The organism is Rhodobacteraceae bacterium Araon29 (assembly GCA_039640505.1).
Classification (GTDB): Bacteria; Pseudomonadota; Alphaproteobacteria; order Rhodobacterales; family Rhodobacteraceae; genus CABZJG01.
In genome coordinates, this window is sequence record CP046865.1 from 3492828 (window position 1) to 3546620 (window position 53793).

A 53793-nucleotide genomic window follows, 5' to 3' on the forward strand; every position below is an offset into this window, starting at 1 on the left:
GATACCACGAATACCAACAAACCGGGTCTGTTGTTCCATGATCAGGGTTTTGTAAATTTCAGTGGCTTTTTGTCGATCGCCAGATATTTCCGCAGCTTGAGCAGCCAACAAGTTAGTGAGAGCTGGTTTTTTCAAATATCTCTCAGCTTTAGTCGCTTTTGACAGTGCAACCCCTCCCTCGCCTGAGGCCAAGGCCAGCATCCCCTCTGAAAAGGCTTGATATCCTTTGCGTTCACGGTTGCGGAAAAAATATCGCGATACGGCCGTTTCATCCCCATTTATAAACCGCAATATAGCCACCAGCAGAGTAGATAATTTGAGAACCAACAATACAACGCCACTTAAAATTAAAATAAGTATCACAGTTTGTAGCGGGCTAATGGTGTACTCAGTGCCAGCAATTGTTGTTTGCACATCCCCAAGAACAATATTCTCAGCATCGAGCAAATATGTAATGCCCATGGCCAAGGCCGCAACCAGCGCCAGAAAAACCAGAATTTTCAACAAAGAAAGCAACATCTAAGCGCCCTATTTTTCTATTTGTGCCATGATTGTGTCTATATAGGCAACCGCTGCGAGGCGTTCCTTGGCTTTAGAGATCCAATCATCCATTTGGTCTCTCGCAATTAAATCAAGCGCGTCAAGCTCTGACAAAGCGTCTTTTAGTCTGTCGTCTTTCACCGCAGCTTCGGCTCTTGAAAGTATTGCATCTGCAGACATACCTTCCCTAGGCATAACAGAACGGGCTTTGAGTTGCGTTTTTAAATAATCTGCAAAGGTTTTACCCTGCGCATCCTTTGCTTCTGACCGGGCTGAATTGAGAGCCAAGCGCGCCACTATTGGGAAATTTTCGATTAACTGCTCTTTGGTAACAAAGCCAGTATCAGAATATTTGTGCAAAATATCAGGCGCCTTTAAATAACTGGCGGCTTCAAAATCAATCAGGACTGCCGCGAAAGTGTCTCCGTTTTTTATGGCAGCAGAAAGTCTGGAAACCGCCGAATATATGCGGGCTTCGCGAGCTGCTTGTTTCGCAATTGCTTCCTTTGTCTCGGCGTCCTGCATGACCGCCTGCACTTGCTCTCGTTGCTGCGTTAAAGTTTCCTTTAGGGCTTCCAATTCCTTGCTATGCTTTTCAATTATATCCTCAGGAACTGCCGTCAGAACAGGGCGCTTTTCTAAATCATCTGTACGTTTTGAAAGCGTTGAGAGCTGCAAATTTATAGTCTCTAATTCAATGGTAAATTGATTTATTTTTTTGCCCAAAAACTCAAATTTTTCTGATGTGTTGTCAGTTCCAGTGCGCAAAATAAGCAACTCTAATTTGGACTGAACGCTCGACACCTTTTTTTCAAGTTCCGAAAATTGTTCATTCTGTTTCGAAATATTTGTTTTAATGTCTACCTGTACTTCATTGGGCGAGGGCGGCGCAATCAAAACACCATATTTGTATAAGCCAATTGCTGCTCCAAATCCGATAGCAACAGCTAAAATGCCACAAGTAATTATAACCACCAAATTGGCAGGATTGGATGCGTTTTTTGGGGAATAAAGTGTCTGTTTTTGATCACGGGGTTGCGGATCAACCTCTATGATATCGTCTTTTGAGATGTCCACCACTTCTGGTCCGCCACCAGCCTCATGATTAGTTTTCGGTTCGGCTTCCTCAACATTTCTATTATTTTGCTGAGCGCTCTTTGAACCAATTTCTTTTTTAGATCGCTTTTTTGCAGACGTTTTTTGCTTTTCTGCTTCTATATTTTTAGTGCTATCTTGTTTTTTCGTCATCTAAGACCTCTTTGATCACAGATAATACCTTTATTAGTAGTTTAAAGACGCTTTGCGGACGGCTCAAGCAGGTTCGCATCATCCAACAGCCGAACAACACTGTGCCGCATCGCTTCTTGAGTGGGGGCATGGGCGATGCTGCAATATATATTGGGTATTTTGGTAAATACTTGGGCGACCAATTGGCTCATTGCAACGATATAGGTCTGTATTGAGGGCTGCACCTGTTTGACAAACAAATCTGCTGTTCGCGGTGAAAAGATGGGAGCAATCACCAGCTTCTTTTCATTAAAGAGCTGCTGGGCGCTGTGATTGAGAGTTTGTTCAATTTGGTCATAAACAATAGACGTATCACATGGCCGTCCCATGTCAGACAAGCGTTGCGCAATTTCCCCCCTACTATGAACGCCGCGCACATGTACCAAACGGCCCTTAGTGGGAAAATTTTTCACTAGATCTATCAATTCGTGGGAACTACCTCCTGCAGAAACTGCGGAAAATCCAATCTGCCGCGCTGCTTCAGCCGTCGTATCTCCAACACAAAAACAATGACACCTATCCAAACGCTTTGAGGCGGAAAATCGCTCAACAGCGTTGGGCGAGGTAAAGATCACTCCTTGGTATTGGCTCAACTCAGGCAGTTCACCTGTCTGAACAATCTCCAGAACCGGGCTTATGATAACATTTAGTCGAGGAAATTCCCTTAAAAGATCTGCCGCAAACCGCTCTGCAGCAGGGCGCGGCCGCGTTATCAATACAGATGGCATCTGAGCTGTGGGATTGTTTGTCATGCTCTGGGATGCTACCTGCCTTAGACACGTCACACAATGGAAGAAATCATGGTTGCGAGTGGTGGCCTCTATCTTGGGTTGGAAAGCAGCTGCGATGATAGCGCCGCTGCTATTGTACAGGTTTTGCCAAATCAAAAAGCAAAGGTTTTATCTTCGGTTGTTATTGGCCAATCTGTTTTGCACAAAGAGTTTGGCGGTGTTGTCCCTGAGGTTGCGGCGCGCGCGCATGCTGAGCGTATGGATATATGTGTCACTGATGCTTTGACACAGTCGGGAAAAACCCTAAAGGATGTTGATGTAATAGGGGTTACTGCTGGTCCAGGTTTGATTGGAGGCGTTCTGTCCGGTGTTATGAGCGCCAAAGGGCTGGCTTTAGGCTTGGGGAGGCCCTTGATAGGCGTCAACCACCTTGCAGGCCATGCGCTGACACCGCGCATGACAGATCAGGTGAATTATCCTTATCTTATGCTATTGGTCTCAGGCGGGCATTGCCAATTTCTGATTGTGAAATCTGCGCAAGAGTTTCACCGATTGGGCGGCACGATCGATGATGCCCCCGGTGAAGCCTTTGACAAGGTCGCTCGATTACTGGGACTGCAGCAACCCGGCGGACCTGAAGTGGAAAAAAAGGCGCAAAGCGGCGACCCTAATCGTTTTCGGTTTCCAAGGCCCCTGCTTGATCGCGCGGGGTTTGATTTATCATTCTCGGGGTTAAAGACAGCGGTTTTGCGAGCGCGCGATACTCTGATCGAAGATCAGGGCGGTCTTTATGATCAAGACCGCAGCGATTTTTGCGCCAGTTTTCAAGCTGCTGTGGCGGATGTTTTGATGGAAAAATCGCGGCGCGCTATTGAGCAATATTTGCGCCTAAACCCTGATCAACCGACGTTGGCGGTTGCAGGGGGGGTTGCTGCAAATTCTGAAATCCGAAGGCGATTAAAGCAGCTTGCTGATGATCTAAATTTAACCTTCATCGCCCCACCCTTACAATTTTGTACGGACAATGCAGCAATGATTGCCTATGCAGCTGCCGAATTATATCAGCTTGGTATCCGCCATGATATGACGTTATCTGCCCGGCCAAGATGGCCCTTGGATGAAAAACAAACTGCGCTTTTGGGCGGCGGTAAAAAGGGGGCTAAAGCATGACTTTCGCAGTGCTGGGTGCTGGCGCGTTTGGATCAGCTTTGGCCATTGCACTGGCACGGGGCGGAAAAGAGGTGATGTTGTGGGGACGCAGCAGCGATCATATGCGTTTGATGCAATCTTCAAGGCAAAACCAAAAACACCTAGGGGATGCACAATTTCCAGACTCATTGTCCGCAACCCACGATCTGCGCGAGGCCTGTCAAAAAGAAGTGATTTTCCTTGCGGTTCCAATGCAACAGCTTTCAGCACTTCTGTCAAAAATTGAAACCAATTTGGATGCTAAAGTGCTGATTGCCTGCTGTAAGGGCATTGATTTAAGTACCGTGCAAGGACCAACAGGAATAATCAAACAGCTGGCTCCTAGAGCTGAAGCCGCAATACTGACCGGTCCGAGCTTTGCTTCAGACATCGCAAAAGGATTACCAACAGCCCTGACGCTTGCTTGTAGATCAACTGAGGTTGGCAAGAAAATTCAGCATGATATTGCAACCGATGCGTTGCGAATTTATCGAAGCGAAGATGTGAGCGGAGCCGAATTGGGAGGCGCCTTAAAGAATGTAGTGGCGATTGCTTGCGGTATCACAATTGGTGCTGGGCTCGGGGACAGTGCCCGCGCAGCTTTGATGACCCGCGGATATTCAGAAATATGCCGGATGGCGCTGGCACTTGGTGCGAATCCTGAAACTCTTTCGGGTTTGTCTGGCCTTGGTGATTTAAGCCTGACATGTATGTCGGAAGGATCTAGAAATTATCGGTTTGGGCATGCACTCGGCAGTGGTCATCAACAGGGTGAAAAACAAACTGTTGAAGGTAAAGCAACAGCTCAGGCAGCCGTAAAACTGGCTCAAAAATTGGGGCTAGATATGCCCATTACCAAAGCTGTAAATGATTTAGTGTCTGGCCGAATTGACGTCGCTCAGGCAACTCTTATGTTAATGTCGCGACCACAAAAGGAAGAATAAATGCTCGTTGCTCTTATCGCCCACGACAAAGCCAATCATCTGGATGTAAGGACACAGAATAGGGCTGCTCATCTGGAATATATCAAAAACTCTGGCAAGGTGTCTCAAGCAGGTCCTTTCTTGGATGAAAACGGGGAAATGACTGGGTCTTTGATCGTGCTGGAGGTGGATAGCGTTTCCGACGCACAAAACTGGTCGCAAAACGACCCCTATGCCAAAGCCGGTCTATTCGAAAGTGTTCGCTTGATACGGTGGAATAAAGTGATTTAAGCAATGCAGTACTGGCTATTCAAATCCGAACCTAACACTTGGAGTTGGGATGATCAGTTGGCTAAAAGTAGCCTTGGTGAAGAATGGGATGGCGTTCGAAATTATCAAGCCCGCAATTTTATGCGGCAAATGCAAGTCGGTGATCAGGGGTTTTTCTACCATTCATTGAAAGAAAAATCTGTCGTTGGAATTGTCGAAGTTATTGCATTAGCACACCCCGACAGCACCACGGATGACCCGCGCTGGGAATGCGTAGATATCAAAGCGGTAAAATCAGTATTACAGCCGGTCAGCCTTGCACAAATTAAATCACGAATTGATTTGGCTGATATGGTTTTGATTAAAAATTCAAGGTTATCCGTGCAACCGGTAACGCATCAGCAATGGACTGTTATCTGCGAAATGGCCGGCGTTTAATCAAAAATCCTTTCGAATTTCAGTATTTAATTGCCCAAAAGCAGTGAAGTAAAAATTTACATTGCTCGTAACTATAGATTTATCTTACGCAAGGCGCCGGGCAATATCCACATAGGTAGTAGGAACTGCCAAGCCCTCGGACTGCGCGGCTTCACGCGCCTTTAGTCGCCGCTGACCGGGAAGCCGTGCGCCTTCGGCCGCATTGATTTCCCCAAGCAGTTGCTCAAAGCGGCCGGCAAAGCCTTCGCCGTCGGCTTGCTGCCCCGGCTTGATCGCTAACAGAAATTGACCTACCCGCGGCGGTGGCCCATCCGCATTGAAAAACGATCCTGCTGCGCTGCTAAGCGCACTGCCTGTATGAACCGCAGCCAGAGTTTCAACCATTAACGCCAGCGCTGTGCCCTTGGCTTCGCCAATGGGAACCATTGTTCCTTGCAGCGCTGCAGCAGGGTCTGTTGTCGGGTTTCCAGCACTGTCCAACGCCCAACCCTCAGGAATAGATTGACCGCTTTTGCTTGCGTTCATAACCTTGCCCCGAGCCACTTTTGAAAGGGACAGGTCCATCACCAAGGCAGGCGCGTCCGAACGTGGAACTGCAAAGGCGATTGGGTTGGTCCCGAACTGTGCTTCTGCTGCGCCCCATGGGGCTATGGCTTTTGGCGTATTGGCAACCATCATCCCGATCAGGCCTTTCTGGGCCAGTTTTTCAACTTGTATCGACAATGCGCCACAATGATGGGAATTGAAAATCGACATGCTAGCAATGCCATAAAGATGCGCTGCCTCTGCCCCACGCTCAAGCGCTTGGTCCAAAGCGGGATAGGCAAATCCACAATCTGCATCGATAGAAATACTGGCGGGAAAAGGGGTTTGCACTTGAATTTCGGCTGTGGGATTAATTTTCCCACTTTTCAATTGAGCGGCATAATCTTCGAGACGGGAAAACCCGTGACCAACCTGCCCCTCGGATTCAGCAGCGGCCAATGCCTTTGCAACAGACATTGCAACCTCTGTCGTCGCACCCGAACCTCTCAATGCGCTACAAATCAGTTGTTCTGCTTCGGATATAGTCATCCACACGAAATCGGTCATCGAAAACTCCGCTCTAGAAAAAGCAAATTGCGCATAGCACGGCTTGGTAGAGATTACATCAGGGTTTGAGAATAATTTTAGGCGCCATTACTGACCCGCTACGAATATTGTCAAGGGCCATTTTGCCATCAGCCAAAGAGCGCGTTTCTGTCCAGTCCAAATTCCCAAGACTGCCATCAAAAATGGCTTGGGCCGTTTCACGGAAATCCTGTGCGGTATAGGTGTAAGTTCCAATAAAGGTAATTTCTTGCAGCGTCATGCGGCGAATATCTAGCCCACCAACGGCTGATCCCAGACCTATATGCGCAATCACACCGCCCGGTTTAACCTGTGCGCTGGCCGTTTCTCGGGTTGCCTCATAGCCTACACCATCAACGACAATGTCAAAATCTGACCCATTCTTTAACGCATCAGGCGACAGAACTTTTTGCCCGCAATTTTTAAGAAGGTAATCTCGCCGAACGTCGTTTGGTTCGAGCATGGTGATATTTTGAACCCCGAGAGCTTGGGCACTTATAGCCGCTCCAAGACCAATAGCACCGCCTCCAATGACCAATACCTTTAACTCTGATGGATCATTGCGAACGGCAGCCAAAGCCAATTTGACCGCATGCCACCCACAGGCAATAGGCTCTGCCAATGCTGCCTTCTCTAAAGGTATATCTTTTGGAACGGTTACCAGATTTTGATCTGGCATTGTCACCCATTCGGCAAAAGCGCCCTGGCGCGGCGGCATAGAAATAATTTGTCGGTCCGGGCAAAGATTATCACGCCCCGCCAAACAGGCAGGACAAGTGCCACAAGAAACCAATGGATTGATGGTGACTTGTTCACCGTCACGTGTTCCGCCCACAATCACGCCAGCGGCTTCATGACCCAAAATAAGTGGTGCAGGGCGACGTTCATCATGGCCAAGAAATGCATGCATATCTGATCCACAAATACCCACACTATCAATGCGGATCAATTGCGTGCCCTCGTTCTGAACCGGGTCCGCCACATCTTGATAGCTTAATTGCGTCGGGCCTTTGTAAACCAATGCCTTCATTTTGCTGTGAACCCCCCGTCCACCATTAGAACCTGACCAGTGACATAATCCGATGCCCGCGATGCTAGAAATAAGACAGTCCCGTCGATGTCTTCCAATTCCCCGTTTCTGCCAATGCAAGTTTGCTGTGCATTCAGGGCAGAGCGTTCGGGATCGGCAAAGACTGCAGCGGTTAGTTCAGTGCGAAAAAAACCGGGCCCTATTGCATTGGCATTAATGCCTTTCTCGGACCAAGCTTGAGCCATGGCTCTGGTCATTTGTGCGACGCCGCCTTTTGACGCGCCATACGAAAGCCCGCCTGAGAAGGCTCTGAAGCTTTGCAAGGACGCAAAATTGATAATGCGGCCCCATCCTTTGGCTTGCATTGCAGGCACCAGATACTGCGAAAGAAAAAACGGGGCGCGTAAGTTCAAGTCAAGCGTAATATCCCATCCCTCAGGAGTGATTTCATCTGCAGGTTCACGGTTATTTATACCTGCAGCATGCACGATAATATCGGGATCACCATATGGTTCAGCCACCTTTTTGGAAAGGGATTTCAAGCCAGATCTATCTGCTACATCATGGTTAAAAATGGCACAGCTCTTTGGCATTGCCGCTTGAACTTCCAACAGTGCATCCCGCCGGCGCGCAACACATACCACTTTTGCACCAGCCGCTGCCAAGACAAGCGCCGAACGCCGGCCTAAGCCCGAACTTGCACCGGTAACGCAAGCGACTTTCCCGCTTAGATCAAAAAGTGCCGGTATAGCTTTTGAGTCACGCATTTGCACTTAGATCAAAATCTTCATCTGGGAAGTATTTTTTAAGCCTAATATCCGCTGTGCGAGCATGGCCTTCCATCCCTTCAAGACGAGAGATGCGCGCTGTTGCCTCAGCTACGGGTTTTGCACCACTGCGCGTTGCACGCTGCCAAGTCACAATTTTCATATATTTGTGCACTGACAGACCGCCCGTGTAAGACGCCGCGCCTGAAGTTGGCAAAACGTGGTTTGTCCCAGAGGCTTTGTCTCCAAAGGCTACCGTGGTCTCTTCTCCTAAGAACAGAGATCCATAGCAATTCAGCCGCTCTAGCCACCAATCAAGATCTTCAGCTTGAACGGTCAAATGCTCTGGCGCATATTCGTCTGATGTTGCGGCCATTTCTTCTCGATCTGAGCACAAGATGACTTCGGCATAATCGCGCCATGCAGCTGTCGCATTATCCCGGTTTAGTTCTGGCAAATCATCGATCAGTTCCGGCACAAGTTTCATAACTTCATTTGCAAGAGCGTGATCATCAGTAACCAGCCATACTGGCGAATTATATCCGTGCTCTGCCTGCCCCACCAGATCGACGGCAACAACCATTGGATCGGCGGATTTGTCTGCCAAGATTAGGCTATCCGTAGGACCCGCAATCATATCAATGCCAACGCGGCCAAATAAAATACGCTTTGCCTCGGCAACAAACTGATTTCCCGGTCCGACTAAGATATTTGCTTTGGGGAGACCAAAAAGACCAAAGGTCATGGACGCCACACCCTGCACACCGCCCATTGCCATGATTGTATCTGCGCCGCAAACATGCGCTGCATAAATAATTGCAGGTGCAATGCCGACGTCTGGACGAGGAGGAGAGCAGGCAACGATGTGGTTACATCCAGCAACCTTGGCCGTCGTAACGGTCATAATAGCACTTGCGATGTGGCTATAACGCCCCCCAGGAATATAACAACCCGCCGCATCGACAGGAATGCTTTTCTGGCCTGCTATCAAACCCGGAACCACTTCAATTTGAATATCTTTCAACGTCGCTTTTTGCGCTTCCGCAAATCTGCGCACATTATCATGAGCGAAATCAATATCGCGCTTCAGCTGTTCTGGAACCAATGCGGCGGCCGCGTTGATTTCTTCTTTGGTCAAAATTACATTGCCAGAGTATTTGTCAAACTTGGCGGCATATTCCAACGCACCTGCATCGCCACGGGTTTCGATATCGTTGAGAATACTCTGAACAGTAGCGCTTACATCTGTAGCATCAGAGGTTGAGGTCAAGGTTGCTTTTTTAAGGTATTCTCTCGTCATGTAAGATTCCTACTTATAGAAGTCCGGCAAAGGTGTGGTCGACAGCGCCGGGATGCATGCAATGAAGATCACCACAAACAGCATGAAAAACGCGAACGGTGTAGTTCTAGCAGAAATGCGAAGTATAGACTCGCCTGTCAACCCAGAAACAACAAAAAGGCTTAATCCCAGCAGAGCCTTGATAAACCTCAAACCAAGTGCGGTGATGATCGTCCAAAAGCGACAAATTGCAAAATGAACCCACGATAAAGGCGCAGCCGAAAACCGCGCACTAAAAGCAGATAGGTTTAGGGACATGTCCATTACAAGCTCGTTGATAGATGATTCTGGACATTGTGTAAGCGCTTGCATTTATTTCTGCAAGCGCTTACATCAGTGTTTGAGTTTTTTTTTGAAACCGCTAAAGTGACTGGAATTAACACTAAGCTGGATGCGAGAACGTTAATGACCCAAGGATCGACAGTCCCAACTTTAGCTGATGTTGCGCGCCAAGCAGGTGTTTCAACAGCAACTGTATCGCGCTGTCTTAACACGCCAGAACAGCTTAGCAAATCAACACGCGAAAGGGTTCTGCAAACCGTTCAGAATATGGGATATGCACCAAATTTTAATGCGCGGGCTCTGGCGGCAAAGAGAACAAATACCGTGGGGGCTATTATCCCCACAATGGAAAACGCGATTTTCGCGCGTGGTCTGCAGGCGTTTCAAGAAGAATTAGGGTCTCTTGGAATGACCCTACTTGTTGCCTGTTCCTCTTATGACAATGAGTTGGAGGAGCAACAGATAAGAGCCCTTACAGCACGAGGCGCTGATGCGCTTTTGCTAATTGGTCATCATCGCTCACCAAAAATTTATGAATTTTTGGAAAAACGGGAGGTCCCAGTTTTAATATCTTGGATTTATCAAAAACACGCAGAACAAATTTCCATCGGGTTTGATAATCGAAAGGCCATTACCCCCTTGGCCGAAAAAGTGGTCGCTTTAGGGCACCAAAACATTGGATTTATATCTGCACCCACAACCGAAAATGATCGTGCGAGTGATCGAGTGGAAGGTGTTCGCGCAGTCATGCAAACATCTGGTTTAAACCCCGATGATCTAAAGTTAATCCAAATTCCTTACTCAATTGAAAACGGAGAGATCGCCTTTAATAAGTTGATGTCTTCCAGCAAACCTCCAACCGTCGTTATTTGCGGTAATGATGTTTTTGCTGTGGGTGCTGTAAAATCCGCAAAAACCCTAGGATTTGAAGTGCCAAGGGACATATCCATTACAGGATTTGATGATATAGAAATTGCCAGTGTGACTGAACCAGCGCTCACCACTGTGCATGTTCCACACCGCAAAATGGGTAAATTAGCTGCACAAATGTTGGTTGATATGATCCATGACAGAAAGCCACAAAGCCGTGAGCTGGACACCAGTGTTAAATTAAGGGACACACTTGGCCCACCTCGTCACTGAGCACCGTCAACCACCAGGTCAACACAGGGCTTACAAATCTCAGTGAGATTCACATTTTTTTAGTTTGGGATAAGAAGCCAAATCGCCAATCCGACCAAAGTTTAGACTATATTAAAGAGTTAGTTGCGGCACTGGAATTTGAACCTATGACCTTCTAGATAGACAATTATTTTGTGATTATAATCTCCCTAATACCCGGTCTATTATGGGCCGTTTAGTGTCCGTACTGAAATGGACAGTAATTAAGCACCCCAAATGTTTATATTTTATTTCTAAATTTTACCTTAATTCAAAATAAAAATTGCCGTAATTAGTAGCGGAAAAGTATTTAATGATCTGAGGCCCCCTGTTCTATGATCACTCTTGGAACAAATACCAGTGCCCTGATGGCTCGCGCTGCAACCACATCAATGCATGTGGATGCGGCAACAGCTATGCAGCGCCTGTCCTCAGGTCATCGCATTAATGCAGCAAAGGATGATGCTGCAGGTGTGGCTATTGCCTCTCGCCTGACCAGTCATATGCGTGGTCTGCATCAGAGCGTTCGCAATTCTATGGATGATCAAAGCGTAGTTGCAACAGCTGACAGTGGGTTGCAACAGATTGAAAGCAGTTTGCAGCGTCTGCGAGAATTAGCGGTTCAGGCAGCGAATGATACACATTCGGATGCAGATAGGTCTAGCCTAAATCAAGAAGCTCAGCAGTTACTTGCAGGTATTGAAGCGATTGCTTCGGAAACAACTTGGGCTGGTCAGGCTTTATTGGATGGAACCTTTTCCAATAAAACCTTCCACATTGGCAATGGAAGTACGAGTGCCGATCATATCACAACCTCAATTAGTTCAATGAATTCATCGGCTCTGGGTTTAACGTCTAACACACAGATCCTTTCAGGAAAAAAGGACTCCTTTAATATTTCGGACGGCGCAGAAAATGGCTATATTTCGACAGGTTTTCAAACGCACGTAGATAGCCTGTCAGAGGGCATTAAGAGCTTCATAGGTTTTGATGACCAAACCTCACATCACCTGCGGGCTTCAACCTTTGATTTAGCCGCAATTGATGGACCGCTTCAATCTGCCGTTTTAACACTGAAAGCCAGACCAGCAAATTTGGGCCGGCCCCGCGATGATTACATAGCATTTTCTGCATTTGATAGCAGCGGGGCGGCTTTGTTCTCTGAATATAAGGTCGGCCTTGGTAAACACGCAGGGCCTAACAGCTATATTGATTCTGGCTGGCGTAGTACTACTATCTCAACAGAAGGGGTGGAAATAACATTAGATTTATCAAATTTTTCCTCCCAGCAGGGTACAAACTTATCTATTCTGGAAGATTTAAATTCACATAGACTTTTAGATGTAAGAGTACATGACGATACATCAGTTGATTTCATGGAGTTAGAAATAATAGCCAGCTTGCATATTAACGATTTATCAAGCGCCAGGTCAGCACTCACAAAAATTGATTCAGCTCTTCAGGCGGTGAACTCTGAACGCGCAAATTTGGGGAGCTTAAGCAATCGGCTTGATAATATCATAGCAAATGCAACCAACGCTGGTACGAATGTCGCTAAGTCATTGGGCCATATCCAAGATGCAGACTTTGCAGCAGAAACGACTAGGCTTGCCAAGTCTCAAATACTGGCACAAGCATCGGCGGCAATGCTGGCTCAGGCCAATGCCTCAACCCAACATATCTTAACACTGATACTGGATTAAATCGTAACAAGTCCGTATTTAATTCCAAAAGATAAACAGATATCAGGGTAAAAACTTGGCGACATGAAATCTAATCAAATCAGTATTTTGGTTGCGGGAGTAGGATTTGAACCTACGACCTTCAGGTTATGAGCCTGACGAGCTACCGGGCTGCTCCATCCCGCGCCAAGTGAGACGTCTTTAAACTGGCACTCGCGTGGCCGCAACCCCTGATCGCAATAAATGCGGTACAAATTTAGCGACTTAGCTTTTGTAGCAAATTTTTGGCCCACGCGGCCTTTTTTCACAATGTTCTCTCCACATATGTAAAATTTTTGTGCTAAAATGCGATCAAGCCAAAGCCAATGGGTAAGTTTTTAGAGTTTTGGGTGATCTTAATAAATTTCCCATAAACAATGATTTAAGGAGAGTTCTATGGCCGACCTAAACGCCCGGATTGAACAGGGACGCGGCGATGAACCCGCCGATCTAGTGCTCACCGGCGGTCGTATTTTTGATCTTATAACGGGTACATTCATTGTGGGCGATGTTGCCATCTGCGGTGATATGATTGTTGGCATTGCAGATCAGTATCACGGTCATGAGGTCATAGATGTCAGCGGCTTAACTCTGGTGCCTGGATTTATAGATACCCACTTGCACATCGAATCGAGTCTGGTCACGCCGTTTGAATTCGACCGCTGCGTTGCGCCGCTTGGCATCACCACGGCGATTTGTGATCCGCATGAGATTGCCAATGTGATCGGTACTGAGGGTATTCGCTGGTTCCAAAACGCCAGCGACCATATGGTGATGGATCTGCGAGTGCAGCTTAGCTCATGCGTTCCCTCAACCGATATGGAAACGGCGGGTGCAAGGATTGATGCCGTAGAGCTGGCTGAATTGCGGCATCACGCCTCGGGCATAGGGCTTGCCGAATTTATGAATTATCCCGGCGTAATACACCGCGACCCCGATGTTCTGGCCAAGCTAAAATTATTCGACGGGCAGCATATTGATGGGCATTGTCCGCAACTTAGCGGGCGTGACTTGAACGCTTATATCGCAGCAGGTATCCGGACCGAGCATGAGGCGACAACCGCGCAAGAAGCGCTTGAAAAGCTGCAAAAAGGCATGCGGGTGCTGATCCGCGAGGGCTCGGTTTCCAAAGACCTGACTGCCTTGCAGCCGGTTTTAACCGAACGCACTGCGCCCTATATGTGCCTGTGCACCGATGATCGCAATCCGCTAGATATCGCTGAGCATGGCCATCTGGATTACATGATCCGCCAGTTGATCGCCCTGGGCACACCACCGCTGGCAGCGTATCGCGCAGCATCGCTTTCGGCGGCCGAAGCCTTTGGCCTAAAAGATCGCGGACATATTGCGCCGGGCAAACGGGCCGATATTGTGGCGCTTGGATCGCTTGAAGCCTGCGATGCACAGATGGTGTTTTGCGCCGGCCGCCGGGTGGAACCCGCCCGCTTTGAGGCCCGCCCCCAATTGCCGCCAGTGGGGCGCAATTCCGTACACACACGGGCGCTGAAAGCCGCTGATTTTCGCAGCGCGGAAAACCATCGCATCAGCGATGTAATTGGCATCATCGAAGGCCAGATTATCACTGAACATCAACGGGTTGAGATAGACATCGTGGACGGCGACAAAGCCCCTGATCCGGCCCGTGATCTGCTGCGCATTGCGGTGATCGAACGGCATGGGAAAAATGGCAATATCGCTACCGGATTTGTGCGCGGTTTTGGGCTAAAGGCGGGCGCCATTGCCTCGACCGTGTGCCATGATCATCACAACATTGCCTGCGTTGGTGCATCTTATGCAGATATGGCGCTGGCGGCGAACCGGCTTAGCGCGATTGAGGGCGGTTTTGTCGTGGTGCGCGATGGTCAGGTTCTGGCCGAACTGGCGCTGCCTGTGGCCGGCTTGATGAGCCTTGAGCCGTTCGAGATCGTGCGCGACCGGCTGATGGATTTACGCGCAGCGGCGCGCGGTCTGGGCGTGGTTTTGGACGAGCCGTTTTTGCAATTGGCCTTCCTTGCGCTGCCGGTGATCCCGGCGCTGAAAATCACTGATCGTGGATTGGTGGATGTGACCCACTTTGAGCTGATCAGCTAAAGCTGCGCAGCCATCACCACGGCAAAAAAGCCCGATTTGGCAGATCGGTATCGCGGCAGTATCGCGGCGTTATCGCGGTGGTGGCAGCGCACGGCGCGGTGAGCCGATATTAACCCGCTGCGGGGCATCATGGCGGCAAAGGAGAATTGCGCCATGCCCCACCGTCCCAGTAAATCCGAACTGCGTGCCCGCGACCGGCTGCTGTATAACCTTTACTATCTGCAGCGCGATGATTTTATCGACATCACCCTGCGCGATCAGGTGCCCGAGGCGTGGCACACGCTTGAGCTTGATGTGGACTGCAGCGAGCCGAAAGAAAAAATCACGCTCTATCTGGATCGCTCGGTGGTGCGGCTGTTTCGCGCCATGGGCCGCGGGTATCAGGGGCGCATCAACCGGCTGCTGTCGACCTGGGCGCAGATGAAAATCGCCGGCGAAGTGGCGCTTGAAGACAACCTAAAAGCCCGCCTAGCCGACCCCGACGCGCGGTTTTGAATTGCGCGGGGGTGGGTCGTAATTTTGAAAAGGCCCTTCTGCTTTAGGGTGGGGCAACGCAGAAAGATCAGGAGCGGTGATCTATCTATTTTCTAAGGCTGTTTTCAGTAAGAGAATTTGCTGATCAATTGTTGCAAGTTCATCAATAAGTTCTCCTCGTTTTTTTTGCAATTTATCAATATTAATATTCAGTTGGGTTTCATCTACAACACTAGTATCTAATTTCTCTTTCTTTTGATGTTTTTTCATACTCTTACGGATTTTTAAAAATCTGGTTTTAAAAAGAGGTTGTTGCTTTGCCCACTCATACTGATCTTCATACTTTTTTTGTATGAGCTTCTTCAACTTTGGATCAGTATTGTTAGGAAACTCTTTTTTAATATTTGGATTGAATTTTCGTGTAATTATAAAATCAATTATTGTAAGCTCATCCGTGTAACGTCTATTCTTATTTGATAGTTTCTTAGAACTTCTCTTTGGACTTCTCCTATCCTCTGCCGGATCTAAAGAGTCAAAATGGCCTCTAGTTACCGTTGCACTCGACCCGTAATATGTGCCTGGCATGCATCTGCTCCTTGAAAATCGAAAGAGTTATAGATTTTATAATGTAAAGTTAATCTGGGGATCTCTAGGGTAAAATGCAACTTAGATGCCTAAAAATGGGGCAAAAGCGAGTGGCAAAATTGCTAATATGCGTCTTGCTATGTCGCTGATTAAGGAGCTGGGGTGGGGCAGCAAGCGCTAGTCTGGACAACCTCTAAACCCGTAGACGGAATTCCTGATTGATAAAGGGAACATATGACTACTTTCGGCGTACTTGTTGTTTAAATTCTCGTGAATACCTTCTATTTTAAAAAGAGTTTCGGGGTCTGAAATACCTCGATAACAAATGTCTTTCATGTTCTCGACACCTATTAATTTCCGAGTTCTAGCCGCGCTTTTGGCGGCCTCGTTTACACAAGTCCAAACACCGGGAGTTGAATTGTTTATATTTCGGCACCCATCAAGCACCGACTTTACTGACGAGCCGTAAAAATCATCACGTTGTATGGTTTCCAATAAATGAAACGCAATAGCTCCATAGATTAAACAGCCGGGCATCTCATCATAAGTTTCTTTGAGAAGTTCGTTACATTCTTCAATAATTTCTTCTGGAATTTCAGCCTGCACAGCAGTTCCAAAGCCGAGCGCCATAAGCGCGCATAAAATAAACCTCATAAAAAAATCCTTGCTGAAATTTGTCGTTAAATTCGCGGCGAACCTTAGCACGTTTTTTCCAAATAACCTAAAGGGCCTCTAGATTGGTTATTGCGGCCAATAGTACTGACTTGAATAAAGTAACCTGTGAGTTTGGGTGAGATAAAGCAACCGGAGCAGTGGCTGAAAAATCCAACGGCTAATTTAGTCGATCATCCGGACACGAGTTCGTAATTTTTTTATCGTTTTGATAAATTTTATGATATGAAACCCTATATTGGTAACGCGTATTAAGAGGTGAGATATGAGGTTTTTAGCAACCTTTGAAATTACATGCAGCTTTGAGCGGTGGTTAAAGCTGGTGGATGATTTAAAGCCGCATATGGACAAGCACGGCTTGAAACTTATCACCGCGATGAGCAACGAAGATCAAACCCGGGTCTATGATCTTGGCGAGGCGGAAACCATGGCAGGGGTCGAGGCCTTTGTGACCGACCCCGAAGTGATGCAAATGCGCCGCGAAGCGGGCGTTATTTTAGAAAGCCACGAAGTCATCACGGCGATCAGTGAGTATCATATCTTTTAGCCTGACTGGCCGAATGACCATCGCCGAAAGATGCCCTAAGAGGATGCGGTTTATGTGTTTCCTTCCTGTGAGGCTTGTGCTTGCGGGCCCGATTATCCTTTTTCGAAAAACTGCAAGTAATGGATATGAGCAAACTGTGTATGGGCCGCGGCAATAAAGACTATGAAGACGTCGCCCGCCTAGGGTTCAGTTATTAGGCTGAAATTCTCAATTTGAAAAAATTCTTGCCAAACCGTTTTAATGTTGGGGATAGTAACATTTACATATCTTGACAAAGATTGGGGGGAAAAATGAAGACTGTATCGTGCTTTTGCGGGCAATGCTCGCTTGAATTCAAACATGATCCAATGATGCATTTTATGTGTCATTGCGAAGATTGCGAATTTTTATTCAATGGCGCGTTTAGGGGATTTGCCTATACCGAAATTGATCTTGAACTATCAGGCCCGCATGACACCTATTCTTATGAAGGCGGCAGCGGCAATCTTTTGCATCTGACATTTTGTAAAAACTGCGGGATGAACCTCTATTCAAAGCCGGACCTCCTTGAGGGTCTGGTCTATGTTTTTGCCGGTCTCATGAAAGAACATTATACGTTTGAGCCAAAGGTTGAACTCTTTGCGCATAACCGTTTACCGTGGGTGACGCGGGCCGACAGCGTTGTGCAAAGCTATGACCATAATGGCACCATAGAGCGGGTCTCCGAGCTTTTGGAAAACATCGATCAAAGGGGATGACGCGAGTCTAAAAGATCGTTCTGCCAACTTTGCTTAACGACCGATCTTGGATAACCTAATATGGGATCCTGTCCCCAAGCGAAAGGCATATGAAATGAAGTTCATCGTCAATGCATTATGGCAGCACGAAAGCCCAATAGATGAAGAAGCCTACCGGGACTATATGGTGGTTTTGAAATCCACATTGGATGCTGCGGACTATGTCGAGGAAACCATCTGGTATAAGATCGACGAAAAGACCCACGGCTCAGTTGCGATTTATAAATCCGAAGAGGCGTATCACGCTTTCCTTGAAAAAAACGAAATGCAGCGCGATTATGCAAAGGATGACCGAATGGTCACAATGATTGTAGAATATAAAGGACCTGCTTTTGCAGTGCAAAGTGATGTCGATTAAAACAATAACAATGCTTATCATTCTTACCGGCTTGGTGTCCTGCGGCACCGCCAAAGGCGTTTGGAACGGCGCCGGAGCCGTAATCAACGGCGTTTCCGAAGATGTCAAAGACATTGGTGATATGCTGCTCTAGGCGAATTTTTCGCTGTGCAGCTATTCTGGCCTGCCCAAGGCCCGTCAAGATATGGAGGCCGGGATGGTCAATATTGTCACTGTGGTAAAATACAAAGTCAAAGACGGCTATGAAGACGCTTTTGTCGCGGCCATCAATGACTATGATTATTCAAACTCGAACTTTATGCGGTTAATCGCGCTCGAGGACAATCAATACGTCAGTACACAGGCGGCAAACAGATGGAAAGGAATGCGTATCATGAGCACTCAGGCCAAAAATCAATGTAACAAAGCGTTTTCAACGCGAACTACGTTGATTGCCGACTTCAAACGTCTTGGCCTTCAAGACGGTGATGGTGTCTTCGTACATGCGTCAATGAAAGGCATCGGGCGTGTCGTCGGTGGCGCACGTGCTGTTGTCAGCGCAATTATCGAAACGGTAGGGGAGAAAGGTCTTGTTGCGATGCCGGGCTTCTCAAACGACGCCTATATGCCCGCATGGTTTGACGCCAACGAGAGTTCGCAAGCGACGTTCAAGCGTATCCAAGACGCCGTGCCTGGACACAACGCAGCCCTGACGCCTTGCCTCGAGATGGGCTTGATAGCTGAGACATTCCGAAATTGGCCAGGCACGTACCGCAGCTCGCACCCGTGCGTTTCAGTCACCGCGCGTGGGCCAGAAAGTGCGTCCTTCATCAAGGAACACAGCCTTGCTTGGGCATGCGGACCAGACACGCCCTTGGGCAAATTCCGGACACGTCCACGCATGAAAATTATGCTTCTGGGTGTAGACTGGACCCGTTGCTCAGCACTGCATACTGCGGAAACGCTTGTCGCGGCACGGCGCACAAAACGGCGGATTTTCAAACACGTTGATGCTTGGCACGAAACAGATGACGTGGCAGATGACAATGGCCGCCTCTTTCCCGAAGTTGGCATGCGGTTCACTCAATCACACGACGTTCAGCGCAATCTAATTGGACAAGCGACCACACTGTTGTTTTCTTTCGCACAGCTTGTCGATTTTGCAGCCAACGAATTCGAAACTCTTCTAGAGGGAACCGGCGCAACACCCTAAGCACACTGCTTGAATTGCGTTACGACTGATGCAAGCTAGGATCGTCATTATGGAATATGATGATATTGAAAAAACTGGCCAAGATGAAGTGACCGGCCTCAGCTGGCTTGACCAGGTGGAACATATGCTTGAATTTTTCGGCGAAAGCCGCACCGATGCCTATTCCGGCATCGTGATGTCAGAGTTCAGCAACGCAGATATTTTCAAATGAGATTTAGGTTTGCTAAAGCGGGCCGCGCACAGGTATAGTCGAGCTCGTAAATCAGTCGCTCATTTACGAGCCCAAAAAACATAGGTATTGATCAATGCGCACACTGCGATTTTTTGTCATCCTAGCACTTATGGCAACGCTGGGGGCCTGCGGGACCACCAAAGGCGTGCTGGATGGAACTGGTTCAGTGCTTGAGGGCATGGCCGCAGATGTCAGAGCCGCGGGTGATTTGCTCTCATAAGGCCACAGCCCACCCCTAGCGGGTGAATTTTTTGTGCTTAATCCGTTTGGGCTCAAGCGCATCGGCCCCAAGGCGACGCTTTTTATCTTCTTCATAGTCTTCAAAGTTGCCTTCAAACCATTCCACATGCGCTTCGCCTTCAAAGGCAAGGATATGGGTACAGATGCGATCAAGGAAAAACCGGTCGTGGGATATGACCACAGCGCAGCCGGCAAAATCCACCAGCGCATCTTCCAATGCACGCAGGGTTTCCACATCAAGATCATTGGTCGGCTCATCGAGCAGCAGCACATTGCCGCCCTCTTTCAACAGCCGCGCCATATGCACCCGGTTGCGTTCCCCGCCCGAAAGCAGCCCGACCTTCTTTTGCTGATCCCCGCCTTTGAAGTTAAACGAAGAACAATAGGCGCGGGAATTGACCTGTGCATCGCCTAGCTCAATAATTTCAGCGCCGCCGGAAATGGCTTCCCAGACGGTTTCATCGGATTTTAGATCATCGCGCGACTGGTCCACATAAGAAAGCTGCACCGTATCGCCATAGCCGATTGATCCCGCATCAGGGGTTTCATGACCGGTGAGCATTTTGAAAAGGGTTGATTTACCTGCGCCGTTCGGACCAATCACGCCAACAATACCGCCGGGCGGCAATGCAAAGCTTAGGCCTTCGATTAACAGCTTGTCGCCCATTGCTTTTTGCAGACCGTCAATTTCAATCACCTTACCGCCGAGCCGCTGACCGTTTGGAATAACAATCTGGGCACGGGCAATTTTTTCCCGCTCAGATTGGCTTGCCAGCTCATTATAGGCGTTGATCCGGGCTTTTTGCTTGGCTTGGCGCGCCTTTTGCCCCTGACGCATCCATTCCAATTCGCGCTCAAGGGTTTTTTGTTTGGACTTATCTTCACGCGCTTCTTGAGCAAGGCGCTTGGCCTTTTGCTCAAGCCAGCTGGAATAGTTGCCCTCATAAGGAACGCCGCGTCCGCGGTCGAGTTCCAAGATCCAGCCGGTGATATCATCAAGGAAATACCGGTCGTGGGTCACGATTAGGATGGTGCCTTTATAGTCGATCAAATGCTGCTGCAGCCAAGCGATAGTTTCCGCATCCAGATGGTTGGTCGGTTCATCCAGCAGCAACATTTCCGGCGCTTCCAGCAGCAATTTACACAGCGCCACGCGGCGGCGTTCACCGCCCGACAGTGTCGCCACATCCGCATCATCGGGCGGACAGCGCAAGGCCTCCATTGAGACATCTATCTGGCTGTCCAGATCCCACAGGTTTTCTGCGTCGATCTGATCTTGCAGCTCCGCCATTTCATCGGCGGTTTCATCAGAATAATTCATCGCCAACTCGTTATAGCGATCTAAAACAGCCTTTTTCTCGGCCACGCCCAGCATCACGTTTTCGCGCACATTCAAGCCGTCATCCAGATGCGGCTCTTGCGGCAGATAGCCCACCTTGGCGCCCTCGGCGGCCCAAGCTTCGCCGGTAAAGTCCTTATCAAGGCCGGCCATGATTTTCATCAGCGTGGATTTACCGGCGCCATTGACCCCGACAACACCGATTTTCACCCCGGGCAAAAACGACAGCCGTATGTTTTCAAAGCACTTCTTTCCACCTGGATAGGTTTTTGAAACGCCGTCCATGTGATAGACATATTGATAGGAAGCCATTCGCGCACTCCGCCAGAGGTGGGTTTTTCGTCTCAATAACGCTTTGCACGCCTCGGGGCAACGGTTTGACAGCGAAAACTATCATTGGCACGGTAGGATAATCGCTATGCCCCCATAAAGGTGTGGAACATCGGCTTTCTTTTCTCAATCAAGTTAGATAGATACAGCAAGCGATAGAAGTGAACCAAGCAAGGAATAAGCGGCGCATGACGTCAAGGGTTGTTGGGCTTTTGGGGGGATCGTTTGATCCAGCGCATGCGGGTCATGTTGAAATTACCCGCACCGCATTGCGCCGGTTTGCCTTGGATCAATTGTGGTGGTTGGTCAGCCCCGGCAATCCCTTAAAGCCGCATGGCCCTGCCCCGATGCAGGACCGTATTGCGGCGGCCCGCGATCTGATCACCGATCCAAGGGTGAAGGTATCCTCTGTTGAAGCAGACCTCGGCACGCGGTACACCGCCGAAACCCTTGCTGCGCTTGCCGCCCGATACCCAAAAACACGGTTCATTTGGCTGATGGGGGCGGATAATCTGATGCAGTTTGATCAATGGCAAGATTGGCAAAACATCATTTCCACAACACCGCTTGGTATTCTGGCACGGCCCGGCCACCGGCTTGCGCCGCTCAAAGCCCGCGCTGCACGGATCTATCGCTGGGCACGCCTACCAGCAGCCCAAAGCCGCCTGCTGGGGCACTATCAAGCGCCGTGCTGGTGCTATGTGGATATGCCGATGGTCGATCTATCCTCGACCGCGCTGCGCGCGCAAGCTTGGCCATCAGGATGCTGAGGGTCTAAGACAGATGAGCCAACGATTTAACAGACGCCAGATCGCGGCGCTGCTCACTGGGGCAGCTGTGGCAGGACCAGCTTGGGCCAGCGCGCCGCAAACATCGCTGCGCCCCAAAGCAAGGCCGCTGTTACCCGCCAAATCCCCAACCAGAGCGTTTTTTGAAAAATCCGGCTTGAAGGGCGAGCTTGGCTGCGCCGCTGCGGCACTGGCTGATGGGCGCCTGCTCACCACTGAAAACCAAACTCAAGGCTTTGCACCAGCGAGCGTGGCCAAAGCCATTACCGCCGCCTATGCCCTGTATCATCTGGGCGCAGATTACAGGTTTCGCACGCAGCTGATGATCACCGGTACGCTCAGCGAAGGCGTGCTTGATGGCGACCTTATACTGGCAGGCGGCGGCGACCCCACGTTGACCACAGACCGGCTGGCGGAACTTGCCAAGGCCTTAAAAACGGCCGGTGTCAATCAGGTTAACGGACGGTTTTTCTATCACCACGGCGGTTTTCCCACCGTGCATCAGATTGACCCCGATCAACCAGTTCACTTGGGGTATAATCCCTCGGTTGCTGGGCTTAATCTAAATTTCAACCGTGTGTTTTTTGAATGGACGCGGCAAGGCCAAGCCTATGATTTCAAACTGGAAGCCCGTGATTTAAAGTTCCGCCCCAAGGTCAATACCGTGCAAATGACCTCTGAACGCCGGGGGATGGAGGTGTTCAAATACACCCAAACCCCCGAGCTTGAAGCATGGTCGGTGGCCCGCAGCGCCTTGGGCAAAGGCGGCGGGCGCTGGTTGCCGCTGCGCCGCCCCGGGGCTTGTACGGCAGATGTCTTTCACAGTCTTGCGCGGTACTACAAAATTGATCTGCCAGTACCGCAAGAGGGCAGTCCAGAACCATCGCATCGACCGCTTTGCTATACGGACAGCGCAGAGCTGTCTGATATACTCGTTGATATGCTGAAAAACTCCGTCAACCTAACTGCGGAAGGTCTGGGCAGGGCAGCAACCCGTAAAGCCGGTGGGGATGCTTCGACACTGATAAGCTCGGCGCAACATATGCAAGAGTGGGCAGCGCAGAAGCTGGAAATGGCAGATGCGCATTTTGTTGACCATTCCGGGCTCGGCGATCGGGCGCGGATCAAGGCGCTGGACATGGTGCGCGGTCTGGTGGCTGCGCAAAAGCTTATGCCGGATTTTCCGTCACTGCTTCGCCAGATCAAGCCGCGCGATACCCGCGGCAATTTAGACCGAAAATCCAAAGCGCTTATTCAGGCCAAAACCGGAACGTTGCATTTCGTCAGCGCGCTTGCCGGCTATGTCACCGAAGGGGTCGATACCCCCTATGCTTTTGCGATTTTCACCCAAAACCTTGATCGCCGCGCGCGGCTATCTATCTGGCAGCGTGAAAGCTCAAAAGCAGCTGAATATTGGAACCGGAGGGCACGCTATGTGCAGTATGTGCTGCTGGCCCGTTGGTCCAAACGCGGGTTATAGGGTTAAATGCCGCGCCCTAGCGCCGCGCTCGATCGCGGCCGCGTGCAGCCGGTCAATGGTCAACTGATAGCGCATTTCCTCCAATAGCCGCAGTTCCGGCTCGCGGATAATTCCATCGGCGGCGGCCACATCACAGCACAGGGCATAGGCGGTTTCATAAAGCTCTTTAGGCAGGTTGGTTTTGACCAACCCAAACAGCGCATCCAGACCGTCCTCTTGTTCGAAAAGGTCAAACACCACCTGCGACATGATATTGAGCCGGTCGATGTCGTATTGCGCAAAGATCGGCAGGTTATTGACGGTGGATTGAATTTTGACCAATTCAGCGGTCAGAATGTTTTCATCCGATGCTGAGACGGCCATCATCAACACCACAAGACAATCCTGCGGTGTCATCACATGGGAAGAATCCTGGGTCAAAATAGCCACCTTTGATAAAGTTTGTTGCAGTGCAGAATATTGACCTATGTTGCTGGTGGCAATAGTAAGCAGAGAAATGCGCCGGTTTTAGCGCAATAGTTTAATTCGGAGAATAAATATGTCTGATCTGCGCGATGCTGCGCTCAGCGCAAAAGCCTGGCCCTTTGAAGAGGCGCGGCGGGTGCTGAAACGCTATCAAAAAGCGCCGCCGGACAAGGGCTATGTGCTGTTTCAAACCGGCTATGGGCCGTCGGGCCTACCGCATATCGGGACCTTTGGGGAAGTTGCGCGCACCACAATGGTGATGCAGGCGTTTCGCGAAATTAGCGATATTCCAACCAAGCTGATTTGTTTTTCCGATGATTTGGACGGCATGCGCAAAGTGCCAGGCAATATCCCCAACCCCGAAAAGCTTGAGCCATATTTGCAAATGCCGCTCACTTCGGTGCCCGACCCGTTTGGCACCCACGATAGTTTTGGGCATCACAACAACGCCATACTGCGACGGTTTCTAGACACTTTTGGCTTTGAATATGAGTTTTACTCGGCCACCGAATTTTACCGCTCGGGCCGGTTTGACAGCGTTTTAATGCGCGCGGCGGAAAAATATGACGAGATTATGCAGGTGATGCTTGCCAGCCTGCGCGAAGAGCGCCGTCAGAGCTATTCCATCTTCCTACCCATCCATCCCGACACCGGCCGCGTGCTTTATGTGCCGATGAAGCACGTAAACGCCGCCGAAGGAACGATCACGTTCGACGACGACGATGGCAACGAACACACGCTGCCGGTCACGGGCGGCAATGTTAAACTACAATGGAAGCCAGATTTTGGTGCCCGCTGGGCAGCTTTGGGCGTTGATTTTGAAATGTATGGCAAGGATCATTCCACCAATACCGCCATCTATGATAAAATTTGCCGCATCCTTGGCCATCGCGCCCCCGAGCATTTTTCATATGAGCTGTTTCTGGATGAAAACGGGCATAAGATTTCCAAAACGTCGGGCAATGGCGTGTCGATTGACGAATGGCTGACCTATGCCAATACCGAAAGCCTTTCGTATTTCATGTATCTTAAGCCTAAAACCGCAAAGCGGATGCATTTTGATGTGATCCCGAAAGCAATGGATGAGTATCAACAGCAGCTGCGCGCCTATGCAGGTCAGGATATCAAAGCAAAGCTGAATAATCCGGTGTTTCATATCCACGGCCATAATGTGCCAGCGCCGGATATGGTGGTGCCGTTTTCCATGCTGCTTAATCTTGCCTCGGTTGCGAATGTGGAAGAGAAAGATCAGCTTTGGGGTTTTATCAAACGCTACGCCCCCGAGGCTTCGGCCGAAACCCACCCCGGGCTTGATCAGGCGGCGGAATTTGCAGTTCGCTACTTTAATGATTTTGTCAAACCGGCCAAGGTATACCGCGCGCCTAGCGATCTTGAACGCGAAGCGCTAAACGATCTGCGCGATCAGCTTTTGGCCTACGACGGGCCAATGGAAGACGAAGCGCTACAAAGCCTTGTCTTTGCCTGCGGCCGCGAACGCTTTGATCCGCTGCGTGACTGGTTCAAAGCCATTTACGAGGTGCTGTTGGGGGCCAGCCAAGGGCCAAGGTTTGGCGGATTTATAGCCCTTTACGGGGTGACGGAAACAGCCGCGCTGATCGAGGCCGCACTGGCAGGTGACTTTATAAAAGACTAAACCGCTCATAAGCATCGGCAGACCGAAAATTGATTTTCACTGGCGGCGTTCTACCTCATGGTCATCAAAGAGGATGACGTGATGCGTATATTTGCAATTTTGTGGTTTATAGTAATATTGGGCTCTCCGCTTGCCGCCGGAGAAAAAGAGGACGTGCAAGCCATAATCAATGGCCAAATCGAAGCCTTTCAACAAGATGATTTTGTGGCCGCCTTTACCTATGCCAGCCCATCGATCCGCTCGATGTTTGGCACGCCTGAAAACTTTGGCAAAATGGTACAGCGCGGCTATCCCATGGTCTGGCGACCAAAAGATGTTCGGTTTCTGGATTTTGAAAGTACGCCTGCAGGGCTTATCCAGTCACTTCAAATCGTCGACCAATCCGGCAAAGTTCATTACCTGAGATATTTTGTGGTCAGTACCAGTAAAGGCTGGAAAATTTCAGGCGTGCAATTCATCAACCCTGCAGAGTTCAGCGCCTAACGCTACTGAGCAGCGTACGGAGCTAAAATCAATCATTAAGCAGGGCCGACTAGGCTGACGTGAAACCGTCAACCAAAGAGGCCCTGCATGAGCATATCAAGCTCCACTCTTCCCAATTTTTCACCCCCTGCGTTTAAAGCCGGCCTTGCCAATTGGTCAAACGGCGATGGTACGTCTGGCTCGGAGAGCTATGGCGCAGTGTCCGAGGCTGCCTATGTGCCCAATGACAGCGATTTTTCCGGCTGCCTTGAGCTGATCAAAACCCGATCGGTGCAAAAATTGCGGGCTTTTGCTAAAACCCCGATGCGGCCGGAAACATATCTGCGGATAAGCACCCGGATCAAATCGGTGACCGGCAACCTGCCTGCAGTTCGGATTGCCGGATGGGCCGGCAACGATAGTGATGCTTGGGTCAGTGCTGCTACCCAAATTGGGCCGTCTGTGGCGCTCAGCGCAGCAGGAGAAGTGGTTGAAATTTCCGCCATTGTCGGGCCGGGACTGCGTGATGGGGTCGATATGGTGTGGGGCTCTGAGCCGACATACGGGCATTTCGGTCTTGATTTAACCGGTGCCAGTGGCGGCATTGTTCGAATTGACGACTTTGAAATCCAAGATGTGACCGGTCTGTTTCACCGCGAAATGATCAATGTGGTGGATGTGCGCGATTACGGCGCCTTGGGCGATGATCAAACTGACAATTACAACGCTTTTGTGGCCGCTGATCAGGCGGCAAACGGGCGTCAATTGCTGGTGCCCGAGGGAATCTATCACATCACCCGCGGCCTGTCACTCAGCGCACCAGTGCAAATTCAGGGGCAGCTTGTGATGCCGGATGATGCGCCTTTGGTGCTCAGCAAATCCTATAATCTGTCCACCTATATTGATGCGTTCAAATCAGAAGAGCTGGCCTTTAAAAAGGCCTTTCAGGCGTTGCTTAACAGCGGCGATCACGACTCGCTTGATTTGAGCGGACGCAGCATTGCCGTTTCAGAACCGATTGATATGCAGGCGGCAGTGTCCAACCGGACCGAATATGCCCAGCGCCGGGTGATCCGAAACGGTCAGTTTTATGCCCAAGGTGACACTGCATGGGAAAATGAAGTTGTTAATTCGGTTGCGACCTACAGTCAAAACACTCCGAAAGTTTTGAAAAATGTGGTGGATATTGCGAATATTCCGGTCGGTGCCTTGGTGGAAGGTCACGGTGTTGGGCGCGAAATTTACGTCAAATCGAAAAATGTTGCGGCGCAGGAAGTGACTTTATCCGAAGGACTTTTTGACGCGGATGGCACCCAGAATTTTAACTTTACGCGGTTTAAATATTTGCTGGATTTCAGTGGCTTCGAAAAGCTGTCGAAGTTTTCTTTGCAAAACATCGAATTTCAATGCAACAGCAAAGCCAGTGGGATAATGTTGGCGCGAACTGGGTATGTCTTTCATATCAAAGATTGTTTCATCACGAGGCCCAAATACCGCGGATTAACCTCAATTGGGACCGCCTGTCAGGGTATGCTGGTGGATCGCTGTCATTTTATGACTGCCGAACCGAATACAAAATCCCAAGACCGCATCAGTATAGCAATCAATGCCAATGGCAATGATGTTAAGCTGCGCGAAAACTGGGCCTCGCAGTTTCGCCATTTCGCCATACTCAGCGGATCTAACAATATCGTCAGCGGCAATCATTTCTATCAAGGTGATGGTGTAGCCAACGGTATCCGGCTTGCCGGGTTGGCCATGACCAAATCAAATACCGCCACCACTGTTGTTGGCAATTATGTGGACAATTGCTTTTTGGAATGGACCAATGAACATGATCCCACACCGGATTTCACCTCAGGTTTTGGCTTTTCCGCACTTTCCGTGAGCGACAATGTGTTTTTAAGCGGTAATGTCGCCGATTGGTTCGCGTATCTTGTGGTAAAACCGTTTGGTAGCGGCCACGGGATTTCCAATCTATCGGTCAATGGCAATACTTTCCGCTCTATCAACGGCACCATCGACCGGGTGGAACGCATCGACACCAGCTATGCAGATATTGACCGCACCCGTTTGTGGCATATTCAGTTTATGGGCAATAATTTTAACAATATAAAAACCCGAAGCCAAAACCCTTTGCGCCTGAGCCACTCACAAAATTCCGCCTCATCCGTCTGGTCTATTGAAACCGATGGGCAACTGCCCTTTGGCGGATATGCACGCGATGTCGAAGCGCTGGTGGCAAAAAGTGAAATAAAGTCTTCCTCAAATCAGAAAACCTATAACATGCCCTATGTGACTCTGGAAAAGGGCTCAGCAAGAGATCGTGTCAATCTGAACTGGCCCGAAGCCGTGAAAGGCAAGATGGGGATTAAAATCAGATGTGATCGCTGACCGCAGGCTCTGGTCAACAGCCCTGCAACCAAGTATAGCGCCACAGGCAGATATTAAGAGGCGCGTGATGACCGATCCCGACGAGCTGAGCAAAACGATCATCAAAGATCGTGCGGCACGCGGCCAGCCAATTTCCAAGCTGGGCTATTTTTGTGCGCCGTTTCGGCCTCAAAACGGACCGCTGTCGGATCAAGTGATCAAAGTCTATCGCAGCTTGGCCGACGTGGCCGCGCTTGATCGTTTGGCACAGGCGCATGATGACTATGTTATGCTTTTGCAGCGCACTAATGTTGGATTGCCGGAAACCGAATTTCACCTGCTTGATCTCGGCGGCCAACGCACGCCGGTGGTGGTACAACAAGCCCTTGATGCGCGCAGCATGATGCGCCCGCAATTGATCGCCGCAGATCGGCAAAACGCCCTAAAGCTGATGGCAGCCGCGGGCGATGTAATCGCGGGTTTCTGGAATACGCTTGAAGAGAATGATGGCCGCGTTGGATTTCATCCCTCAATTCGCAACTTTGCCATTGTGGACGGGCAGGCGATGTTTTTTGACACCTTTCCCCCGCTGATTGGTTATACGCGCGATGAGATGGGCGAAATGCTGTTGCAGTTTTCCGAAAAACGGCTGATGCGCTGGGTCGGGCCAATGCTTAAGCAAAAAGTCACTGGCATTCAGGATGAATGGTATTCACCGTCCGAAACTCTGGTCGGATTGGTCGGCAGCGCCTGCCGGCTGCGCCCCGATGATGCCGAAGCGTTTTTAAGCTGGGGGCGTGATTTTGCCCAAAGTCAAATGCCGCGCTGGTCGGACGCGGCGCTTGCCAGTCTAAAAAAGCCGCCGCGTTTGCCCGGATACTGGACCGGATTTCGCAAACTGCTGGGATTGCAGGGCGAGCCTAATATTCAATGAATGCCCCTAGGGGCAAAGATGAACCGCTGTGTCCCAAGCCGCGCATCGTTCTGCCAAGGCAGGCGCAACCGCAGCATCGGTGAACATGGCTGAAAGCCCTTTGAGTGATGTGATCCGCACCGGCGCGCTGCGTTGGAATTTTGACTTATCGGCCACCAAAAATGTCTGCCGCGCCTGTTCAATGATGGTCTGGCTGACACCCACCTCTTGCAGATCAAAATCCAGCAGATCCCCGTCCTCATCCAAGGCCGAACAGCCGATCACGGCATAATCCACTTTAAAGCGCTCAATGCTTTGCTGGGTCAATGTACCAACAAGCCCGCCATCTTTACGCCGTAGCACCCCACCCGCCAGTATAATTTCGCAGCTATTATTGGCCGCCAAAATAGACGCCACATTGATGTTATTGGTCACCACCATCAGATTGCTATGATCCAGCAGCGCCTTAGCCACCGCTTCGGTGGTAGTGCCGATGTTCAAAAACACCGAACAATCCGACGGTATATGCGCTGCACATTTTGCCGCAATAGAGGCCTTCGCCTCGGCATTCAGCTCGCGGCGCTGACTATAGGCGATATTCACCGTACCCGAGGCCACAATCGCGCCGCCATGCACCCGCTCTAACTGACCGGTTTCGGCCAGATCGCTGAGATCACGGCGGATAGTTTGAAGGCTGACGCCAAAATGCTCGGCCAACCCCTCAACCGTGACTTTGCCTTGGCTCTGGGCAATTTCAAGAATATCGGGATGGCGGAAGGTCTGTGACATGAAAGCTCCGGTTTTAAGTTAGACATCACACCCCGGCTCATCTGGTCAAGCGCAAACCGGCCGCCAGCGCGGAAAAAGCGGCACTTTATGGTCGTTTGTGTTCGATATTGTGCTTTTTAGCTTTAATTCGAACAAAATCGCGCGTATATGGACGTTAAACCGATTATTTTTATGTGAGCGTTGGCGCTAGTACCTTGGCGGCCAATTTTTAAAAGGAGCCAACCGTGTCCGAGCTTTCCAATACCGAACCCTATGATCTTTTTATCATTGGCGGCGGCATCAATGGCTGCGGCATTGCCCGCGATGCTGCCGGTCGCGGCCTGCGTGTCATGCTAGCCGAAATGAATGACTTTGGCGGTGCCACTTCATCGGCCTCAACCAAGCTGTTTCATGGCGGGCTGCGGTATTTGGAATATTTCGAGTTTGATCTGGTGCGCAAAGCCTTGATTGAACGCGAGGTTCTGCTCAAAGCGATGCCGCATATCAGCTGGCCAATGCGCTTTGTTCTACCGCTTTACAAAGGCATGCGGTTTGATACCGAAACGCCAACTTCACGGCTGTTGGTGCGGTTCATGCCATGGCTGCGGGGGCGCAGACCTGCGTGGTTGATCCGTTTGGGGTTGTTTTTATACGACACGCTGGGGGGGCGCGACATTCTACCCGGCACGGCCACATTGGATTTGCACCGCGATCCGGTGGGCAAGCCGTTGCAGGAAAAATTTGCAAAAGGCTTTGAATATTCAGATTGCTGGATTGAAGACAGCCGGTTGGTTTTGCTCAACGCCCGCGACGCCGAGCAGCGCGGCGGTACCATGCGCAGCCGCAGCGCCGTTACCAAAGCCGAACGGGTGGGCGAGTTGTGGCACATTAGTTTCGAAGACAGCCAGAGCGGCACATCTGAGACCGTTCAGGCAAAGATGTTGGTCAATGCCGGTGGACCCTGGGTCGAAAACATCATTCATCAGACGGCGGGGATTAATTCATCCGAAGGCGTACGTCTGGTGCGCGGCAGTCATATTGTCACCCGCAAACTCTTTGAACATGACAAAAGCTATTTCTTTCAAGGCAGTGATGGACGGATTATCTTTGCCATTCCCTATGAACAGGATTACACCCTGATCGGCACTACCGATCAGGATCATAGCGACCCCGATACCCGCCCCGAATGCAGCGCGGAAGAGCGTGATTATCTGCTGGGTTTTGCCTCGGAGTATTTTGCCAAACCCGTTACAAAAGAAGACGTGGTCTGGAGCTATTCCGGCGTGCGCCCGCTTTATGATGACGGGGCCAGTTCGGCCACGGCGGCCACCCGAGATTATGTACTGACGGTCAACCAACCGGATGGCACCGCGCCCATATTGAATGTCTTTGGCGGCAAAATCACCACCTACCGCAAACTGGCCGAAAATGCCTTGGTGGAAATCGCGCCATTTTTCCCCAACTTGCCAGGCCCGTGGACTGCGGGCGTTCCCCTGCCGGGCGGTGATTTTGCAGTAAAAGATGTACAAAAAAAGCTTGAACAGCTCGAACGGGATTATCCGTTCTTAACCCCGCGTTGGGCGCAGCGGCTGCTTCGGGCTTATGGCACCGAGGCCTGGGATATGCTGGGCACAGCAAAAACTGCTGCCGATCTTGGGCGTGATTTCGGCGCCACCTTAACCGAGCAAGAACTGCGCTGGTCCATCGCCAACGAATATACCAAAACCACTGAGGACATGATCTGGCGGCGCTCAAAACTGGGGCTGCGCCTGTCGAAAGACGAGGTTGCAGACCTTGATAAGTTCTTTAGTGATCCTCTGGGCAAATCCAAAAAGACACCAAAACGCAAAGCAAAACCGGTTGCGCTCGATCAAGAAATCGGCTGAATTTACCGCAACAAATCTAAAAAGGTGCTGACATGACCCATATCCTCGCCATTGACCAAGGCACAACATCGAGCCGCGCGATCGTATTTGATCAGTCCATGACCCCGATTGCCAGCGCCCAAGAAGAGTTTGAACAGCATTTTCCCGCCAGCGGCTGGGTCGAACATGAGGCCGAAGACCTTTGGTCAACCACGATCTCGACCTGCCGCAAGGCGCTTGAAAGCGCAGGGCTAAGCGCAAGTGATATCGCCGCCATTGGCATTACCAACCAGCGCGAAACCACGGTGATCTGGGATAAAAACACCGGCCAAGCGATCCATAAGGCGATCGTCTGGCAAGACCGCCGCACAGCCGATATTTGCGAGGCCCTGCGCAGCGGCGGCCATGAGCCGATGTTCACCGCGCAAACCGGTCTTTTGCTCGATCCCTATTTTTCCGGCACCAAGGTGAAATGGATCCTCGACACTGTTGAGGGCGCGCGGCAGAAAGCGGCCGATGGTGATCTGCTCTTTGGCACGGTCGACAGCTATCTGATCTGGCGGCTGACCAGCGGGCGCCTGCATGCCACCGACGCCACCAACGCCGCGCGCACGCTGCTTTATGATATCCACCGCGGCGCTTGGAGCCCCGAGATTTGCGAGCTGCTTGATATCCCCATGGCCATGCTGCCCGAGGTTAAGAACTGCGCCGATGATTTTGGTGAAACCGAAGCGGCGCTCTTTGGCGGCGCAATCGCCATTCGCGGTGTCGCCGGCGATCAACAGGCGGCCACCGTGGGGCAGGCCTGTTTTGAACCCGGTATGTTGAAATCTACCTATGGGACGGGCTGTTTTGCGCTGCTGAATACGGGCGATGCGCCGGTGCAGTCACAAAACCGGCTGCTGACCACCATCGCCTATCAGCTGGATGGCAAGCCCACCTATGCGCTGGAAGGGTCAATCTTTATTGCCGGCGCTGTGGTGCAATGGCTGCGCGACGGGCTAAAAATCATCGGCACGGCCGCCGAAACTCAGGGCCTGGCCGAAACCGCCGATCCATCGCAGGATTTGGTGATGGTGCCCGCCTTTACCGGCCTTGGCGCGCCCTATTGGAATGCAGAATGCCGCGGCGCGGTCTATGGGCTGACGCGCAATTCCGGCGCGGCAGAGTTCGCCCGCGCGGCGCTGCAAAGCGTCGGGCTGCAAACCCGCGACCTGCTTGAAGCAATGCGCGCCGACGGGGCCGCAGGGGCGGGCGATGCGGTGCTGCGCGTGGATGGCGGCATGTCGGCAAGCAACTGGACCATGCAATATCTGGCCGATATTATCGGCGCGCCGGTAGACAGACCCAAAGTGCTGGAAACCACCGCCATGGGGGCCGCGTGGCTGGCCGGCATGCAGGTGGGCGTCTATCAAGGTCAGGCCGAATTTGCCGCCAACTGGGCGCTTGAGCAGCGCTTTACCCCTAAGATGGCAGAGCAAGAGCGCGCCGCTGCCTACACCCGCTGGAAATCCGCCGTCGCGGCGACATTGACGGTTTAAGGATTTTGGTAGAACAGCGATTTACTTCATAAAAAGTTAGGGCTCTTTTTGGGACATCTCTCAGGACCTAAAATAAGACACCTCGAAGGCTAGACTGGTTTCACACCTGGTTCGAACAACGCTCTTATTCCCTCTCTTAAATTAGTCAATTGCTCACCTGACCCAAAACAAGCTGAGCAGTTTTTTACTCTGAAAATTGCTTAACTGCGGCTGCAGTTTGCACCACCTGGTTGACCGCATTCTCCAAATTACGAAGACCTTCGCTGCCCATGTTCACTGCCACCAAACTTATAACAATTGATACCAACATAACCCCAAATTCGGGGCTAAATTACCCAAGTATATTACCCTCTTGAGGGATAAGTGATGGAGCAAGATCAGCCTCAAAATTTTGGTGTTAACCGCCATAGGATTTGCCCCCTAAAAACTCTTTGATTGAATATTGACTACAAGAGAACACCTTGGAACAGAAGATAGCCGTTATCGATGAAAATTTGTAATTGTGCTTTCAGATCCTCAAAGGCTGAAAGGAGCAATAAATATGCTGGGCTTGCAATCTTAGCAAACATCATGGACAGTGAAGCTATATTCATAATTTTTTATTGGAAAAAATCTATTGGTTTATCGTTCTATTCTAATTCTAATCTTGGCATTTCACGCAAACACTGTTTTCGCTCGGGACCTCGCGCCATCGATCCGACCAGTCCTTGAGTTGATCGCAATTACAAACGCACAATTGAAACATTGCAAGTTTGAAGACAGCACAGGCGACAAACAGGCAGCCATTGATGCCGCTTTTATTGCCTTATCCGAGGCTTTGTACATGCGAGCTATCGCTCTTGGCCGAAAAGAAGAGGACGCGCGCAAGGGAGTTGCTGATTACATAACCTTGATTTCCCAAGATCCGCAGATTACCCGAGGACCAAAAAACCTTAAAATTTTTCGGCAAAAATGTCCTAAAAATTTAAAGCGACCAATGGAAATACTGAAGTCACAAGAATTCCAAAAGTATCTTAGTGACTATACCTCCCTTCCATGGATTTATGATAGCCCCTTCATTTTATCGGGCACTACTCTTGAAACCTATGCAGGGCCAATGACACAGCGCCGTTTGCTTGATACGCTATCTTATCGGATGGGTTGCCGAGACATCAGGCCCATATCAATCAGTTTGGATGAAAAATCCGTTATTGACTCGACCGGACTGCCAATCTTTGTCCAACCAACCATCAGGTTTATAGAAATTTGGGAGGTGGAATGCAGAGGCAGAGGCGCAACCAAGAGCTTTAAGGTGAGCCATTCACGAGATAGCGAGGGACCGGCTGGGTTTTACTCGGTCGAATAAAATCAGTTTATAAAGCAGATTTTTTGGATCACTGGGGCAATTTTGCCGGCGCTGCCAGTCACGTGAGGAGCTGACTGGGTTTAGGCCAATTAAGTCTAGTGTTTAATGCCTTCGAAACCGGCCCTATCGATAGATGTACTCGGCATTCAATCGCGCCGGACGACAGGATGCAGATTAAATCCCGCAGTCGATGATGGCTTTGGCCAGAACCGGAATGGTTGCTGAATTCAGACCGGCGATGTTCAGCCGGCTGTCGCCCACCATGTAAACCGCGTGTTTTTCGCGCAGCGCGTCCACTTTATCCGGTGTGGTGCCCAGCCGCGAAAACATCCCCCGATGCTCGGCCAAAAACCCAAAGCGGTCCGAACCGGAAAGCGTGCGCAGCTCATCAGCCAGCTGTTGGCGCAGCCCCAGCATGGACAGACGCACCTCTTCCAGCTCGGCCTGCCAGTCGGCGCGCAATTCTGCATCGCTGAGCACCATGGTCACCAGCCGCGCACCGTGGTCGGGCGGGAACGAAAAATTCTGCCGGTTGAGATAGGCCAATGTGCCTTGGTTCAGCGCCTGTGCGCTTTGATCTTGCGAAACCGCCATCAAAATGCCTGTGCGCTCGCGGTAAATGCCAAAGTTCTTGGAACAGCTGGCCGCGATTAAACATTCGGGCAGCGCGCTGGCTAAAAGCCGGGTGGCAGAGGCATCTTGCTCAAGCCCTTCGCCAAAGCCCTGATAGGCAATATCAATCATCGGCGTGGCGCCGGTTTTCTGCAGCAGCTCAACCACCTGCTGCCATTGCACGGCGTTTAAATTGGCCCCAGTTGGGTTGTGACAACAGCCATGCAGCAGCACGATATCACCGGCTTTTGCCTTTGCCAGATCGGTGCACATGGCGTCAAAATCAACGCCGCGTGTGGCACTATCAAAATAGCGGTAAGGAACGGTTTCAATCGACAAATGGCGCAAGATCGAAAGGTGGTTCGGCCATGTGGGATCAGACACGAACACGCGTACATCCGGATTGGCCATCTGCGCCATTTCAAACGCCTGACGCACCGCGCCGGTACCGCCCGGCATCGCCGCCGCCGCCACCGCAGCGCGCGGAACAGCGTCGCCCAGAACCAGATCAACCATCACATCGGAAAACGCCGGATCGCCCACCAGCCCGACATAGGATTTGGTGGTTTCCTGCTGCCAAAGCTGTTGCTCGGCGGTTTTAATCGCACGCATCACCGGGGTCACGCCATCGGCATTTTTGTAAACCCCAACCCCGAGATCAATTTTCTCGGGCCTTGGGTCCTGCCGATAAAGCTGCACCAGCGCGAGTATTTTATCGGCTGGTTGCGCGGTGAGCGTTTCAAACATTCAGGTGTCTCCTGTTGCGACGGGCACCATGGGGAACTGCCCCCACTCCGCCCAGCTGCCATCATAAAGCGCATGGTCGGTTTTGCCCATCTGGGTCAAAGCAAGGTTAAGAACAGCGGCCGTGACCCCCGATCCACAACTTGTGATCGCCGGCTTGGCTAAATCCACACCAGCCGCTTGGAAAATGGCGCGCAGCGCATCGGGGTCTTTGAGTGTTCCGTCTTGGGACAGCAAGCTGTGAAAATAAACATTTTTGGATCCCGGAATATGACCGGACCGAAGCCCTTCGCGGGGCTCGGGTTCATCGCCGCGAAAACGCCCAGGGGCGCGGGCATCAATAATTTCATGATCGCCCAGTTTTGAGGCCGCCGCCACCTGGGTGACATCCTTGACCATCTGGTTTTGCCGGCGCACCATCATATGGCGGTCGCGGATAATCGGGGGCATATCTTCGGTCGGGTGACCTTCGGCTTTCCATTTGGGAAACCCGCCATCCAGAACCGCAACATCGGTGTGGCCCATCAATTTTAGCAGCCACCAAACCCGCGCGGCGGAAAACAGCCCAGCGCCATCATAAATCACCACCTGATGTCCATCGCCAACCCCCATGGCGCGCATCCGCGACAGGAATTTTTCCACCGGCGGCACCATATGCGGCAATTCCGAGCGGTGATCGCTAATGTCATCAATATCGAAATACCGCGCTCCTGGGATATGCGCGGCCTCAAATTCGGCCCGTGCGTTGCGCTGCATTGTGGGCAGATACCACGAGCCATCCAAAACCCGCAGATCAGGATCTTTCAAATGCGCAGCAAGCCACGCGGTGGAAACCAGTGTTTTTGGATCATCAACTGCCATTGGGACCCCCGAATTGTGCTGTTTTGTCCCTACTACTCTGAGATCGCGGTGGCAAGGGTAGCGGTTAAATTTGCCGCTCGGCTGAACCGCAAGACGCCGCGGAATTAGTCGCCGTGGCGCAGAAGGCGCTGTTTCTGACGGCCCCAATCGCGCTTGGCCTGATCTGCACGCTTATCGTGATTCTTTTTGCCCTTGGCGATACCGATTTTTAGTTTCACCTTGCCGCGGTGATTGAAATACATCACCAGCGGCACCAAAGTCATGCCCTTGCGCTGGGTATCAGACCAAAGCCGCGCCAATTCGCGGCGGTTGACCAACAGCTTGCGGCGACGGCGTTCTTCATGACCAAAGGTTTTGGCCTGCTCATAGGGCGCAATGTAGGAATTCACCAACCACAGCTCGCCCTCATCCACCTCAGCATAGCTTTCGGCAATATTGCTGCTGTTGACGCGCAGGGATTTCACCTCAGAGCCAAACAGCGCCACCCCGCATTCAAGATCATCCTCGATTGCGTAATCAAATCGCGCGCGCCGGTTTTCGGCAATCACTTTGTAATTCGGGTCAGATTTAGGAGCCGCCATGGCTTGGCTGATTACACGGTGTTGGGCAGGCTGTCCATGGTTTGCATGACCCCTGCCGCTGCTATTCGTACTGGACAGACTCGCCAGCGCGGTGCTAGCTTTTGATCAAATTATATTTCTCAGGTGATCCCATGAAAGACGACAACTTCCTCAAAGAGAACAACGCCCGGCATTTGTGGCATCCAATGGGCCATCCGGCAGACTCGCTTGCCAATCCGCCGAAAATTATAACCGGCGCCGAAGGGGTCAAGATCACGGATATCGACGGCCATTCCGTGGTGGATGCGGTGGGCGGACTTTGGTGCGCCAATCTGGGATATTCCAATGATGTGATCAAAGATGCGATTGCCAAACAGCTTTATGATTTGCCCTATTATTCGGCCTTTGCAGGCTCGACCAATCCCCCGGCGATTGAGGCCTCGCTCGCCGTGCGCGAGATGTTTGCCGACGATGGCATGGCGCGGGTGTTTTTCACCTCGGGCGGATCAGATGCGGTAGAAACCACATTGCGGCTGGCGCGGCAGTATCACCGGCTGCGCGGCGAACCCACGCGCACCAAGTTCATTTCCCTAAAAAAGGGCTATCACGGCACGCATTTCGGCGGCGCATCCGTGAATGGCAACAACCGTTTCCGGATCAGTTACGAGCCGCTTTTGCCCGGCTGTTTCCATCTGCCAAGCCCGTATCCCTATCGCAACCCATATGGTGAAACCGATCCTGCAAAGCTGGCGCAAAACATCGCCGCCGCGTTTGAGGACGAAGTGGCCTTTCAGGACCCCAAAACCATAGCCGCCTTTATTATGGAGCCGATCCAAGGCGCGGGCGGCGTTATAGTGCCCGATGCCTCATTCATGGGGCTGATGCGCGATGTCTGCACCCGCCACGGGATTTTGATGATCTCGGACGAGGTGATCACCGGTTTTGGCCGCACCGGCGATTGGAGCGGCGCACGCCATTGGGGGGTCAAGCCGGATATGATGAGTTTGGCCAAAGGCATCACCAGCGCCTATTTTCCAGTGGGCGCGGCACTGATGAGCGATCAGGTGGCCGAGGTGTTTGAAAACGACCGCTCGGCGGATGGCGGCATTTTCCACGGCTATACCTATTCGGCGCATCCTGTGGGCGCAGCAGCTGTCACCGCCTGTCTGTCGGAAACCCTGCGGCTTGATACCAAAACCAACGCCGCCGCGCGCGGCGCGCAGCTTTATCAAGGGGTGCAAAAGCTTAAAGAAAAATACGATGTGGTTGGCGATGTGCGCGGCGGCGAAGGGCTTATGACCGCGCTTGAGCTTGTGAGCGACCGCGCGGCTAAAGCACCACTGGATATGGACGCAATGAAACGCGTGCATCAGGCCACCTATGAGGCCGGCTCAATGGTCCGTCTGGGGATGAACAATATCCTGATGTCACCGCCGCTAACCATTAGCGAAGCCGAGGTAGACGTGATTTTATCGGCGCTCGATGCGGGGCTTGGGGCGGTTTAATTTTTAGCGGTCACTGGATGGCACCTTTTGGGTATCAGGCGGCCTGAAAGCCTGAATTCGTGTGCTCCTGCCTTTATGAACCACTGATCGTGAAAGATATCATGCTGAACCCCGATTTTAACCGCGCCCGAGATTTTATTTATTCCAACGCAAGACTTATTGAACGTCATCTCTTTTCATTTCAGTTTGAAGACGGCGCAGCGGATATGGTTGAGCGTGCTTTAAGTGGCTATCAACACGCCAATAGGCTTTTTGGGTTCGGATTAGAACCTGATAAACGCGCATCGGCGCCGCAACCGGTTGATCAGGCATTCGCGATGGAAATTCTTGATGCAATTGGTGCGAGCCGAGGCCGGTTTGAAGCGATCTGTGATAGTCTGCATCATCTTACAAACGCTGATGGAGGTTTGCCGTTCTCACATCAATCCGTAGAAGCGGCGCCACACGCAGCTTGGTGGGCCTGCGCGTCCAGCCAGCCCAGTTCGATCAACCCGACCGGCATAATCCTGTCATTTCTATGGAAGTCCGGCCTTGACCACCCCTGGATGAAGAACGCGGAAGATTTTTGCTGGGATGCGCTAAACCAGCTTCAGGTCACAAGCGCCCATTCCATTCAAAATGGTTTGGCGTTTCTTGCGGCGCATCCCGATCAGCAGCGCGCGGGGCAGGCATTTAAGGGGCTGCGAGAACTCGTCAGAGGCGCAACTTGTTTTGATCCACAGTCAGAGGAATATGTCTTTTCGCCTTTGATCTTTGCGCCTAGCCCTAAAAGCCCGGCCACACGCTTTTTCTCAAACGATGAGATTCAGCCACACCTGCAATTTATGATTAGCCAGCAACAAGAGGATGGCGGCTGGCCGATCAACTGGCCGCCATTGTCGCAGGGCGTGATGTCGGAATGCCGCGCAATTGTGACCTTGCGCAATCTCAATATACTGCGGGCTTATAACAGTCTAAAGGGTGTCTAGGCATAGTCACCTGCACCCGTTCCAAAGCCTCTTAGCCACTGTTGCAAATGTTGCGCGGCACTTTAGCCCTCGGCTCGGTACTGCCCTGTTGCAATGCCCTCAAGACGCCACTGTCCCACCCGAGCGCGTATAAGCCGCAGCGTGGGCAACCCGATGGCGGCAGTCATCCGGCGGACCTGCCGGTTGCGGCCTTCACGGATTGTAATCTCAAGCCAGCTGTCGGCAACGGTTTTGCGAAAGCGCACCGGCGGTGTGCGCGGCCAAAGCCCGCCCGGCGGCGCAATGCAGCGCACTTCGGCTGGCTGGCAGGCGCCGTCTTTTAGCATAACGCCTTGACGCAAGGGCATCAGATCACTGTCGTTCGGCGCGCCTTCCACCTGCACCCAATAGGTTTTTTCCAGCTTGTGCTTCGGGTCTGCAATTTTCGCCTGCAGCCGCCCGTCATCGGTTAAAACCAGCAGCCCTTCGCTGTCCCGGTCGAGCCGGCCGGCTGGATAGACATCAGGAATTTTGATGTAATCCGCTAGGGTTTGGCGGCGTTCGGCAGACGCGCTATTATCAGTGAACTGGCACAGCACATTGAACGGCTTGTTAAAGAGAACAATCATAAGGTCAGGGCAGAAGCCGGTTTGATCATACCGGTTTCAATGCCGCGCCAGTTTGTGATCGCCGGTGTCATCCATTTTTGCGCCGCCGGATGATCGGGCGAAAGCACCCCAAGCGCGCACAGCAGCGCGGCAATGGCCGAATTGCTGGCGCGGGTATTGCCGTCGGTGATTTTCAAAGCCACCCCTAGACGCTGTTCGGGCAGGATGGCCACAAACACGCCCTCGGCCCCGGTTTTTATTGCCGCGGCGCCCGACATGGCGCGCATCAAATCCGTACAAGTACGGCCCTCGCCAGCGACCAGTTCGGGGTGCAGCATCATGGCTTCGACCAATCGGCGGGCTGCTTGGGAAGCACTGTCCGCCCGGTCCTGCGCCGAAGCATACCACGCCATCGCCCGCGCCACATCGCACAGCTTTGCGGCAAAATTCGGCGCCGAGCAGCCGTCGATACCATAGCCCGGACTGACGGCGCCAGTGGTCATTTCAAAAGCTTCAAGACAGGCTTTTTGCACCGGATGGGCCGGATCAATATATTCAGGCCCAGCCTTTAAATGCTTTGCCAACGTCAAAAATCCAGTGTGCTTTCCAGAGCAGTTATTATGCATCTGGCACGGGCTTTCATCCTGGTCGCGCAAATCATGCCGCGCGGCTTTGTCATTGGGGATCTGCGCACCGCAGCGAAAGTCATCATCCGATTTTCCCAGCGCCGCAAGCCAGCTTTGCACCCGGTCTGTGTGGATCGCCGCGCCTTGGTGCGACGCACAGGCCAACGCCAAATGCTCGGGTCCAAGCCGGTGCGCTTCGGCGGCGCCTGATGTGATTAAGGGCAGTGCCTGGATCATCTTGACCGACGAGCGCGGCAGGATGATTTGATCCGGATCACCCCATGTTTTAACCACCTGCCCGCTATCATCACAGATGACTGCATGCCCGTAATGGACGCTTTCAAGAAACGCGCCGCGCCATATTTCGCTCATCACAACCGGATTTTTCATCGTTTGCTTCAACTTTCTGCGCAAATTTTTGCCAACAGGGCTTTCGTTAAAACTCTGTTTCAGGCTATTATGCCTTTGTCGAGTTTTTAACCGGGGTCTGCAACAAAAAATGGTGATCAAGCGCCATAGGGCCCCTGCAAGGATATGTCCAATGGGACGGAGGCATAAAATGCGGGAAACACTTAAGCTTATCAGCGTGGCTTGTGGGTTGGCTTTGGCTTCAACAGCCGGTCTTGCCCAAAGCACCAGCAATAATAAAGTGTCGGAAAAAACTGACTGGAGTGTTTTTGTCGACCAAAATCCAACTGAGTGCTGGAGTGTCTCGCAGCCTAAAGAATCGGTAAATACCCGCAGTGGCCGTGTAGTATCGGTGAAGCGCGGCGATATTCTTTTGTTTGTATTTTTCCGGCCCAGTGAAAAAGTCGATGGGCAGGTCACCTTTACCGGCGGCTATCCCTTTGCCCCCGACTCGCGCGTGAAACTGGCGATTGATGGCAAGAGCTACGATTTGCCCGCAATCCAAGGGGAATGGGCTTGGGCGACCTCGCCCGAGGATGATGCCAAAATCATCGCGGCAATGAAGCGTGGCGCCAAAGCGGTGCTGAGCGCCCGTTCAGAGCGCGGCACCACCACCAAAGATACATTTTCGCTGACCGGTTTCACCGCTGCCTATGACGACAGCAAAAAACGCTGCAGCAACTAAGTGCTAAAACGCGGGCTTTGCCTCTGCCGCGCGAATCCTCTATGCTCGCCGCTTGTAGTTGGCAAAAGTGAACCCTGATATGACCGCAACCGCCCCGATCACCCAAGATGTGATGACCCTGCCGCGCAAAGCGTCTGAAGGGCCACTTAATCTTGTCGGTTTGACGCGACCCGCGTTTAAAGCGGCTTTGATCGAAGCAGGTACACCGGAAAAACAGGCCAGGATGCGGGTAGGCCAGATCTGGCAGTGGATTTACGAAAAAGGCGTGCGTGATTTTGCGCAGATGACCAATCTTGCCAAACCCTATCGCGCGATGTTGGCGGAAAACTTTAAAATTGCCGTGCCCGAGATTGTCTCGAAACATATCTCTACCGATGGCACCCGCAAATACCTTTTGCGCATTGCGGGCGGGCATGAGGTGGAAACAGTATATATCCCCGAAGTGGATCGCGGCACGCTCTGCATCAGCTCGCAGGTGGGCTGCACATTGACCTGTTCGTTCTGCCATACCGGCACGCAAAAGCTGGTGCGCAATCTGACCGCAGACGAGATTATCGGTCAGGTTCTGGTTGCGCGTGATGATCTAGGCGAATGGCCCGGCGTGCCGGGTCGCAACAGCGATGCCCGTTTGCTTTCAAATATCGTGCTGATGGGCATGGGCGAGCCGCTATACAACTTTGACAATGTGCGCGATGCGATGAAGATCGCGATGGACCCCGAAGGCATTTGCCTATCGCGGCGGCGCATCACCCTGTCCACCTCCGGCGTTGTGCCGGAAATTGCCAAAACAGCGCAGGAAATCGGCTGTTTGCTGGCGGTGTCGTTTCATGCCACCACCGATGCAGTGCGTGATACGCTGGTGCCGATCAATAAAAAGTGGAATATCGAAACGCTTTTGACCGAGCTGCGCGCCTATCCCAAACTTTCGAACTCTGAGCGCATCACGTTCGAGTATGTGATGCTGAAGGGCATCAATGACAGTGACGCCGACGCGCGCCGCTTGCTCAAGCTTATTCGCGGCATTCCAGCCAAAATTAATCTAATCCCGTTTAACGAATGGCCCGGCGCCCCCTATGAACGCTCTGACTGGGCACGGATCAAAGCGTTTTCAGATATTATTTTCAACGCAGGCTATGCCAGCCCGATCCGCAAACCGCGCGGCGAAGATATCATGGCCGCCTGCGGCCAGCTTAAATCCGCCACCGAACGCGCCCGCAAAAGCCGCAAGGCGATTGAGGCGGAAGCCGGTGTGTCGGCCTCTTAAAAACTCATTTATCTCACATAAATCGGCAGATTTGACAGGATAGGGTAGACATGGGACCTTTATCCTCTGAGCGATTGAACGATTCTTATTATTTCCCAAATTCGAAACTTGATTTCACAGTTTCCACTAGGATTTTTTATGAAAAAAATTGATTATAAAAAACAGCTCAAAACGCTTTATGGCCCCTCTGCCAAAGACGTGGTGGAAGTTGATGTGCCGCCGCTCAACTATCTGATGATTGATGGCATGGGCGGACCGGACGGACCGGCCTTTCAAGCCGCTATCGCCGCCCTATTTCCACTGTCGTACACGCTTAAATTCATGATCAAAAAGGGACCACTGGCCATCGATTATGGCGTCATGCCACTAGAAGGGCTGTGGTGGGCCGACGATATGGCGACATTTATCGCAGGCGATAAAGACAAATGGCTCTGGACCCTGATGATTATGCAGCCCGAGCTGATCACTGCCCCATTGGTGGACGAAGCGGTCGCAGCGGTCAAAAAGAAACAAAACCCCAATGCGCTGCCGCAAGTTCGGTTTGCCCGCTATGATGAGGGCCGCTGCGCCCAAATACTGCACAAGGGGCCGTTTTCTGAAGAAGGCCCAACCGTCGCGCGGGTACATGAATTCATTGCCTCAAAGGGCTGCGCATTAACCAAAAAGCACCATGAGATTTATCTAAGTGATATCCGCCGCGCCGCGCCGAAAAACCTCAAAACTGTGCTGCGACAGCCCATGGGGTAAAGGCGGCGGCCCAGACCCCTTTGTCGTAGCGTAACGGCCGCGCAGTGGGGTCTTACGTGGCGTTATGCTTGTTTTTAAAGGGAAAATTAAAAACAGTTTGGGCCATAATGATGGAAACGCAGGAAGGAGCCTCGGATGACACTTATCGTGAAATCGAAGATCAATATCACCAAGGGTTTTGATACTTGGCAAGCAATGGTCAAATCACAGGAACCAAAGCTAAATGAGCTTGGGATTAAGTTTCTCTTTGCCGGTACTGAAAAAGACAATCCCAATCAGCTGCATGCCATTATGATATTTCCAAGCATGGAAGCGCTTCAGGCCTTTGGCGGTGATGAAGAGCTAACAGAAATACGCAGGCAGGCAGGCGCAGTGATTGAAAGCGGTGTGATGACGCCAATCTCAGGTGATTATTTCACCAACTATCCAGAGGCTCATATAAAACACTAGGCCTGCCCATCTAGAAAGCCCGGTGCAACGCGCCGGGCTTGGAAAACATCAGCTCGAATTTGATTGCGCATCGCATCATCGGTTTGCTCAAGATAAATATGGGGCTCAATCTCGGTTAAGCCAAGGCAGCGGGGGAAAAGATAAGCTCTGATACTGCCTCCAGAATTAACCAACTGTGTCGAACCTTCAGGTAGATCAATGCTCAGGGTCCGAGCCGCATCTTTCAAATCCTCTAAGGTAAAGAAATTTCCAGAATTATTTGCCGCTTTTAATTCCGCCAAAAGTACCGCAAGATCGTTCATTGTCTTGCTCCCTCAACAAAGTCACCACGAGCAATTTTTTGCTGCAATTCTTGCGTGAAAATAACATCTGCTGACTGCACGCCACCATGGGCAAGCCCAAGCCAATTTCCCATAAAATTCGTTAGAATATCTTCGAGCAAGGTAAGCGCAAATTCTTGCTGTTCTGGATTTGCAAACTTGTCGGCATTTGTCATTTTATAGGTTTGTAGATCCGTCACATTTAAGGTTTCGGTGTACTTTTCATGTTGCGCACCAATATGTCCAAACTCCCAATACCTTGATCCATCCTCGCGATCTTTCGAAGTTAACATGAACCTTTTTTCGGGCGACGTTGAAAACGCGATTGAGCGCCCTTCAATGTGCAAGATAAAGACAAAGCCAGGCTCATCTCGGTCCTTGGATGTGTGTTCGTGCAAAAATACATCATCGCGGCTTGTCCAAACTGTATCGCAGTTCATGTCAAACCAGAAGCTCAATCCTGTTCGGGCGCCGCTGTAGGTTCTTTCTTTACCCGTTTTAAGTGGCTCCAGCTCGTAAGTACTACCTGTAAATTGCTTATTTCCATCTGCATCTATGAACATATTCTATTTTTCCTAAAACAACGTAATTTCTAAACCGTCTTAATGACCTTGGAATTAGCCAACTGTGTCGAACCTTCAGGTAGATCAATGCTCAGGGTCCGAGCCGCATCTTTCAAATCCTCTAAGGTAAAGAAATTTCCAGAATTATTTGCCGCTTTTAATTCCGCCAAAAGTACCGCAAGATCGTTCATTGTCTTGCTCCCTCAACAAAGTCACCACGAGCAATTTTTTGCTGCAATTCTTGCGTGAAAATAACATCTGCTGACTGCACGCCACCATGGGCAAGCCCAAGCCAATTTCCCATAAAATTCGTTAGAATATCTTCGAGCAAGGTAAGCGCAAATTCTTGCTGTTCTGGATTTGCAAACTTGTCGGCATTTGTCATTTTATAGGTTTGTAGATCCGTCACATTTAAGGTTTCGGTGTACTTTTCATGTTGCGCACCAATATGTCCAAACTCCCAATACCTTGATCCATCCTCGCGATCTTTCGAAGTTAACATGAACCTTTTTTCGGGCGACTTTGAAAACGCGATTGAGCGCCCTTCAATGTGCAAGATAAAGACAAAGCCAGGCTCATCTCGGTCCTTGGATGTGTGTTCGTGCAAAAATACATCATCGCGGCTTGTCCAAACTGTTTTGGAGTTTATGTCAAACCAGAAGCTCAATCCTGTTCGGGCGCCGCTGTAGGTTCTTTCTTTACCCGTTTTAAGTGGCTCCTGCTCGTAACTACTACCTGTAAATTGCTTATTTCCATCTGCATCTATGAACATATTCTATTTTTCCTAAAACAACGTAATTTCTAAACCGTCTTAATGACCTTGGAATTAGCCAACTGTGTCGAACCTTCAGGTAGATCAATGCTCAGGGTCCGAGCCGCATCTTTCAAATCCTCTAAGGTAAAGAAATTTCCAGAATTATTTGCCGCTTTTAATTCCGCCAAAAGTACCGCAAGATCGTTCATTGTCTTGCTCCCTCAACAAAGTCACCACGAGCAATTTTTTGCTGCAATTCTTGCGTGAAAATAACATCTGCTGACTGCACGCCACCATGGGCAAGCCCAAGCCAATTTCCCATAAAATTCGTTAGAATATCTTCGAGCAAGGTAAGCGCAAATTCTTGCTGTTCTGGATTTGCAAACTTGTCGGCATTTGTCATTTTATAGGTTTGTAGATCCGTCACATTTAAGGTTTCGGTGTACTTTTCATGTTGCGCACCAATATGTCCAAACTCCCAATACCTTGATCCATCCTCGCGATCATCGGAAGTTAACATGAACCTTTCTTCGGGCGACGTTGAAAACGCGATTGAGCGCCCTTCAATGTGCAAGATAAAGACAAAGCCAGGCTCATCTCGGTCCTTGGATCTGTGTTGATGCAAAAATACATCATCGCGGCTTGTCCAAACTGTATCGCAGTTCATGTCAAACCAGAAGCTCAATCCTGTTCGGGCGCCGCTGTAGGTTCTTTCTTTACCCGTTTTAAGTGGCCTCTTTTCGTAAGTACTACCTGTAAATTGCTTATTTCCATCTGCATCTATGAACATATTCTATTTTTCCTAAAACAACGTAATTTCTAAACCGTCTTAATGACCTTGGAATTAGCCAACTGTGTCGAACCTTCAGGTAGATCAATGCTCAGGGTCCGAGCCGCATCTTTCAAATCCTCTAAGGTAAAGAAATTTCCAGAATTATTTGCCGCTTTTAATTCCGCCAAAAGTACCGCAAGATCGTTCATTGTCTTGCTCCCTCAACAAAGTCACCACGAGCAATTTTTTGCTGCAATTCTTGCGTGAAAATAACATCTGCTGACTGCACGCCACCATGGGCAAGCCCAAGCCAATTTCCCATAAAATTCGTTAGAATATCTTCGAGCAAGGTAAGCGCAAATTCTTGCTGTTCTGGATTTGCAAACTTGTCGGCATTTGTCATTTTATAGGTTTGTAGATCCGTCACATTTAAGGTTTCGGTGTACTTTTCATGTTGCGCACCAATATGTCCAAACTCCCAATACCTTGATCCATCCTCGCGATCTTTCGAAGTTAACATGAACCTTTTTTCGGGCGACTTTGAAAACGCGATTGAGCGCCCTTCAATGTGCAAGATAAAGACAAAGCCAGGCTCATCTCGGTCCTTGGATGTGTGTTCGTGCAAAAATACATCATCGCGGCTTGTCCAAACTGTATCGCAGTTCATGTCAAACCAGAAGCTCAATCCTGTTCGGGCGCCGCTGTAGGTTCTTTCTTTACCCGTTTTAAGTGGCTCCTGCTCGTAACTACTACCTGTAAATTGCTTATTTCCATCTGCATCTATGAACATATTCTATTTTTCCTAAAACAACGTAATTTCTAAACCGTCTTAATGACCTTGGAATTAGCCAACTGTGTCGAACCTTCAGGTAGATCAATGCTCAGGGTCCGAGCCGCATCTTTCAAATCCTCTAAGGTAAAGAAATTTCCAGAATTATTTGCCGCTTTTAATTCCGCCAAAAGTACCGCAAGATCGTTCATTGTCTTGCTCCCTCAACAAAGTCACCACGAGCAATTTTTTGCTGCAATTCTTGCGTGAAAATAACATCTGCTGACTGCACGCCACCATGGGCAAGCCCAAGCCAATTTCCCATAAAATTCGTTAGAATATCTTCGAGCAAGGTAAGCGCAAATTCTTGCTGTTCTGGATTTGCAAACTTGTCGGCATTTGTCATTTTATAGGTTTGTAGATCCGTCACATTTAAGGTTTCGGTGTACTTTTCATGTTGCGCACCAATATGTCCAAACTCCCAATACCTTGATCCATCCTCGCGATCATCGGAAGTTAACATGAACCTTTCTTCGGGCGACGTTGAAAACGCGATTGAGCGCCCTTCAATGTGCAAGATAAAGACAAAGCCAGGCTCATCTCGGTCCTTGGATCTGTGTTGATGCAAAAATACATCATCGCGGCTTGTCCAAACTGTATCGCAGTTCATGTCAAACCAGAAGCTCAATCCTGTTCGGGCGCCGCTGTAGGTTCTTTCTTTACCCGTTTTAAGTGGCCTCTTTTCGTAAGTACTACCTGTAAATTGCTTATTTCCATCTGCATCTATGAACATATTCTATTTTTCCTAAAACAACGTAATTTCTAAACCGTCTTAATGACCTTGGAATTAGCCAACTGTGTCGAACCTTCAGGTAGATCAATGCTCAGGGTCCGAGCCGCATCTTTCAAATCCTCTAAGGTAAAGAAATTTCCAGAATTATTTGCCGCTTTTAATTCCGCCAAAAGTACCGCAAGATCGTTCATTGTCTTGCTCCCTCAACAAAGTCACCACGAGCAATTTTTTGCTGCAATTCTTGCGTGAAAATAACATCTGCTGACTGCACGCCACCATGGGCAAGCCCAAGCCAATTTCCCATAAAATTCGTTAGAATATCTTCGAGCAAGGTAAGCGCAAATTCTTGCTGTTCTGGATTTGCAAACTTGTCGGCATTTGTCATTTTATAGGTTTGTAGATCCGTCACATTTAAGGTTTCGGTGTACTTTTCATGTTGCGCACCAATATGTCCAAACTCCCAATACCTTGATCCATCCTCGCGATCTTTCGAAGTTAACATGAACCTTTTTTCGGGCGACTTTGAAAACGCGATTGAGCGCCCTTCAATGTGCAAGATAAAGACAAAGCCAGGCTCATCTCGGTCCTTGGATGTGTGTTCGTGCAAAAATACATCATCGCGGCTTGTCCAAACTGTATCGCAGTTCATGTCAAACCAGAAGCTCAATCCTGTTCGGGCGCCGCTGTAGGTTCTTTCTTTACCCGTTTTAAGTGGCTCCAGCTCGTAAGTACTACCTGTAAATTGCTTATTTCCATCTGCATCTATGAACATATTCTATTTTTCCTAAAACAACGTAATTTCTAAACCGTCTTAATGACCTTGGAATTAGCCAACTGTGTCGAACCTTCAGGTAGATCAATGCTCAGGGTCCGAGCCGCATCTTTCAAATCCTCTAAGGTAAAGAAATTTCCAGAATTATTTGCCGCTTTTAATTCCGCCAAAAGTACCGCAAGATCGTTCATTGTCTTGCTCCCTCAACAAAGTCACCACGAGCAATTTTTTGCTGCAATTCTTGCGTGAAAATAACATCTGCTGACTGCACGCCACCATGGGCAAGCCCAAGCCAATTTCCCATAAAATTCGTTAGAATATCTTCGAGCAAGGTAAGCGCAAATTCTTGCTGTTCTGGATTTGCAAACTTGTCGGCATTTGTCATTTTATAGGTTTGTAGATCCGTCACATTTAAGGTTTCGGTGTACTTTTCATGTTGCGCACCAATATGTCCAAACTCCCAATACCTTGATCCATCCTCGCGATCATCGGAAGTTAACATGAACCTTTTTTCGGGCGACTTTGAAAACGCGATTGAGCGCCCTTCAATGTGCAAGATAAAGACAAAGCCAGGCTCATCTCGGTCCTTGGATGTGTGTTCGTGCAAAAATACATCATCGCGGCTTGTCCAAACTGTAAAGGAGTTCATGTCAAACCAGAAGCTCAATCCTGTTCGGGCGCCGTTGTAGGTTCTTTCTTTACCCGTTTTAAGTGGCCTCTTTTCGTAAGTACTACCTGTAAATTGCTTATTTCCATCTGCATCTATGAACATATTCTATTTTTCCTAAAACAACGTAATTTCTAAACCGTCTTAATGACCTTGGAATTAACCAACTGTGTCGAACCTTCAGGTAGATCAATGCTCAGGGTCCGAGCCGCATCTTTCAAATCCTCTAAGGTAAAGAAATTTCCAGAATTATTTGCCGCTTTTAATTCCGCCAAAAGTACCGCAAGATCGTTCATTGTCTTGCTCCCTCAACAAAGTCACCACGAGCAATTTTTTGCTGCAATTCTTGCGTGAAAATAACATCTGCTGACTGCACGCCACCATGGGCAAGCCCAAGCCAATTTCCCATAAAATTCGTTAGAATATCTTCGAGCAAGGTAAGCGCAAATTCTTGCTGTTCTGGATTTGCAAACTTGTCGGCATTTGTCATTTTATAGGTTTGTAGATCCGTCACATTTAAGGTTTCGGTGTACTTTTCATGTTGCGCACCAATATGTCCAAACTCCCAATACCTTGATCCATCCTCGCGATCATCGGAAGTTAACATGAACCTTTCTTCGGGCGACGTTGAAAACGCGATTGAGCGCCCTTCAATGTGCAAGATAAAGACAAAGCCAGGCTCATCTCGGTCCTTGGATGTGTGTTCGTGCAAAAATACATCATCGCGGCTTGTCCAAACTGTAAAGGAGTTTATGTCAAACCAGAAGCTCAATCCTGTTCGGGCGCCGCTGTAGGTTCTTTCTTTACCCGTTTTAAGTGGCTCCTGCTCGAAACTACTACCTGTAAATTGCTTATTTCCATCTGCATCTATGAACATATTCTATTTTTCCTAAAACAACGTAATTTCTAAACCGTCTTAATGACCTTGGAATTAACCAACTGTGTCGAACCTTCAGGTAGATCAATGCTCAGGGTCCGAGCCGCATCTTTCAAATCCTCTAAGGTAAAGAAATTTCCAGAATTATTTGCCGCTTTTAATTCCGCCAAAAGTACCGCAAGATCGTTCATTGTCTTGCTCCCTCAACAAAGTCACCACGAGCAATTTTTTGCTGCAATTCTTGCGTGAAAATAACATCTGCTGACTGCACGCCACCATGGGCAAGCCCAAGCCAATTTCCCATAAAATTCGTTAGAATATCTTCGAGCAAGGTAAGCGCAAATTCTTGCTGTTCTGGATTTGCAAACTTGTCGGCATTTGTCATTTTATAGGTTTGTAGATCCGTCACATTTAAGGTTTCGGTGTACTTTTCATGTTGCGCACCAATATGTCCAAACTCCCAATACCTTGATCCATCCTCGCGATCATCGGAAGTTAACATGAACCTTTCTTCGGGCGACGTTGAAAACGCGATTGAGCGCCCTTCAATGTGCAAGATAAAGACAAAGCCAGGCTCATCTCGGTCCTTGGATCTGTGTTCGTGCAAAAATACATCATCGCGGCTTGTCCAAACTGTTTTGGAGTTTATGTCAAACCAGAAGCTCAATCCTGTTCGGGCGCCGCTGTAGGTTCTTTCTTTACCCGTTTTAAGTGGCTCCTGCTCGTAACTACTACCTGTAAATTGCTTATTTCCATCTGCATCTATGAACATATTCTATTTTTCCTAAAACAACGTAATTTCTAAACCGTCTTAATGACCTTGGAATTAGCCAAGGCTTCTTTCAACTCAATCGCCCCAAAAATCCGCCCCGGATTGGCATTATGAACAACTGCGACAATATCACCGAAGATATTCGCGGTGTAACCAGCAGACCCAATGCCCCAAGGGCTGTCTGGCGCGGCGGCGTCGACGGAACCGGAAAAACCGGGAGTTAACGCATCGGCATCTTCTATCGCTTGTCGAACCTCTTTATTTTGCAAAATCTTTCCCACATCGGTGTTACCGTTATGGGTGATATGAGCTGATCCAGAGGCAGCGGCTAGCTCTGTATAAAAAACCCACCCCAGAGCGCCAACCAAGAGTAGAAAATCGCCAAAACAGGTTATTTTAAACAAGCGCCTCATTTATCGGCACGCAGATGTTGCCAAAGCCCTTGCTGGTCATGTGGCCACAAACTCAACCTTGATCCGGTCGGGGTCTTCAATAAAAAGTGCATAATAATCCTTACCACCCGCAAAGGGATATTTGTCGTCATAAAGGCAGGAAATTGCCTGCGCCCAACAATGCTGTCGTAAACCATCAACACGCTGCTGCCCTTCTACGCGAAACGCCAGATGGTTTAGGCCAACCCCACATCTGTGATAGGGGTGCGCGGCTTGTTTTTCAGCAACTTGAATGAACGTTAGATACCCCTCGCTATCTTTGCCAAGGGTAAACCCATCTTCCCAACGTCCGGTAGCGCAATATCCGATCTGACCCAAGATATCAGACCAGAACGCATAGGATTTCTCAAGGTTTGAGACATAAATTTCGATATGATGCAGCATTTAAATATCAAGCTTAAATCGGCAAAAACCGCAGCCGACACTTACTGGCGTATCTTTTGCAATTTTAATACGTCATAGGACGCTGTAAAGAGCGCCAAGTCAACTATTGATTGTGTGAGTGCTTTAAATATCCACCCCCATTAGCTGACGATCCTACCCCAGCCGACGGTTGCGCGCCGCCAGCAGTTTTAGGCGCAGCGCGTTCAGTTGAATAAAGCCCGCCGCATCGGTTTGATCATAGGCGCCAGCGTCATCTTCAAAGGTCACATGCGCTTCGGAATAAAGGCTATGTTCGGACCAGCGGCCAACAGTGCGCGCCGCGCCTTTGTAAAGTTTGACCCGCACGGTGCCGGTGACGTGTTCTTGGGATGCGTCAATCAGCGCCTGCAGCATTTCACGCTCGGGCGAATACCAAAAGCCGTTATAAATCAGCTCGGCATATTTTGGCATTAGCTCGTCTTTTAAATGCGCCGCGCCGCGATCAAGGGTGATCTGCTCGATGCCGCGATGCGCTTCGAGCAGGATAGTGCCGCCGGGGGTTTCATAGATGCCGCGCGATTTCATGCCGACAAAGCGCCCTTCCACCAGATCAAGCCGGCCAATG

General features: G+C 50.2%; 69 protein-coding genes and 1 tRNA gene (2 of these 70 running past the window's edge). 29 read left to right on the forward strand and 41 right to left on the reverse strand.

Annotated features, from left to right (window positions below; all coding sequences use genetic code 11):
* The 3 genes in view from GN278_16920 to GN278_16930 are tightly spaced (at most 41 nt apart) and all read right to left on the reverse strand, a layout consistent with a single transcriptional unit that may run on beyond the window.
* A protein-coding gene (locus tag GN278_16920; protein ID XAT62300.1) for a heme biosynthesis protein HemY crosses the window boundary here: on the reverse strand, nucleotides 1–519 show its 5' portion. The gene continues 969 nt to the left of window position 1, outside the view; the window shows 519 of its 1488 coding nt (coding positions 1–519); the start codon lies at nucleotides 517–519; the stop codon falls past the left edge of the window.
* Nucleotides 520–528: 9 nt separating this feature from the next.
* Nucleotides 529–1788 carry a hypothetical protein gene (locus GN278_16925; GenBank protein XAT62301.1) on the reverse strand — a complete coding sequence of 420 codons (1260 nt, stop codon included), beginning with the start codon at nucleotides 1786–1788 and terminating at the stop codon, nucleotides 529–531.
* A gap of 41 nt (nucleotides 1789–1829) precedes the next feature.
* Nucleotides 1830–2579, reverse strand: coding sequence for a hypothetical protein (locus GN278_16930; protein XAT62302.1), 750 nt, complete (start codon nucleotides 2577–2579; stop codon nucleotides 1830–1832).
* Nucleotides 2580–2615: 36 nt separating this feature from the next.
* On the opposite strand from GN278_16930, the gene tsaD reads away from it, so the two are divergent.
* The 4 genes from tsaD to GN278_16950 are packed head-to-tail and all read left to right on the forward strand — an operon-like array spanning nucleotide 2616 to nucleotide 5377.
* Nucleotides 2616–3728 carry a tRNA (adenosine(37)-N6)-threonylcarbamoyltransferase complex transferase subunit TsaD gene (tsaD, locus tag GN278_16935; GenBank protein ID XAT62303.1) on the forward strand — a complete coding sequence of 371 codons (1113 nt, stop codon included), beginning with the start codon at nucleotides 2616–2618 and terminating at the stop codon, nucleotides 3726–3728.
* Nucleotides 3725–4690, forward strand: a complete 966-nt coding sequence (locus GN278_16940; GenBank protein XAT62304.1) for an NAD(P)H-dependent glycerol-3-phosphate dehydrogenase — start codon at nucleotides 3725–3727, stop codon at nucleotides 4688–4690. Before tsaD ends, GN278_16940 begins: the two co-directional genes overlap by 4 nt.
* Nucleotides 4691–4960 carry a YciI family protein gene (locus GN278_16945; GenBank protein ID XAT62305.1) on the forward strand — a complete coding sequence of 90 codons (270 nt, stop codon included), beginning with the start codon at nucleotides 4691–4693 and terminating at the stop codon, nucleotides 4958–4960.
* A 3-nt stretch (nucleotides 4961–4963) separates the two neighbouring features.
* Nucleotides 4964–5377 (forward strand): EVE domain-containing protein, encoded by a 414-nt coding sequence (locus GN278_16950; GenBank protein ID XAT62306.1) that lies wholly within the window; start codon nucleotides 4964–4966, stop codon nucleotides 5375–5377.
* 84 nt (nucleotides 5378–5461) lie between these two features.
* Here GN278_16950 and GN278_16955 read toward each other — a convergent pair whose 3' ends face one another.
* The 5 genes from GN278_16955 to GN278_16975 all read right to left on the reverse strand — a co-directional run bounded on the left by GN278_16955 (nucleotide 5462) and on the right by GN278_16975 (nucleotide 9887).
* Entirely contained in the window at nucleotides 5462–6451 is a 990-nt protein-coding gene (locus GN278_16955; GenBank protein ID XAT62726.1) for an Ldh family oxidoreductase, read from the reverse strand.
* 76 nt (nucleotides 6452–6527) lie between these two features.
* The gene (locus GN278_16960) at nucleotides 6528–7517 is read right to left on the reverse strand and encodes an alcohol dehydrogenase catalytic domain-containing protein (protein ID XAT62307.1); all 990 of its coding nucleotides are present in this window, start codon (nucleotides 7515–7517) and stop codon (nucleotides 6528–6530) included.
* The gene (locus GN278_16965) at nucleotides 7514–8284 is read right to left on the reverse strand and encodes an SDR family oxidoreductase (protein ID XAT62308.1); all 771 of its coding nucleotides are present in this window, start codon (nucleotides 8282–8284) and stop codon (nucleotides 7514–7516) included. The genes GN278_16960 and GN278_16965 overlap by 4 nt, the downstream gene beginning before the upstream one ends.
* On the reverse strand, nucleotides 8277–9584 hold the full coding sequence (gene hisD / locus GN278_16970) for a histidinol dehydrogenase (GenBank protein ID XAT62309.1): 1308 nt from the start codon (nucleotides 9582–9584) through the stop codon (nucleotides 8277–8279). Before hisD ends, GN278_16965 begins: the two co-directional genes overlap by 8 nt.
* 9 nt (nucleotides 9585–9593) lie before the next feature.
* Nucleotides 9594–9887: a hypothetical protein gene (locus tag GN278_16975; protein ID XAT62310.1), complete on the reverse strand. Its 294-nt coding sequence runs from the start codon at nucleotides 9885–9887 to the stop codon at nucleotides 9594–9596.
* 141 nt (nucleotides 9888–10028) lie between these two features.
* On the opposite strand from GN278_16975, the gene GN278_16980 reads away from it, so the two are divergent.
* Complete coding sequence (locus tag GN278_16980; protein XAT62727.1) at nucleotides 10029–11048, forward strand: LacI family DNA-binding transcriptional regulator; 1020 nt, start codon at nucleotides 10029–10031, stop codon at nucleotides 11046–11048.
* Between the two features lie 353 nt (nucleotides 11049–11401).
* Nucleotides 11402–12769: a hypothetical protein gene (locus GN278_16985; protein XAT62311.1), complete on the forward strand. Its 1368-nt coding sequence runs from the start codon at nucleotides 11402–11404 to the stop codon at nucleotides 12767–12769.
* Between the two features lie 88 nt (nucleotides 12770–12857).
* On the opposite strand, the gene GN278_16990 is transcribed toward GN278_16985, so the two are convergent.
* Nucleotides 12858–12934: transfer RNA gene (locus GN278_16990), tRNA-Met, on the reverse strand.
* 249 nt (nucleotides 12935–13183) lie between these two features.
* On the opposite strand from GN278_16990, the gene ade reads away from it, so the two are divergent.
* Nucleotides 13184–14878, forward strand: a complete 1695-nt coding sequence (gene ade, locus GN278_16995) for an adenine deaminase (protein XAT62312.1) — start codon at nucleotides 13184–13186, stop codon at nucleotides 14876–14878.
* On the opposite strand, the gene GN278_17000 is transcribed toward ade, so the two are convergent.
* On the reverse strand, nucleotides 14875–15033 hold the full coding sequence (locus GN278_17000) for a hypothetical protein (protein ID XAT62313.1): 159 nt from the start codon (nucleotides 15031–15033) through the stop codon (nucleotides 14875–14877). The two genes, ade and GN278_17000, sit on opposite strands and share 4 nt — an antisense overlap.
* Here GN278_17000 and GN278_17005 point away from each other — a divergent pair.
* Nucleotides 15032–15373 (forward strand): hypothetical protein, encoded by a 342-nt coding sequence (locus GN278_17005; protein ID XAT62314.1) that lies wholly within the window; start codon nucleotides 15032–15034, stop codon nucleotides 15371–15373. The genes GN278_17000 and GN278_17005 overlap by 2 nt on opposite strands.
* An 81-nt stretch (nucleotides 15374–15454) precedes the next feature.
* Here GN278_17005 and GN278_17010 read toward each other — a convergent pair whose 3' ends face one another.
* Together GN278_17010 and GN278_17015 are read right to left on the reverse strand one after the other, a co-directional pair.
* Entirely contained in the window at nucleotides 15455–15937 is a 483-nt protein-coding gene (locus GN278_17010; protein XAT62315.1) for a hypothetical protein, read from the reverse strand.
* A 177-nt stretch (nucleotides 15938–16114) separates the two neighbouring features.
* Nucleotides 16115–16591, reverse strand: coding sequence for a hypothetical protein (locus tag GN278_17015; GenBank protein ID XAT62316.1), 477 nt, complete (start codon nucleotides 16589–16591; stop codon nucleotides 16115–16117).
* Nucleotides 16592–16874: 283 nt separating this feature from the next.
* Between GN278_17015 and GN278_17020 the strand changes: the two genes are divergently transcribed.
* The 6 genes from GN278_17020 to GN278_17045 all read left to right on the forward strand — a co-directional run bounded on the left by GN278_17020 (nucleotide 16875) and on the right by GN278_17045 (nucleotide 19934).
* Nucleotides 16875–17156 (forward strand): hypothetical protein, encoded by a 282-nt coding sequence (locus GN278_17020; GenBank protein XAT62317.1) that lies wholly within the window; start codon nucleotides 16875–16877, stop codon nucleotides 17154–17156.
* A 290-nt stretch (nucleotides 17157–17446) separates the two neighbouring features.
* Nucleotides 17447–17893 carry a hypothetical protein gene (locus GN278_17025; protein ID XAT62318.1) on the forward strand — a complete coding sequence of 149 codons (447 nt, stop codon included), beginning with the start codon at nucleotides 17447–17449 and terminating at the stop codon, nucleotides 17891–17893.
* Between the two features lie 94 nt (nucleotides 17894–17987).
* Nucleotides 17988–18290: a hypothetical protein gene (locus GN278_17030; protein ID XAT62319.1), complete on the forward strand. Its 303-nt coding sequence runs from the start codon at nucleotides 17988–17990 to the stop codon at nucleotides 18288–18290.
* A gap of 184 nt (nucleotides 18291–18474) precedes the next feature.
* Nucleotides 18475–19482: an aminoglycoside N(3)-acetyltransferase gene (locus GN278_17035; GenBank protein ID XAT62320.1), complete on the forward strand. Its 1008-nt coding sequence runs from the start codon at nucleotides 18475–18477 to the stop codon at nucleotides 19480–19482.
* Between the two features lie 49 nt (nucleotides 19483–19531).
* Nucleotides 19532–19693 carry a hypothetical protein gene (locus GN278_17040; GenBank protein ID XAT62321.1) on the forward strand — a complete coding sequence of 54 codons (162 nt, stop codon included), beginning with the start codon at nucleotides 19532–19534 and terminating at the stop codon, nucleotides 19691–19693.
* A 94-nt stretch (nucleotides 19694–19787) separates the two neighbouring features.
* Entirely contained in the window at nucleotides 19788–19934 is a 147-nt protein-coding gene (locus GN278_17045; GenBank protein XAT62322.1) for a hypothetical protein, read from the forward strand.
* Nucleotides 19935–19949: 15 nt separating this feature from the next.
* Here the strand turns inward: GN278_17045 and ettA are convergent, their stop codons facing one another.
* Nucleotides 19950–21605: an energy-dependent translational throttle protein EttA gene (gene ettA, locus GN278_17050; protein XAT62323.1), complete on the reverse strand. Its 1656-nt coding sequence runs from the start codon at nucleotides 21603–21605 to the stop codon at nucleotides 19950–19952.
* 206 nt (nucleotides 21606–21811) lie between these two features.
* Here ettA and GN278_17055 point away from each other — a divergent pair, with 206 nt between their 5' ends.
* Together GN278_17055 and dacB are read left to right on the forward strand one after the other, a co-directional pair.
* Complete coding sequence (locus GN278_17055) at nucleotides 21812–22393, forward strand: nicotinate-nucleotide adenylyltransferase (protein XAT62324.1); 582 nt, start codon at nucleotides 21812–21814, stop codon at nucleotides 22391–22393.
* On the forward strand, nucleotides 22323–23891 hold the full coding sequence (gene dacB / locus GN278_17060; protein ID XAT62325.1) for a D-alanyl-D-alanine carboxypeptidase/D-alanyl-D-alanine-endopeptidase: 1569 nt from the start codon (nucleotides 22323–22325) through the stop codon (nucleotides 23889–23891). The genes GN278_17055 and dacB overlap by 71 nt, the downstream gene beginning before the upstream one ends.
* Here dacB and GN278_17065 read toward each other — a convergent pair.
* A complete protein-coding gene (locus GN278_17065; protein XAT62326.1) occupies nucleotides 23886–24311 on the reverse strand; it encodes a 2-dehydro-3-deoxyphosphooctonate aldolase in 426 nt (141 codons plus the stop codon). The two genes, dacB and GN278_17065, sit on opposite strands and share 6 nt — an antisense overlap.
* A gap of 118 nt (nucleotides 24312–24429) precedes the next feature.
* Between GN278_17065 and GN278_17070 the strand changes: the two genes are divergently transcribed.
* The 4 genes from GN278_17070 (at nucleotide 24430) to GN278_17085 (ending at nucleotide 29779) form a co-directional block, all read left to right on the forward strand.
* Complete coding sequence (locus tag GN278_17070) at nucleotides 24430–26010, forward strand: lysine--tRNA ligase (GenBank protein ID XAT62327.1); 1581 nt, start codon at nucleotides 24430–24432, stop codon at nucleotides 26008–26010.
* A gap of 81 nt (nucleotides 26011–26091) precedes the next feature.
* A complete protein-coding gene (locus GN278_17075; GenBank protein XAT62328.1) occupies nucleotides 26092–26493 on the forward strand; it encodes a DUF4864 domain-containing protein in 402 nt (133 codons plus the stop codon).
* A gap of 87 nt (nucleotides 26494–26580) precedes the next feature.
* Complete coding sequence (locus tag GN278_17080) at nucleotides 26581–28866, forward strand: right-handed parallel beta-helix repeat-containing protein (protein XAT62329.1); 2286 nt, start codon at nucleotides 26581–26583, stop codon at nucleotides 28864–28866.
* A 67-nt stretch (nucleotides 28867–28933) separates the two neighbouring features.
* Complete coding sequence (locus tag GN278_17085; protein ID XAT62330.1) at nucleotides 28934–29779, forward strand: hypothetical protein; 846 nt, start codon at nucleotides 28934–28936, stop codon at nucleotides 29777–29779.
* Between the two features lie 6 nt (nucleotides 29780–29785).
* Here the strand turns inward: GN278_17085 and GN278_17090 are convergent, their stop codons facing one another.
* Nucleotides 29786–30547, reverse strand: a complete 762-nt coding sequence (locus tag GN278_17090) for a DeoR family transcriptional regulator (protein ID XAT62331.1) — start codon at nucleotides 30545–30547, stop codon at nucleotides 29786–29788.
* A gap of 224 nt (nucleotides 30548–30771) precedes the next feature.
* Between GN278_17090 and GN278_17095 the strand changes: the two genes are divergently transcribed.
* From GN278_17095 to GN278_17105, 3 genes are all read left to right on the forward strand, one after another.
* Entirely contained in the window at nucleotides 30772–32412 is a 1641-nt protein-coding gene (locus tag GN278_17095; protein XAT62332.1) for a glycerol-3-phosphate dehydrogenase, read from the forward strand.
* A gap of 32 nt (nucleotides 32413–32444) precedes the next feature.
* A complete protein-coding gene (gene glpK, locus GN278_17100; GenBank protein ID XAT62333.1) occupies nucleotides 32445–33932 on the forward strand; it encodes a glycerol kinase GlpK in 1488 nt (495 codons plus the stop codon).
* A gap of 616 nt (nucleotides 33933–34548) precedes the next feature.
* The gene (locus tag GN278_17105; protein ID XAT62334.1) at nucleotides 34549–35277 is read left to right on the forward strand and encodes a hypothetical protein; all 729 of its coding nucleotides are present in this window, start codon (nucleotides 34549–34551) and stop codon (nucleotides 35275–35277) included.
* A 174-nt stretch (nucleotides 35278–35451) separates the two neighbouring features.
* Here GN278_17105 and GN278_17110 read toward each other — a convergent pair whose 3' ends face one another.
* The 3 genes from GN278_17110 to smpB form a co-directional block, all read right to left on the reverse strand.
* Entirely contained in the window at nucleotides 35452–36636 is a 1185-nt protein-coding gene (locus GN278_17110; GenBank protein ID XAT62335.1) for an aminotransferase class I/II-fold pyridoxal phosphate-dependent enzyme, read from the reverse strand.
* Nucleotides 36637–37494 (reverse strand): 3-mercaptopyruvate sulfurtransferase, encoded by an 858-nt coding sequence (gene sseA, locus GN278_17115; GenBank protein ID XAT62336.1) that lies wholly within the window; start codon nucleotides 37492–37494, stop codon nucleotides 36637–36639. It lies immediately after the preceding gene.
* Nucleotides 37495–37598: 104 nt separating this feature from the next.
* Complete coding sequence (gene smpB, locus GN278_17120) at nucleotides 37599–38075, reverse strand: SsrA-binding protein SmpB (GenBank protein ID XAT62337.1); 477 nt, start codon at nucleotides 38073–38075, stop codon at nucleotides 37599–37601.
* A gap of 131 nt (nucleotides 38076–38206) precedes the next feature.
* On the opposite strand from smpB, the gene GN278_17125 reads away from it, so the two are divergent.
* Both GN278_17125 and GN278_17130 read left to right on the forward strand, forming a co-directional pair.
* Nucleotides 38207–39559: an aminotransferase class III-fold pyridoxal phosphate-dependent enzyme gene (locus GN278_17125; protein XAT62338.1), complete on the forward strand. Its 1353-nt coding sequence runs from the start codon at nucleotides 38207–38209 to the stop codon at nucleotides 39557–39559.
* A gap of 89 nt (nucleotides 39560–39648) precedes the next feature.
* Nucleotides 39649–40527, forward strand: a complete 879-nt coding sequence (locus GN278_17130) for a hypothetical protein (protein ID XAT62339.1) — start codon at nucleotides 39649–39651, stop codon at nucleotides 40525–40527.
* Between the two features lie 62 nt (nucleotides 40528–40589).
* On the opposite strand, the gene GN278_17135 is transcribed toward GN278_17130, so the two are convergent.
* Complete coding sequence (locus tag GN278_17135) at nucleotides 40590–41135, reverse strand: pseudouridine synthase (GenBank protein ID XAT62340.1); 546 nt, start codon at nucleotides 41133–41135, stop codon at nucleotides 40590–40592.
* Nucleotides 41132–42130: an asparaginase gene (locus GN278_17140; GenBank protein ID XAT62341.1), complete on the reverse strand. Its 999-nt coding sequence runs from the start codon at nucleotides 42128–42130 to the stop codon at nucleotides 41132–41134. The genes GN278_17135 and GN278_17140 overlap by 4 nt, the downstream gene beginning before the upstream one ends.
* A gap of 169 nt (nucleotides 42131–42299) precedes the next feature.
* Here GN278_17140 and GN278_17145 point away from each other — a divergent pair, with 169 nt between their 5' ends.
* From GN278_17145 to GN278_17160, 4 genes are all read left to right on the forward strand, one after another.
* Nucleotides 42300–42833 carry a hypothetical protein gene (locus GN278_17145; protein ID XAT62342.1) on the forward strand — a complete coding sequence of 178 codons (534 nt, stop codon included), beginning with the start codon at nucleotides 42300–42302 and terminating at the stop codon, nucleotides 42831–42833.
* A 79-nt stretch (nucleotides 42834–42912) separates the two neighbouring features.
* The gene (rlmN, locus tag GN278_17150; GenBank protein ID XAT62343.1) at nucleotides 42913–44097 is read left to right on the forward strand and encodes a 23S rRNA (adenine(2503)-C(2))-methyltransferase RlmN; all 1185 of its coding nucleotides are present in this window, start codon (nucleotides 42913–42915) and stop codon (nucleotides 44095–44097) included.
* Between the two features lie 138 nt (nucleotides 44098–44235).
* The gene (locus GN278_17155; GenBank protein XAT62344.1) at nucleotides 44236–44844 is read left to right on the forward strand and encodes a hypothetical protein; all 609 of its coding nucleotides are present in this window, start codon (nucleotides 44236–44238) and stop codon (nucleotides 44842–44844) included.
* A gap of 135 nt (nucleotides 44845–44979) precedes the next feature.
* On the forward strand, nucleotides 44980–45294 hold the full coding sequence (locus tag GN278_17160; GenBank protein XAT62345.1) for a DUF3764 domain-containing protein: 315 nt from the start codon (nucleotides 44980–44982) through the stop codon (nucleotides 45292–45294).
* Here the strand turns inward: GN278_17160 and GN278_17165 are convergent.
* The 21 genes from GN278_17165 to GN278_17265 all read right to left on the reverse strand — a co-directional run.
* Nucleotides 45291–45596 carry a hypothetical protein gene (locus GN278_17165; GenBank protein XAT62346.1) on the reverse strand — a complete coding sequence of 102 codons (306 nt, stop codon included), beginning with the start codon at nucleotides 45594–45596 and terminating at the stop codon, nucleotides 45291–45293. The two genes, GN278_17160 and GN278_17165, sit on opposite strands and share 4 nt — an antisense overlap.
* On the reverse strand, nucleotides 45593–46177 hold the full coding sequence (locus GN278_17170) for a hypothetical protein (protein ID XAT62347.1): 585 nt from the start codon (nucleotides 46175–46177) through the stop codon (nucleotides 45593–45595). Before GN278_17170 ends, GN278_17165 begins: the two co-directional genes overlap by 4 nt.
* Before the next feature lie 29 nt (nucleotides 46178–46206).
* Nucleotides 46207–46368 (reverse strand): hypothetical protein, encoded by a 162-nt coding sequence (locus GN278_17175; GenBank protein XAT62348.1) that lies wholly within the window; start codon nucleotides 46366–46368, stop codon nucleotides 46207–46209.
* Nucleotides 46365–46949 carry a hypothetical protein gene (locus GN278_17180; GenBank protein XAT62349.1) on the reverse strand — a complete coding sequence of 195 codons (585 nt, stop codon included), beginning with the start codon at nucleotides 46947–46949 and terminating at the stop codon, nucleotides 46365–46367. The genes GN278_17175 and GN278_17180 overlap by 4 nt, the downstream gene beginning before the upstream one ends.
* Before the next feature lie 29 nt (nucleotides 46950–46978).
* A complete protein-coding gene (locus GN278_17185) occupies nucleotides 46979–47140 on the reverse strand; it encodes a hypothetical protein (protein ID XAT62350.1) in 162 nt (53 codons plus the stop codon).
* Nucleotides 47137–47721: a hypothetical protein gene (locus GN278_17190; protein ID XAT62351.1), complete on the reverse strand. Its 585-nt coding sequence runs from the start codon at nucleotides 47719–47721 to the stop codon at nucleotides 47137–47139. Before GN278_17190 ends, GN278_17185 begins: the two co-directional genes overlap by 4 nt.
* A 29-nt stretch (nucleotides 47722–47750) precedes the next feature.
* On the reverse strand, nucleotides 47751–47912 hold the full coding sequence (locus GN278_17195) for a hypothetical protein (protein ID XAT62352.1): 162 nt from the start codon (nucleotides 47910–47912) through the stop codon (nucleotides 47751–47753).
* The gene (locus GN278_17200) at nucleotides 47909–48493 is read right to left on the reverse strand and encodes a hypothetical protein (GenBank protein XAT62353.1); all 585 of its coding nucleotides are present in this window, start codon (nucleotides 48491–48493) and stop codon (nucleotides 47909–47911) included. Before GN278_17200 ends, GN278_17195 begins: the two co-directional genes overlap by 4 nt.
* Before the next feature lie 29 nt (nucleotides 48494–48522).
* Nucleotides 48523–48684, reverse strand: a complete 162-nt coding sequence (locus tag GN278_17205) for a hypothetical protein (protein ID XAT62354.1) — start codon at nucleotides 48682–48684, stop codon at nucleotides 48523–48525.
* Nucleotides 48681–49265 (reverse strand): hypothetical protein, encoded by a 585-nt coding sequence (locus GN278_17210; protein ID XAT62355.1) that lies wholly within the window; start codon nucleotides 49263–49265, stop codon nucleotides 48681–48683. Before GN278_17210 ends, GN278_17205 begins: the two co-directional genes overlap by 4 nt.
* A gap of 29 nt (nucleotides 49266–49294) precedes the next feature.
* Nucleotides 49295–49456, reverse strand: a complete 162-nt coding sequence (locus GN278_17215; protein ID XAT62356.1) for a hypothetical protein — start codon at nucleotides 49454–49456, stop codon at nucleotides 49295–49297.
* Nucleotides 49453–50037 carry a hypothetical protein gene (locus GN278_17220; GenBank protein ID XAT62357.1) on the reverse strand — a complete coding sequence of 195 codons (585 nt, stop codon included), beginning with the start codon at nucleotides 50035–50037 and terminating at the stop codon, nucleotides 49453–49455. Before GN278_17220 ends, GN278_17215 begins: the two co-directional genes overlap by 4 nt.
* 29 nt (nucleotides 50038–50066) lie before the next feature.
* Nucleotides 50067–50228, reverse strand: a complete 162-nt coding sequence (locus tag GN278_17225; GenBank protein ID XAT62358.1) for a hypothetical protein — start codon at nucleotides 50226–50228, stop codon at nucleotides 50067–50069.
* Nucleotides 50225–50809, reverse strand: coding sequence for a hypothetical protein (locus GN278_17230; protein XAT62359.1), 585 nt, complete (start codon nucleotides 50807–50809; stop codon nucleotides 50225–50227). The genes GN278_17225 and GN278_17230 overlap by 4 nt, the downstream gene beginning before the upstream one ends.
* A gap of 29 nt (nucleotides 50810–50838) precedes the next feature.
* Nucleotides 50839–51000, reverse strand: coding sequence for a hypothetical protein (locus tag GN278_17235; GenBank protein ID XAT62360.1), 162 nt, complete (start codon nucleotides 50998–51000; stop codon nucleotides 50839–50841).
* On the reverse strand, nucleotides 50997–51581 hold the full coding sequence (locus GN278_17240) for a hypothetical protein (GenBank protein ID XAT62361.1): 585 nt from the start codon (nucleotides 51579–51581) through the stop codon (nucleotides 50997–50999). Before GN278_17240 ends, GN278_17235 begins: the two co-directional genes overlap by 4 nt.
* Nucleotides 51582–51610: 29 nt before the next feature.
* Complete coding sequence (locus tag GN278_17245) at nucleotides 51611–51772, reverse strand: hypothetical protein (protein XAT62362.1); 162 nt, start codon at nucleotides 51770–51772, stop codon at nucleotides 51611–51613.
* The gene (locus GN278_17250; protein ID XAT62363.1) at nucleotides 51769–52353 is read right to left on the reverse strand and encodes a hypothetical protein; all 585 of its coding nucleotides are present in this window, start codon (nucleotides 52351–52353) and stop codon (nucleotides 51769–51771) included. Before GN278_17250 ends, GN278_17245 begins: the two co-directional genes overlap by 4 nt.
* A gap of 29 nt (nucleotides 52354–52382) precedes the next feature.
* Nucleotides 52383–52757 (reverse strand): hypothetical protein, encoded by a 375-nt coding sequence (locus GN278_17255; GenBank protein ID XAT62364.1) that lies wholly within the window; start codon nucleotides 52755–52757, stop codon nucleotides 52383–52385.
* A 45-nt stretch (nucleotides 52758–52802) separates the two neighbouring features.
* Complete coding sequence (locus GN278_17260; GenBank protein ID XAT62365.1) at nucleotides 52803–53189, reverse strand: hypothetical protein; 387 nt, start codon at nucleotides 53187–53189, stop codon at nucleotides 52803–52805.
* 153 nt (nucleotides 53190–53342) lie between these two features.
* On the reverse strand, nucleotides 53343–53793 hold the final stretch of the coding sequence (locus GN278_17265; protein XAT62366.1) for an argininosuccinate synthase. The gene runs 773 nt beyond the window's last position; only the last 451 of its 1224 coding nucleotides appear in the window; its start codon lies beyond the right edge, outside the window — the gene reads right to left on this strand; it ends in the stop codon at nucleotides 53343–53345.

Excerpts from the sequence above, each read along its gene's own strand:
- GN278_17155 (XAT62344.1), top strand. The coding sequence starts at position 44,236 with ATGAAAAAAATTGATTATAAAAAACAGCTCAAAACGCTTTATGGCCCC.
- GN278_17250 (XAT62363.1), bottom strand. The coding sequence starts at position 52,353 with ATGTTCATAGATGCAGATGGAAATAAGCAATTTACAGGTAGTAGTTAC.
- GN278_17240 (XAT62361.1), bottom strand. The coding sequence starts at position 51,581 with ATGTTCATAGATGCAGATGGAAATAAGCAATTTACAGGTAGTAGTTTC.
- GN278_17075 (XAT62328.1), top strand. The coding sequence starts at position 26,092 with ATGCGTATATTTGCAATTTTGTGGTTTATAGTAATATTGGGCTCTCCG.
- GN278_17125 (XAT62338.1), top strand. The coding sequence starts at position 38,207 with ATGAAAGACGACAACTTCCTCAAAGAGAACAACGCCCGGCATTTGTGG.
- GN278_16955 (XAT62726.1), bottom strand. The coding sequence starts at position 6,451 with ATGACTATATCCGAAGCAGAACAACTGATTTGTAGCGCATTGAGAGGT.
- GN278_17045 (XAT62322.1), top strand. The coding sequence starts at position 19,788 with ATGCGCACACTGCGATTTTTTGTCATCCTAGCACTTATGGCAACGCTG.
- GN278_17020 (XAT62317.1), top strand. The coding sequence starts at position 16,875 with ATGAGGTTTTTAGCAACCTTTGAAATTACATGCAGCTTTGAGCGGTGG.
- GN278_17110 (XAT62335.1), bottom strand. The coding sequence starts at position 36,636 with ATGTTTGAAACGCTCACCGCGCAACCAGCCGATAAAATACTCGCGCTG.
- GN278_17170 (XAT62347.1), bottom strand. The coding sequence starts at position 46,177 with ATGTTCATAGATGCAGATGGAAATAAGCAATTTACAGGTAGTACTTAC.
- GN278_17245 (XAT62362.1), bottom strand. The coding sequence starts at position 51,772 with ATGAACGATCTTGCGGTACTTTTGGCGGAATTAAAAGCGGCAAATAAT.
- GN278_17220 (XAT62357.1), bottom strand. The coding sequence starts at position 50,037 with ATGTTCATAGATGCAGATGGAAATAAGCAATTTACAGGTAGTACTTAC.
- rlmN (XAT62343.1), top strand. The coding sequence starts at position 42,913 with ATGACCGCAACCGCCCCGATCACCCAAGATGTGATGACCCTGCCGCGC.
- GN278_17005 (XAT62314.1), top strand. The coding sequence starts at position 15,032 with ATGCCCCACCGTCCCAGTAAATCCGAACTGCGTGCCCGCGACCGGCTG.
- GN278_16975 (XAT62310.1), bottom strand. The coding sequence starts at position 9,887 with ATGGACATGTCCCTAAACCTATCTGCTTTTAGTGCGCGGTTTTCGGCT.
- GN278_17190 (XAT62351.1), bottom strand. The coding sequence starts at position 47,721 with ATGTTCATAGATGCAGATGGAAATAAGCAATTTACAGGTAGTACTTAC.
- GN278_17070 (XAT62327.1), top strand. The coding sequence starts at position 24,430 with ATGTCTGATCTGCGCGATGCTGCGCTCAGCGCAAAAGCCTGGCCCTTT.
- GN278_17135 (XAT62340.1), bottom strand. The coding sequence starts at position 41,135 with ATGATTGTTCTCTTTAACAAGCCGTTCAATGTGCTGTGCCAGTTCACT.
- GN278_17200 (XAT62353.1), bottom strand. The coding sequence starts at position 48,493 with ATGTTCATAGATGCAGATGGAAATAAGCAATTTACAGGTAGTAGTTAC.
- GN278_17035 (XAT62320.1), top strand. The coding sequence starts at position 18,475 with ATGGAGGCCGGGATGGTCAATATTGTCACTGTGGTAAAATACAAAGTC.
- dacB (XAT62325.1), top strand. The coding sequence starts at position 22,323 with ATGTGGATATGCCGATGGTCGATCTATCCTCGACCGCGCTGCGCGCGC.
- GN278_17210 (XAT62355.1), bottom strand. The coding sequence starts at position 49,265 with ATGTTCATAGATGCAGATGGAAATAAGCAATTTACAGGTAGTACTTAC.
- GN278_17090 (XAT62331.1), bottom strand. The coding sequence starts at position 30,547 with ATGTCACAGACCTTCCGCCATCCCGATATTCTTGAAATTGCCCAGAGC.
- GN278_16980 (XAT62727.1), top strand. The coding sequence starts at position 10,029 with ATGACCCAAGGATCGACAGTCCCAACTTTAGCTGATGTTGCGCGCCAA.
- ettA (XAT62323.1), bottom strand. The coding sequence starts at position 21,605 with ATGGCTTCCTATCAATATGTCTATCACATGGACGGCGTTTCAAAAACC.
- GN278_17230 (XAT62359.1), bottom strand. The coding sequence starts at position 50,809 with ATGTTCATAGATGCAGATGGAAATAAGCAATTTACAGGTAGTACTTAC.
- glpK (XAT62333.1), top strand. The coding sequence starts at position 32,445 with ATGACCCATATCCTCGCCATTGACCAAGGCACAACATCGAGCCGCGCG.
- GN278_17010 (XAT62315.1), bottom strand. The coding sequence starts at position 15,937 with ATGCCAGGCACATATTACGGGTCGAGTGCAACGGTAACTAGAGGCCAT.
- GN278_16925 (XAT62301.1), bottom strand. The coding sequence starts at position 1,788 with ATGACGAAAAAACAAGATAGCACTAAAAATATAGAAGCAGAAAAGCAA.
- GN278_16950 (XAT62306.1), top strand. The coding sequence starts at position 4,964 with ATGCAGTACTGGCTATTCAAATCCGAACCTAACACTTGGAGTTGGGAT.
- GN278_17160 (XAT62345.1), top strand. The coding sequence starts at position 44,980 with ATGACACTTATCGTGAAATCGAAGATCAATATCACCAAGGGTTTTGAT.
- GN278_16965 (XAT62308.1), bottom strand. The coding sequence starts at position 8,284 with ATGCGTGACTCAAAAGCTATACCGGCACTTTTTGATCTAAGCGGGAAA.
- GN278_17225 (XAT62358.1), bottom strand. The coding sequence starts at position 50,228 with ATGAACGATCTTGCGGTACTTTTGGCGGAATTAAAAGCGGCAAATAAT.
- GN278_17260 (XAT62365.1), bottom strand. The coding sequence starts at position 53,189 with ATGCTGCATCATATCGAAATTTATGTCTCAAACCTTGAGAAATCCTAT.
- GN278_17085 (XAT62330.1), top strand. The coding sequence starts at position 28,934 with ATGACCGATCCCGACGAGCTGAGCAAAACGATCATCAAAGATCGTGCG.
- ade (XAT62312.1), top strand. The coding sequence starts at position 13,184 with ATGGCCGACCTAAACGCCCGGATTGAACAGGGACGCGGCGATGAACCC.
- GN278_17000 (XAT62313.1), bottom strand. The coding sequence starts at position 15,033 with ATGGCGCAATTCTCCTTTGCCGCCATGATGCCCCGCAGCGGGTTAATA.
- GN278_17080 (XAT62329.1), top strand. The coding sequence starts at position 26,581 with ATGAGCATATCAAGCTCCACTCTTCCCAATTTTTCACCCCCTGCGTTT.
- GN278_16945 (XAT62305.1), top strand. The coding sequence starts at position 4,691 with ATGCTCGTTGCTCTTATCGCCCACGACAAAGCCAATCATCTGGATGTA.
- GN278_17055 (XAT62324.1), top strand. The coding sequence starts at position 21,812 with ATGACGTCAAGGGTTGTTGGGCTTTTGGGGGGATCGTTTGATCCAGCG.
- GN278_17175 (XAT62348.1), bottom strand. The coding sequence starts at position 46,368 with ATGAACGATCTTGCGGTACTTTTGGCGGAATTAAAAGCGGCAAATAAT.
- hisD (XAT62309.1), bottom strand. The coding sequence starts at position 9,584 with ATGACGAGAGAATACCTTAAAAAAGCAACCTTGACCTCAACCTCTGAT.
- smpB (XAT62337.1), bottom strand. The coding sequence starts at position 38,075 with ATGGCGGCTCCTAAATCTGACCCGAATTACAAAGTGATTGCCGAAAAC.
- tsaD (XAT62303.1), top strand. The coding sequence starts at position 2,616 with ATGGAAGAAATCATGGTTGCGAGTGGTGGCCTCTATCTTGGGTTGGAA.
- GN278_17040 (XAT62321.1), top strand. The coding sequence starts at position 19,532 with ATGGAATATGATGATATTGAAAAAACTGGCCAAGATGAAGTGACCGGC.
- GN278_17180 (XAT62349.1), bottom strand. The coding sequence starts at position 46,949 with ATGTTCATAGATGCAGATGGAAATAAGCAATTTACAGGTAGTAGTTAC.
- GN278_17195 (XAT62352.1), bottom strand. The coding sequence starts at position 47,912 with ATGAACGATCTTGCGGTACTTTTGGCGGAATTAAAAGCGGCAAATAAT.
- GN278_17215 (XAT62356.1), bottom strand. The coding sequence starts at position 49,456 with ATGAACGATCTTGCGGTACTTTTGGCGGAATTAAAAGCGGCAAATAAT.
- GN278_16940 (XAT62304.1), top strand. The coding sequence starts at position 3,725 with ATGACTTTCGCAGTGCTGGGTGCTGGCGCGTTTGGATCAGCTTTGGCC.
- GN278_17015 (XAT62316.1), bottom strand. The coding sequence starts at position 16,591 with ATGAGGTTTATTTTATGCGCGCTTATGGCGCTCGGCTTTGGAACTGCT.
- GN278_17145 (XAT62342.1), top strand. The coding sequence starts at position 42,300 with ATGCGGGAAACACTTAAGCTTATCAGCGTGGCTTGTGGGTTGGCTTTG.
- sseA (XAT62336.1), bottom strand. The coding sequence starts at position 37,494 with ATGGCAGTTGATGATCCAAAAACACTGGTTTCCACCGCGTGGCTTGCT.
- GN278_17185 (XAT62350.1), bottom strand. The coding sequence starts at position 47,140 with ATGAACGATCTTGCGGTACTTTTGGCGGAATTAAAAGCGGCAAATAAT.
- GN278_16930 (XAT62302.1), bottom strand. The coding sequence starts at position 2,579 with ATGACAAACAATCCCACAGCTCAGATGCCATCTGTATTGATAACGCGG.
- GN278_17165 (XAT62346.1), bottom strand. The coding sequence starts at position 45,596 with ATGAACGATCTTGCGGTACTTTTGGCGGAATTAAAAGCGGCAAATAAT.
- GN278_17205 (XAT62354.1), bottom strand. The coding sequence starts at position 48,684 with ATGAACGATCTTGCGGTACTTTTGGCGGAATTAAAAGCGGCAAATAAT.
- GN278_17025 (XAT62318.1), top strand. The coding sequence starts at position 17,447 with ATGAAGACTGTATCGTGCTTTTGCGGGCAATGCTCGCTTGAATTCAAA.
- GN278_17235 (XAT62360.1), bottom strand. The coding sequence starts at position 51,000 with ATGAACGATCTTGCGGTACTTTTGGCGGAATTAAAAGCGGCAAATAAT.
- GN278_17140 (XAT62341.1), bottom strand. The coding sequence starts at position 42,130 with ATGAAAAATCCGGTTGTGATGAGCGAAATATGGCGCGGCGCGTTTCTT.
- GN278_16960 (XAT62307.1), bottom strand. The coding sequence starts at position 7,517 with ATGAAGGCATTGGTTTACAAAGGCCCGACGCAATTAAGCTATCAAGAT.
- GN278_17030 (XAT62319.1), top strand. The coding sequence starts at position 17,988 with ATGAAGTTCATCGTCAATGCATTATGGCAGCACGAAAGCCCAATAGAT.
- GN278_16985 (XAT62311.1), top strand. The coding sequence starts at position 11,402 with ATGATCACTCTTGGAACAAATACCAGTGCCCTGATGGCTCGCGCTGCA.